Annotated in this window: 42 protein-coding genes and 15 pseudogenes (1 of these 57 only partly in view); 27 read left to right on the top strand and 30 right to left on the bottom strand. The window is 71.9% G+C overall.

The features are described 5' to 3' along the window. Together UK82_RS19935 and UK82_RS19930 are read left to right on the top strand one after the other, a co-directional pair. On the top strand, positions 1 to 542 hold the 3' portion of the coding sequence (locus tag UK82_RS19935) for a metallophosphoesterase (protein WP_044888508.1). It extends 373 nt beyond the left edge of the window; 542 of the gene's 915 nt are visible here — the last part of the coding sequence; its start codon lies off the left edge, out of view; the stop codon is at positions 540 to 542. Continuing rightward, complete coding sequence (locus UK82_RS19930; protein ID WP_236706166.1) at positions 539 to 1,075, top strand: hypothetical protein; 537 nt, start codon at positions 539 to 541, stop codon at positions 1,073 to 1,075. The genes UK82_RS19935 and UK82_RS19930 overlap by 4 nt, the downstream gene beginning before the upstream one ends. Positions 1,076 to 1,112: 37 nt before the next feature. Here the strand turns inward: UK82_RS19930 and UK82_RS33710 are convergent, their stop codons facing one another. From UK82_RS33710 to UK82_RS19905, 8 genes and pseudogenes are all read right to left on the bottom strand, one after another. Further along, positions 1,113 to 1,271 (bottom strand): hypothetical protein, encoded by a 159-nt coding sequence (locus tag UK82_RS33710; protein ID WP_161849144.1) that lies wholly within the window; start codon positions 1,269 to 1,271, stop codon positions 1,113 to 1,115. 14 nt (positions 1,272 to 1,285) lie between these two features. Next, entirely contained in the window at positions 1,286 to 2,242 is a 957-nt protein-coding gene (locus UK82_RS19925) for a hypothetical protein (RefSeq protein ID WP_236706165.1), read from the bottom strand. A gap of 37 nt (positions 2,243 to 2,279) precedes the next feature. Beyond that, a pseudogene (locus tag UK82_RS38870) lies at positions 2,280 to 2,417 on the bottom strand (aldehyde dehydrogenase family protein); the annotation flags it as partial. Between the two features lies 1 nt (position 2,418). Then, positions 2,419 to 3,147 (bottom strand): annotated as a pseudogene (locus UK82_RS38865) (aldehyde dehydrogenase family protein); the annotation flags it as partial. A gap of 1 nt (position 3,148) precedes the next feature. Beyond that, positions 3,149 to 3,752 (bottom strand): aldehyde dehydrogenase family protein (locus UK82_RS38860; protein WP_236706164.1); only part of this gene is annotated, 604 nt, incomplete at its 3' end. A 71-nt stretch (positions 3,753 to 3,823) separates the two neighbouring features. Continuing rightward, entirely contained in the window at positions 3,824 to 5,050 is a 1,227-nt protein-coding gene (locus UK82_RS19915) for a cytochrome P450 (protein WP_173667324.1), read from the bottom strand. 31 nt (positions 5,051 to 5,081) lie between these two features. After that, entirely contained in the window at positions 5,082 to 6,539 is a 1,458-nt protein-coding gene (locus UK82_RS19910; RefSeq protein ID WP_055408700.1) for a phosphotransferase family protein, read from the bottom strand. Then, entirely contained in the window at positions 6,536 to 7,486 is a 951-nt protein-coding gene (locus tag UK82_RS19905; protein ID WP_044888506.1) for a hypothetical protein, read from the bottom strand. The genes UK82_RS19910 and UK82_RS19905 overlap by 4 nt, the downstream gene beginning before the upstream one ends. 162 nt (positions 7,487 to 7,648) lie before the next feature. On the opposite strand from UK82_RS19905, the gene UK82_RS19900 reads away from it, so the two are divergent. Beyond that, complete coding sequence (locus tag UK82_RS19900; RefSeq protein WP_055408669.1) at positions 7,649 to 8,545, top strand: LysR family transcriptional regulator; 897 nt, start codon at positions 7,649 to 7,651, stop codon at positions 8,543 to 8,545. On the opposite strand, the gene UK82_RS19895 is transcribed toward UK82_RS19900, so the two are convergent. From UK82_RS19895 to UK82_RS19885, 4 genes and pseudogenes are all read right to left on the bottom strand, one after another. Next, positions 8,535 to 9,365: a glycosyltransferase gene (locus UK82_RS19895; RefSeq protein WP_236706163.1), complete on the bottom strand. Its 831-nt coding sequence runs from the start codon at positions 9,363 to 9,365 to the stop codon at positions 8,535 to 8,537. The genes UK82_RS19900 and UK82_RS19895 overlap by 11 nt on opposite strands. Positions 9,366 to 9,730: 365 nt before the next feature. Beyond that, positions 9,731 to 9,994 (bottom strand): hypothetical protein, encoded by a 264-nt coding sequence (locus tag UK82_RS19890; protein WP_044888504.1) that lies wholly within the window; start codon positions 9,992 to 9,994, stop codon positions 9,731 to 9,733. 137 nt (positions 9,995 to 10,131) lie between these two features. After that, positions 10,132 to 10,468, bottom strand: a pseudogene (locus tag UK82_RS38855) (M13-type metalloendopeptidase); the annotation flags it as partial. 1 nt (position 10,469) lies between these two features. Continuing rightward, positions 10,470 to 12,087, bottom strand: a 1,618-nt coding sequence (locus tag UK82_RS19885) for a M13 family metallopeptidase (RefSeq protein ID WP_396230598.1), incomplete at its 3' end; no start/stop codon positions are given. A gap of 693 nt (positions 12,088 to 12,780) precedes the next feature. Here UK82_RS19885 and UK82_RS19880 point away from each other — a divergent pair. Together UK82_RS19880 and UK82_RS19875 are read left to right on the top strand one after the other, a co-directional pair. Further along, entirely contained in the window at positions 12,781 to 15,489 is a 2,709-nt protein-coding gene (locus UK82_RS19880; protein ID WP_236706162.1) for an AMP-binding protein, read from the top strand. Positions 15,490 to 15,585: 96 nt separating this feature from the next. Continuing rightward, the gene (locus UK82_RS19875; RefSeq protein ID WP_055408660.1) at positions 15,586 to 16,833 is read left to right on the top strand and encodes an alpha-hydroxy acid oxidase; all 1,248 of its coding nucleotides are present in this window, start codon (positions 15,586 to 15,588) and stop codon (positions 16,831 to 16,833) included. 427 nt (positions 16,834 to 17,260) lie between these two features. Here UK82_RS19875 and UK82_RS41585 read toward each other — a convergent pair whose 3' ends face one another. From UK82_RS41585 to UK82_RS38850, 3 genes are all read right to left on the bottom strand, one after another. Then, positions 17,261 to 17,389, bottom strand: coding sequence for a hypothetical protein (locus UK82_RS41585; RefSeq protein ID WP_255354325.1), 129 nt, complete (start codon positions 17,387 to 17,389; stop codon positions 17,261 to 17,263). A gap of 93 nt (positions 17,390 to 17,482) precedes the next feature. Beyond that, positions 17,483 to 18,421: an MFS transporter gene (locus tag UK82_RS19870; RefSeq protein ID WP_236706161.1), complete on the bottom strand. Its 939-nt coding sequence runs from the start codon at positions 18,419 to 18,421 to the stop codon at positions 17,483 to 17,485. 1 nt (position 18,422) lies between these two features. Continuing rightward, on the bottom strand, positions 18,423 to 18,685 hold a 263-nt coding region (locus UK82_RS38850), incomplete at its 3' end, for an MFS transporter (protein WP_255354327.1). A 193-nt stretch (positions 18,686 to 18,878) separates the two neighbouring features. Between UK82_RS38850 and UK82_RS38845 the strand changes: the two are divergent. Next, a pseudogene (locus tag UK82_RS38845) lies at positions 18,879 to 18,959 on the top strand (hypothetical protein); the annotation flags it as partial. Between the two features lie 2 nt (positions 18,960 to 18,961). Beyond that, on the top strand, positions 18,962 to 19,273 hold the full coding sequence (locus UK82_RS19865; RefSeq protein WP_055408657.1) for a hypothetical protein: 312 nt from the start codon (positions 18,962 to 18,964) through the stop codon (positions 19,271 to 19,273). A gap of 58 nt (positions 19,274 to 19,331) precedes the next feature. Here the strand turns inward: UK82_RS19865 and UK82_RS42960 are convergent. The 7 genes and pseudogenes from UK82_RS42960 to UK82_RS19840 all read right to left on the bottom strand — a co-directional run. After that, positions 19,332 to 19,511: pseudogene (locus UK82_RS42960) on the bottom strand (hypothetical protein); the annotation flags it as partial. Between the two features lie 339 nt (positions 19,512 to 19,850). After that, positions 19,851 to 21,289, bottom strand: a 1,439-nt coding sequence (locus UK82_RS42955) for a serine/threonine-protein kinase (RefSeq protein WP_396230597.1), incomplete at its 3' end; no start/stop codon positions are given. After that, positions 21,286 to 23,562: a transglutaminase domain-containing protein gene (locus UK82_RS19855; protein WP_055408653.1), complete on the bottom strand. Its 2,277-nt coding sequence runs from the start codon at positions 23,560 to 23,562 to the stop codon at positions 21,286 to 21,288. The genes UK82_RS19855 and UK82_RS42955, both read right to left, overlap by 4 nt. After that, entirely contained in the window at positions 23,559 to 24,494 is a 936-nt protein-coding gene (locus tag UK82_RS42950; RefSeq protein ID WP_396230600.1) for a DUF58 domain-containing protein, read from the bottom strand. Before UK82_RS42950 ends, UK82_RS19855 begins: the two co-directional genes overlap by 4 nt. A gap of 183 nt (positions 24,495 to 24,677) precedes the next feature. Then, positions 24,678 to 25,013: pseudogene (locus UK82_RS38840) on the bottom strand (DUF58 domain-containing protein); the annotation flags it as partial. Between the two features lie 4 nt (positions 25,014 to 25,017). After that, positions 25,018 to 25,995, bottom strand: a complete 978-nt coding sequence (locus UK82_RS19845; RefSeq protein WP_044887348.1) for a MoxR family ATPase — start codon at positions 25,993 to 25,995, stop codon at positions 25,018 to 25,020. Between the two features lie 165 nt (positions 25,996 to 26,160). Next, the gene (locus tag UK82_RS19840; protein WP_044887347.1) at positions 26,161 to 28,200 is read right to left on the bottom strand and encodes a hypothetical protein; all 2,040 of its coding nucleotides are present in this window, start codon (positions 28,198 to 28,200) and stop codon (positions 26,161 to 26,163) included. A gap of 398 nt (positions 28,201 to 28,598) precedes the next feature. On the opposite strand from UK82_RS19840, the pseudogene UK82_RS38835 reads away from it, so the two are divergent. From UK82_RS38835 to UK82_RS38820, 4 pseudogenes are all read left to right on the top strand, one after another. Beyond that, positions 28,599 to 29,092 (top strand): annotated as a pseudogene (locus tag UK82_RS38835) (phosphotransferase); the annotation flags it as partial. A gap of 1 nt (position 29,093) precedes the next feature. Next, positions 29,094 to 29,146: pseudogene (locus UK82_RS38830) on the top strand (hypothetical protein); the annotation flags it as partial. Between the two features lie 16 nt (positions 29,147 to 29,162). Next, a pseudogene (locus tag UK82_RS38825) lies at positions 29,163 to 29,326 on the top strand (phosphotransferase family protein); the annotation flags it as partial. Between the two features lie 220 nt (positions 29,327 to 29,546). Further along, a pseudogene (locus UK82_RS38820) lies at positions 29,547 to 29,888 on the top strand (phosphotransferase family protein); the annotation flags it as partial. A 21-nt stretch (positions 29,889 to 29,909) separates the two neighbouring features. On the opposite strand, the gene UK82_RS19830 reads toward UK82_RS38820, so the two are convergent. Then, on the bottom strand, positions 29,910 to 31,088 hold the full coding sequence (locus tag UK82_RS19830; RefSeq protein ID WP_236706160.1) for an ABC transporter substrate-binding protein: 1,179 nt from the start codon (positions 31,086 to 31,088) through the stop codon (positions 29,910 to 29,912). 394 nt (positions 31,089 to 31,482) lie between these two features. Further along, positions 31,483 to 32,340: an SAM-dependent methyltransferase gene (locus UK82_RS19825; protein WP_055408647.1), complete on the bottom strand. Its 858-nt coding sequence runs from the start codon at positions 32,338 to 32,340 to the stop codon at positions 31,483 to 31,485. Positions 32,341 to 32,814: 474 nt separating this feature from the next. Here UK82_RS19825 and UK82_RS19820 point away from each other — a divergent pair, with 474 nt between their 5' ends. The 3 genes from UK82_RS19820 (at position 32,815) to UK82_RS19810 (ending at position 36,327) form a co-directional block, all read left to right on the top strand. Next, entirely contained in the window at positions 32,815 to 33,732 is a 918-nt protein-coding gene (locus UK82_RS19820) for an SCO6745 family protein (protein WP_152989949.1), read from the top strand. A gap of 190 nt (positions 33,733 to 33,922) precedes the next feature. After that, a complete protein-coding gene (locus UK82_RS19815) occupies positions 33,923 to 35,305 on the top strand; it encodes a phosphotransferase (RefSeq protein WP_055408643.1) in 1,383 nt (460 codons plus the stop codon). Continuing rightward, positions 35,302 to 36,327, top strand: coding sequence for a hypothetical protein (locus UK82_RS19810; protein WP_044887342.1), 1,026 nt, complete (start codon positions 35,302 to 35,304; stop codon positions 36,325 to 36,327). Before UK82_RS19815 ends, UK82_RS19810 begins: the two co-directional genes overlap by 4 nt. Before the next feature lie 366 nt (positions 36,328 to 36,693). Here UK82_RS19810 and UK82_RS19805 read toward each other — a convergent pair whose 3' ends face one another. Further along, a complete protein-coding gene (locus UK82_RS19805) occupies positions 36,694 to 37,593 on the bottom strand; it encodes a class II aldolase/adducin family protein (RefSeq protein ID WP_044887341.1) in 900 nt (299 codons plus the stop codon). A 917-nt stretch (positions 37,594 to 38,510) separates the two neighbouring features. Here UK82_RS19805 and UK82_RS19800 point away from each other — a divergent pair. From UK82_RS19800 to UK82_RS38810, 3 genes and pseudogenes are all read left to right on the top strand, one after another. Continuing rightward, positions 38,511 to 39,290: an SDR family NAD(P)-dependent oxidoreductase gene (locus UK82_RS19800; protein ID WP_044887340.1), complete on the top strand. Its 780-nt coding sequence runs from the start codon at positions 38,511 to 38,513 to the stop codon at positions 39,288 to 39,290. Between the two features lie 119 nt (positions 39,291 to 39,409). After that, a pseudogene (locus tag UK82_RS38815) lies at positions 39,410 to 39,745 on the top strand (TauD/TfdA dioxygenase family protein); the annotation flags it as partial. A gap of 1 nt (position 39,746) precedes the next feature. After that, a partial coding sequence (locus tag UK82_RS38810; protein ID WP_236706159.1) for a TauD/TfdA family dioxygenase occupies positions 39,747 to 40,273 on the top strand: 527 nt, incomplete at its 5' end. Between the two features lie 84 nt (positions 40,274 to 40,357). On the opposite strand, the gene UK82_RS19790 is transcribed toward UK82_RS38810, so the two are convergent. Beyond that, a complete protein-coding gene (locus UK82_RS19790; RefSeq protein ID WP_082122170.1) occupies positions 40,358 to 41,131 on the bottom strand; it encodes an SDR family NAD(P)-dependent oxidoreductase in 774 nt (257 codons plus the stop codon). A 2-nt stretch (positions 41,132 to 41,133) separates the two neighbouring features. Beyond that, complete coding sequence (locus UK82_RS19785) at positions 41,134 to 43,260, bottom strand: PKD domain-containing protein (RefSeq protein ID WP_044887338.1); 2,127 nt, start codon at positions 43,258 to 43,260, stop codon at positions 41,134 to 41,136. Positions 43,261 to 43,603: 343 nt separating this feature from the next. On the opposite strand from UK82_RS19785, the gene UK82_RS19780 reads away from it, so the two are divergent. The 9 genes and pseudogenes from UK82_RS19780 (at position 43,604) to UK82_RS19750 (ending at position 53,759) form a co-directional block, all read left to right on the top strand. Further along, complete coding sequence (locus tag UK82_RS19780; RefSeq protein ID WP_055408697.1) at positions 43,604 to 45,334, top strand: DUF2142 domain-containing protein; 1,731 nt, start codon at positions 43,604 to 43,606, stop codon at positions 45,332 to 45,334. Positions 45,335 to 45,501: 167 nt separating this feature from the next. Beyond that, positions 45,502 to 45,917 (top strand): annotated as a pseudogene (locus tag UK82_RS38805) (MFS transporter); the annotation flags it as partial. A 1-nt stretch (position 45,918) separates the two neighbouring features. Next, positions 45,919 to 46,407: pseudogene (locus tag UK82_RS38800) on the top strand (hypothetical protein); the annotation flags it as partial. Positions 46,408 to 46,535: 128 nt separating this feature from the next. Beyond that, positions 46,536 to 47,165 (top strand): GntR family transcriptional regulator, encoded by a 630-nt coding sequence (locus UK82_RS19770; RefSeq protein ID WP_052681364.1) that lies wholly within the window; start codon positions 46,536 to 46,538, stop codon positions 47,163 to 47,165. A gap of 301 nt (positions 47,166 to 47,466) precedes the next feature. Beyond that, on the top strand, positions 47,467 to 48,708 hold the full coding sequence (locus UK82_RS19765; protein ID WP_083507271.1) for an ABC transporter substrate-binding protein: 1,242 nt from the start codon (positions 47,467 to 47,469) through the stop codon (positions 48,706 to 48,708). Between the two features lie 181 nt (positions 48,709 to 48,889). Then, positions 48,890 to 50,089, top strand: coding sequence for an ABC transporter substrate-binding protein (locus tag UK82_RS19760; RefSeq protein ID WP_063897530.1), 1,200 nt, complete (start codon positions 48,890 to 48,892; stop codon positions 50,087 to 50,089). Positions 50,090 to 50,220: 131 nt separating this feature from the next. Continuing rightward, positions 50,221 to 51,264 (top strand): annotated as a pseudogene (locus UK82_RS38795) (branched-chain amino acid ABC transporter permease); the annotation flags it as partial. 1 nt (position 51,265) lies between these two features. After that, positions 51,266 to 53,058 (top strand): branched-chain amino acid ABC transporter ATP-binding protein/permease (locus tag UK82_RS38790; RefSeq protein ID WP_236706158.1); only part of this gene is annotated, 1,793 nt, incomplete at its 5' end. Beyond that, positions 53,058 to 53,759 carry an ABC transporter ATP-binding protein gene (locus UK82_RS19750; RefSeq protein WP_044887337.1) on the top strand — a complete coding sequence of 234 codons (702 nt, stop codon included), beginning with the start codon at positions 53,058 to 53,060 and terminating at the stop codon, positions 53,757 to 53,759. The genes UK82_RS38790 and UK82_RS19750, both read left to right, overlap by 1 nt. A gap of 77 nt (positions 53,760 to 53,836) precedes the next feature. Here UK82_RS19750 and UK82_RS38785 read toward each other — a convergent pair. Continuing rightward, positions 53,837 to 54,344, bottom strand: a pseudogene (locus tag UK82_RS38785) (ABC transporter substrate-binding protein); the annotation flags it as partial. A 1-nt stretch (position 54,345) separates the two neighbouring features. Next, positions 54,346 to 55,063 (bottom strand): ABC transporter substrate-binding protein (locus UK82_RS38780; protein WP_236706157.1); only part of this gene is annotated, 718 nt, incomplete at its 3' end. A gap of 416 nt (positions 55,064 to 55,479) precedes the next feature. Here UK82_RS38780 and UK82_RS19740 point away from each other — a divergent pair. Continuing rightward, a complete protein-coding gene (locus UK82_RS19740; RefSeq protein ID WP_044887335.1) occupies positions 55,480 to 56,127 on the top strand; it encodes a VC0807 family protein in 648 nt (215 codons plus the stop codon). On the opposite strand, the gene UK82_RS19735 is transcribed toward UK82_RS19740, so the two are convergent. Then, positions 56,057 to 57,418, bottom strand: coding sequence for an EAL domain-containing protein (locus UK82_RS19735; RefSeq protein ID WP_173667323.1), 1,362 nt, complete (start codon positions 57,416 to 57,418; stop codon positions 56,057 to 56,059). The genes UK82_RS19740 and UK82_RS19735 overlap by 71 nt on opposite strands. Between the last annotated feature and the right edge of the window lie 253 nt (positions 57,419 to 57,671).

Raw genomic sequence — 57,671 nt, 5'->3', positions numbered from 1 at the left:
ACGACGCGATCCACGACCACGGCCGGGGCTATCTGTCGACCTTCGGCGCCGGTTCCGCCGGTGACGGCTGGTACAGCTTCGACCTCAAGGGCGTCCACGTCCTCGCACTGGTCAACACCCTGAGCCTGGAGAAGCTCGGTCATCTCGGCCCGGACCAGCTCGACTTCGTCCGCAGGGATGTCGCCGGCCTGTCCAGCGACACACCGATCCTCGTCTTCTCCCACATCCCGCTGTTCGCCATGTACCCGGAGTGGGGCTGGGGGACCGACGACGCCGCGCAGGCCCTGAGTCACCTGCGACGGTTCTCCTCGGTGACCTGCCTCAACGGCCACGTCCACCAGCTGTTCACGAAAACCGAGGGCACCGTGACCTTCCACAGCGCCACGACGACCGCCTACCCCCTGCCCCGGCCCGGGGTCGGCCCGGCACCGACGCCGCAGACCCTGCCCGCCGGCCGGCTGCGGGCCGCGCTCGGCATCCGCGAGGTCAGCCACGTCCAGGGCCAGACCACCCTGGCGATCAAGGACAGTGTGCTCTCGTGAGCGCGTCGGAGATGGAGACGGAGGCGGGGACGGGGGCGGAGACGGAGACGCTCTCGGCGCCGGGCGGGCCCGGCGCGCCGGGATCGGCCCCGGCCGGGCCGGCGCAGATCGTCGGGGGAGCGACGAAGGTCGTCGTGGCCACCCTGCTGGCCTGGAGCGGCTACATCCACTACGACCTGTACGCCAACCACGGCTACCGCCACATCCACACCATCGGCCCCGCGTTCCTCGTCCAGGCCGGGGGTTCGTTCGCCGTCGCGTTCCTGCTCGTGGTCAGCGTGGCGCTACCCGGGTCGGTCCTGCTGTCCGTCCTGGCCGCGGGCCTGTCCGGGGGCGCGCTGGTCGGCTTCGTGCTGTCTCGGACGACCGGCGTCGCCGGGTTCGAGGAGCACGGATTCACGCCCTCCCCGGACGCCGCGATCAGCGTCGCCGTCGAGATCGGGGTCCTGGTGGTCCTCGCCGCGGTGGCCGTGGTGGCCGCGGTGAGTCGACCGTCCGGCCCCGCCCGGACGGACCGGCTCACCGGACATTGACCACGGTCGCCTGCCAGCGCGGGCGGCGCGTTCCCGCTCAGGTCAGCAGATAGACCAGGACGAACAGCGCCGCCGTCAGGCCCATGCACCAGGCGAAGACCCACGCGGACTCTCGCCGCAGGGCCGCGCCGTCCGCGGGCGGCAGCATTTTCGCCTGGATCCCGAGCGGATCGTCGTCGGGCGTGCCCGTGCTCATCAAATCCTCCTCGGCTAGGGAACGTAGACGCTGTCGTGGCCGGTCAGCGCGCGCATCGCGACCAGCGGCAGGACGAGCATGACGAAGAAGGTGACCTGGAAGACCACGAACCACGCGCCGAAGCGGGCGAGTTCGAACTTCCACCTCGGTATGGTGACGTCGAAGTCGAGCCAGGCGTCGTATTCCTGCCGTCGATCGAGCCGCCGCTGACTGGTGAGTTGCCGGGGTTGCCGGACAAGCACGGCAGCGTCACCCGGGCCGCCCGCCGTCAGCGGCGTGCCGGGGTCGGATGTCGGCGTCTCGGGTTCGCCACGTCGTGGAGTGGTGAAGCGTTCCAGCCCGAAGAAGCGTTCGAAATAGTTGAGCGCGCGGACCGGCGGCTTGCCGGCCCAGTAGGCGATCAGGTTCGGCCAGAACGACATCAGCCCGATCGTCCACAGCACGGTGAACTTGCCGCCGTTGCCGAACTCGATGTGCGGACCGAACCCCGGGTCGTAGACCCACCATCCCATCGCGGCGGCCAGGCTTTCGACGAGGAAGTCCCACGTGTAGTTCACCGGTATCGCGAGTACGGCGATGGCCTGCAGCAGGCTCCACCCGAAACGCCGCACGAGGAACTGGCCGATGCGCAGCACGATGAAGGCATGCACCGTCCAGTAGCACGCGTAGGCGAAGGGCATGAACAGCGGATCGTGCGGCGTCTTGATCGGCAGCCAGTCGAGCAGATGATGCTGGGCGAAGGCAGGGCTGTAGACGAGCTGCTGACCCCAGTCGCCGACGGTCTCCATCCAGTAGACCAGCATGCTGTTCGTCAGAAACAGGAAACCCCACGTCAGACGCCGCCGCCGGATGGTGTCGGCGACAGCCAGGACGATGATCAGTCCGCCGAGGAACGGGATCACCCAGTTGAAGACCCACACGCCGCTGGGATCGACCAGCGCCGGCGGGACCGGCGGTTCGGCGGCAGCCACGATGCTTTCCTCTCCGCTTGTCGGGGCCGCGGCGGGGTCAGCCGCGCGCCACGCCCCAGACGACCGACTTCGTCTGGAGGAACTCGTCGAGTCCGTGCTCGCCCCATTCGCGGCCCAGTCCGCTCTGCTTGTAGCCGCCGAAGGCGGTGTGCGGGCTGAGGCCACCGCCGCCGCCNTTGATCGTGACAAATCCGACGCGGAGCTGTTTGGCGAGGTCGTACGCGCGGATCGGATCCTTCGCCCAGGCGGCCGCGGCGAGCCCGTACGGACTGTCGTTGGCGATCCGGACGGCGTGGGCATCGTCGTCGAACGGGATGATCACACCGACGGGGCCGAAGAACTCCGTGCGCGCGATGGTCATGGCGTTGTCGACCCCGGTGAACAGCGTCGGCTCGACGAAGTACCCCCGGTCGAGCCCGGCCGGCCGGCCACCGCCGAAGACGATCCGGGCGCCCTCCTTCTCGCCGGTGCGGATGAGCTCCTCCACCTTGGCCCGCTGCGCCTCGCTGATGAGCGGGCCCATGGCGGTGTCGGCCTCGACGGGGTTGCCGACCTTGACCTGGGCCAGCGCGGCGGTGACCTTCTCGACGAGTTCGTCGTGCCGGGAGCGGTGCACGAGGGTGCGGGTGAGCAGGGAGCAGCCCTGCCCGGCGTGCAGGGTGATGCCGGCCAGCACGTCGGCGAGCGCGAAGTCGAGGTCGGCGTCGTCGCAGATGATGTTCGCCGACTTGCCGCCGAGCTCCAGCACGACCTTCTTCAGGGTGGGCGCGGCCTGGCTGTAGACCAGCCGGCCGACGCTGTCCGAGCCGGTGAAGCTGACGAGGTCGACCATCGGGTTGCTGGTCAGTTCCTGACCGGCTTCGACGTCGCCGGTGACGACGTTGAGCACGCCGGGAGGAAGCCCGNCCTCCTCGGCGATCTCGGCGATCAGGAAGGACTCGAGCGGGGTCGTGGGAGCGGGCTTCAGCACGACGGTGCACCCGGCGGCGAGGGCGGGCGCAAGCTTCATCATGCTGAGGAAGAACGGGAAGTTGTAGGCGGAGATGAGCCCGACGACGCCGAACGGCTCGCGGCGCAGGACGCCCTGACCGATTCCGGCGCCGACGAACGGCAGGAGCGGCTTCTCCCAGGCGAACGACGGCATCACCCGCTCGGCCATGTCGCGCAGGTGCGTGACCGGGATGCCCACCTGGATGGATTCGGCGAGCCAGCGGACCGACCCCGCCTCGACGATGTTCAGGTCGACGATCTCGGCCAGTCGCCGTTCCATCACCGACGCCATGCGCAGCATGATCCGGGCGCGCTCCCCGGGTGTCATCCGCGGCCAGGGCCCGTCGTCGAAGGCCCGCCGGGCGGCCTCGATGGCCCGTGCCACGTCGGCGCGGGTCGCCTGCGGCACCCGGCCGATGACCTCCTCGGTCGCCGGATTCAGGACCTCGAGCTGCGCTACGCCCTCACCGTCGGACCACGTCCCGTCGATGTAGAGCCGGTAGGAGAAGTCGGTGGCCATGGTTCTCCCTTTCAACGATCGGTGCCGCGAATGCGGCGGGCCTGGTTGACCGCCTCGTTGCCGAGCCGGCGTCAGACGGCCCACCGCAGGGGCAGGGACTCCAGGCCCCACACCCCGCCGCCGTGCTCGAGGGGAATCTCGGCGAGCTCGTAGTCGGGAATGAGACGGTGCCATTCCTGTACCAGCACGGCGAGTTCCTGGCGAGCCAGGTGGGAACCGAGGCAGCGGTGGGGGCCGCCACCGAAGGAAAGATGACGGACCGTCGTGCGATCGAGATCGACCCGCCTGGCGTCGGGATAGGCCTGCTCGTCCCGGCCGGCCGCGGAGAGTGGGAAGGCCGCCATGTCCCCCTTCCTGATCGGGCAGCCGTGGAACTCCGCGTCCCGGGTGGCCTTGCGGGCCGTCTGCACGATCGGATATGCCCGGAGCAGTTCCTCCACGGCGTGGGGGATCAGCTCGGGCTCGGCGACGATCCGGGCCCGGTCCTGCGGGTGCGTGGCCAGGTGCAGCAGGATGTAGGAGGACTGGCCGGCGACGGTGTCGAGGCCGGCCATGAACAGCAGCAGCAGGCAGTTGAGCACGTCGGCGTCGGTCACCGGCTCCCCGTCGATCTCCCAGGAGATCGCGGCGCTGACGACGTCCTGGGCATCGGGATCGGGGTTCGCCCGCCGCTCGGCGACGAGGCCGGCGAAGTAGGTCTGGACGGCCTGCATGCCCGCGAGCCGCACCGAGCCGTCGGGATCGCTGTCGTTGTTCTCATGCAGGATCATGTGTTCCCACTGCATGAACTCGCCGAGCTGTTCCCGCGGCATCCCCATGATGTCCAGAAAGATCGTGCTGGGGAACACCTGCGCGAAGTCGTGCACGAAGTCGCACTCGCCGCGGTCACGCAGGCTCTCGATGAGCTCGACCGCGAGCCGGTGCTGGCCGGCCTTCATCGCCTTCGTCCGGCCCGGCGAGAAGTACGATCCGAGCAGATGGCGCCATTTCGTGTGCTCCGGCGGGTCAAGCATGATCGGGATCCATCGGTAAGGCGGATCCGGCTCCGTGGGGACGATCACCGAGTTCGACCAGAGGTCGGGCTGCTGGAGCCCGTCGAGGATCACGGAATGGTCCGTGAAGATCCAGTACCCGCCCGCCTCGTCGGTCCGGACAGCGGGGCGGCCGGCCGCCTGATGGTCGTCCATGCGCTGGAACAGGGTTAACGCCGGTGCGGGTGGCGGGCCGGTGACATAGTCCACGACCGGGCAGGCGTGGGCGACGGGCCCGGTCTCGGTGTCACTCTCGGTCTCAGTCATGATCACTCCGTGGTGGTTGAGGGGGGCGTTCTCAGGACACGTCGGTCAGGGGCGGCCAGGTGCGAAAGTGCAGGGCCCCGGACGCATGGCGCATCACATGGTCGTCCCGCATCACCCGGTTCCACAGGTAGCGCGTGAAATCCTCGTCGCTGACCCGCCGGACGGCGTTCGCCCGAGCGAGAGCGTCCCGCCCCGCCTGCAGTGACGAGGGGTGGTACCCGAGAAGCAGGGCGATGTCAGACTGCTCCAGCTCGTCGCGCTCCCGGCCGCAGGCGTCCAGCTCCCGCAGGTGCCGGACCATCCGTGCTATTCCCTTCAGCCACTGGGACGCCAATGGGTCGGTGATCCGTGGCGTGATCGTGCGCAGCATCGCCAGCACGTCGGCATACAGGGGCTGCCAGTCGCGTGGTTCCGCCGGCTCCGGCATGACCGGTTTGGTGAGCTCGAGACCCATGACGGCGTTCAACGCCTCCAGCCACAGCCGGCGATGGAGCTGGAGATAGAGCATGAGGTTGCCGACGTCCTGCTCGGCAGCCGGCTTCTCGGCAGCCGACTGTTCGGCGGCCCGCTGTTCGCCGTCCACCGCCGGGACGCCGGGGCCTTCGTGGGGAGTGAGGGTCGCCATCGTCGTCTCCGCGAAGACCCGGTAGTACCGGATTCGGTCGACGTCGATCGCGTGGCCGGAGAGCTTCTCGTATTCGGCGAGGCGGTCGGGCAGGTGGGTGAAGGTGTCCTGCACGGTCCGCAGCGACAACCAGGCGATGTCGTCCATCGGATCCCCGAAATGGCACAGTTCCCAGTCCAGCACGGCCGTGACCCGTCCGTCCTGGTACAGGAAATTGCCGGGCCCGGTATCGCCCTGGACCAGGACGACGGGGCCGTCGTAGTCGGGCACGTGGGCTTCCAGCCAGTCCGCCGACAGGCGGACCAGGGGGTCGATCGACCCGTCCGGGGCGGTGGCGCGCCGGCGGATCTGCGCGATGCGCTCCAGGGCATGCTCCCGCGCCGATCGCACCGGCCCGAGCCCAGGAATGTCCAGCCGGGCGGGATCGAGGCGATGGACTTTGGCCAGGCTCCTGATGAAGTCCTGCGCCACCCGGACCTGCTCGTCGGGGTCGCGGAGGCGGTAGAACCAGGTGTCTCCCGGCACCCGCTCGAGGAGGACCGCCTCTTCCACCGGATGGACCGCATACACGGCGGGAACCGCGATTCCGGCGCCGCCCAGGGCCCGAATCACCTCGGCCTCGGTGGCCAGCCGATGGAAGGCGCTGCGGGCGGGCAGCGGCTGCGGGCTGTAGCGCAGGAACAGCTTCCCGCCGGTGTCGCCGATCCCGTCCGTGTTGCCGTTGCCGTTGCTGCTGGCGTCGACGTCGATGAACCAGCCCTGGCGGGTGCCGCCGCCCGGTATCCGCGTCGCGCTCAGGACCGGATGTCCGACCGCCTTCTCCATCCATTCCAGGATGGCGGCGGGCAGGGTCAGGCTGCTCATGCGACGCTCCCGCGGCGGCGCAGCCGCCACTCGTCGATCGGCCAGACGTCCTGGTCCTCGCCGTGCAGGGTGCGGCCGTCGACAGTCCACCGCAGCGAGGTGTTGATACAGACCGTCGTACCGCCGGGAAGGATCATGCGGCTTGTGCCTTCGGCCCGGCCGACGGTGGCGCGGCCGTGTTCGTCGACGACCTCGAGATCGACGCCGGTGATCCAGCCCTGCTCCGGATCGCGGTGTACCGTGCGGCGGCCCTCGACGATCTGGGCGAGCTTGCCGTCGCGGCGGACGTAGCCGGAGTGCACGCGCTCCGGGACCGTGCCGCCCTGATGCGCCTCCGGCGACGTGTAGGTCAGCAGGCTCAGCCCGGGGGAGGCGGCCCAGGTGTAGCCGACACGCCGGTAGCCGCGCTCGGTCCGGGGTCCCCAGGAGCGGTCCCGCATGGCGTAGCAGTCGACCTCGACCCGCTCACCGTCGAGCAGCAGGTGGCCGGTGACGTGCCCGGTCTGGTCATAGTGCGAGGCCTTCGGATACGGCGGCGCCCCCCGGCGCAGCGGCACCGGCGGTTCGAGTGCGTCGAACCGCAGGTCGACCCGGCACCGGTTCCGGTCGTCATAACCGAGGCGATAGGACGTGGCGGGCTCGCGAACCTGCACCGTCATCCCGGTCGGAAACGCAAGGACGCCCGGCGACGGCTGGCTTGGCGCCTTGAGGTGCGCGAACTGCTCGTAGAACGGAATATCCCAGGGCGCGCTACCGGTGGCGTCCCAGATCCAGCAGCCGCCTGCCGTTCCCCCGGCGTTGTGCTTGACCGACGCGTAGAGCCAGGCTCCCAGCGCCCGGTCCGGCACGAAGAACGAGAACCAGAATGTCTCGGTCTCATAATAGTTGTCCGACGGAGTATGGAGGCCGTCGTCGGCGGGGGTGAAGCAGTTCGGGTCATCGTCCATACCAGCTCCCCTCGTTGCGGGACCGTCATCCGGGTATTTGATCGACCGATGCCGCAGAGACCTCGCGCGTTGGCCGGCCCCGCGAGCTTCCCGCCTGCCTCAGTCTGGGATCAAGAGTCGTCCGGTTGACGCATCGTTTCCCGTTCGGGGACGATCCTCCGCGTGGGAATCGATCACTTAGAGGTGTTTGTCGCCCTCGCCGACGAGCTGCACTTCGGACGGACCGCCGCCCGGCTGGGCCTGAGCACCTCCGGCGTCAGCAAGCGCCTGCAGGACTTCGAGGCCAGCGTCGGCATCCGGCTGTTCGCGCGCACCAGCCGCCGCGTCGCCCTCACCCCGGAGGCCAGGCCCCTGCTCGACCAGGCGCGCCTCGTCCTCGCCAGCATCGAGACCTTCCGAGCCGTCGTCGCCGACACGGCGAACGGCACCACCGGCACTGTCGGTCTTCTCCACGCCAGCAACCACTTCGACGTCGTCTCGTCGCTCGTACGGTCGCTGCGGTCCCGGCACCCCGACCTCAGGCTCGAGTATCGGGAGAAGCCGAACCAGAAGATCGCGGCGTCGGTTCTGGCCGGGCGCAGCTCCCTCGGCATGTGCTGGGGAGAGCTATTGGCGGGGCTCGACGCCTACCGCTTCGACGTCCTCATGCTCGACACGGTCTTCGTGTCCGCCGGGCATCCCCTCGCCCGCCGGTCCGCGATCGACCTCGAGGACCTCGACGGCGAGACCTTCATCCTGACCGGCCCGGATCCCGCCACCCTCTGGCAGACCGCCGGAATCACCATCACCGTCCGCCGTCCGCCCATCCACGGCCGCGACGAACTCGCCACCCGGGTCGAGACCGGCGAGGGCATCGCGCTGACCGCCTCCCGGGCGGTGCCGAGATACCGGCACCGGGCCGTCGTCGCGGTCCCGCTCGCGGACCCCGCCTCGTGGGGCCGGCTGGATCAGCTCCTGATCTGGCGAACGGGCGAGGACAGCCCCGCCGTTCGCAATGTCGTCGAGACCGCGAAGGACCTGGGCCTGTCGGGTGCACCGGCCGGCGATGTCAGCGCTTGACGAGCAGGTGCGCAGGCGGCGGGCCGAAGCGGCCATGGAGGAAGTCGTGGAGCGCGCGCAGGCGTCCTTCGAGGTGCCAGTAGGGGCCGCGCCGGGCCGGTACGACGGCGCCCGAGGCGAGGTGCCACAGCGCGATGCAGAGTCGGATGAACGCGTGGTAGCGGCCGGAGTGTTCCCGCACGAGCAGCAGGGTGTTGCGAAGCTGTAGGTAGTCGATCGCCGCGGAGGTCGAGCTGATGTGCGGGTTGGTGACCATCGCGCCGCGCACGAGTCCGGATTCCCAGCCGGCGGACCTCGCTCGCAGCGCGAGGTCCGCCTCCTCGCAGTACGCGAAGTAGCGCTCGTCGAAGATCCCGACCTCGTCGAGGCAGGCGCGGCGGGCGAACATCAGCGTGCCGTGCGGGTGGCCGGCCGGCTCCCAGCCCTCGTCGACGCTCGCGGGCGCGAGGATCCCGCCGAAGTAGGGGTCGAGGACCGGTGTCGCTCCGTCGCCGACGTCGGCACACGCCAGCCCCGCTCGTGGCTGCTGCGCCAGCACGCTCAGCATGTGACTCAGGCAGGTGGGCTCGGGCAGCGCGTCGTGCGGCGCGAGCACCACCCACTCGCCCGCGTCCTCGTCGGCGAGGAACGCCCGAAAGCCGATATTGGCCGCCGGCCCGAATCCCAGGTTGCCGCCGGCCAGCACGACCGCGACGTCGGCGGCCTCGACCGGTGGCGGGACCGCCGATCCGTTGTCGACGATCGTGATCGCGACTGGGACGTCCTGCGCGCGGAACGCGTCGATCGTGTCGACGAGCCGCGCCGGCTGGTCACGGTGCACGATGACGACCGAAACGGGCTGGACGGCCGAAGGAGGCTGGCCGGCCGAAGGCGGCCGGCCGCTCGGGAGAGGCTGCACGAACTCAGTGCTACACCAGGGGCGCCGACGAGCGTGGTACACCCGCGAGCCGGGCACGGCGACGGTCGCCCGGGGGACCGAGCGGCCGCCGCCGCGCCCGCGCTGACCGTCAGCAGGTGACGGTCAGGAGGAACGGCAGAACTGCCTTGGTGAGGTCGCTGGTGCGCGTCGCCACGAACACGCCGTTAGCCTTCCCGAGAACGCGCGCCGAGTAGCGAACGTCGGCTCGGTGGCGCACCGGCCTGCCTACGGTGCGCCGAGGCCTGATCGACCTGACCTCGTCAGGGCTACTGCCGGACGCCGAACGACTGGCGCTGCTGGCCGGCGCCGACGCCCGTCAACTGCCGCAGACGGTTCTCGACGTACTGCTCACTGTGGTTCGTCCTGTCCGCAATCCGCGCGACGAGGTCATCGATGCCGGCCGCGGCATCGAGATCCGCCGACCTGACCTGATTGAACTGGTCAAGGATGCGGTAGCGAAGCTGCTGCCAGTTCTGGCGCAACCGCTGCTCCACCTGCTGGCGCTGCTCCTGCTGCTCCTGCTGGGTCACTGGTGATCCCTTCTGGTCATTCCCCGAACGCGTGAAGGTGCGGGAGGGACGGTACCTCAGCCGGTTCGGATAGCGTCAAACCGATATCGGACTTGAATGTTAAGAGCCTTTTGTGAATCCCTCGGAAGGTGGCGTCTCTACCAGATTCGGACGCGGTCGGTCGGGTCCAGCCAAAGCCCGTCGCCGGGGGTGGTATCGAAGACCTCGTGGAACTCGTCGAGGTTGCGCACGATGTTGGCACGCAGCTCCGGCGGGCTGTGCGGGTCGGTGGTGAGGTACTGCCGCTCGAGCTCGAGGCGCCGCTTGGTGCGCCACACGTAGGCCCAGTTCATGAACAGCCGGCGCCGGTCGTCGCGTGACGCCTCGCCGTTCTGGGAGATGACGAAGGCCTGGTGGGCGATGGTGAGGCCGCCGAGATCGCCGATGTTCTCGCCGACGGTCAGTGCGCCGTTCACCTTTTCGCCCGGCAGGTTGNGCGACTCGAACGCGTTGTACTGCTCCACCAGGGTCTTCGACTTCACCTCGAAGGCAGCCTTGTCGGCGGGGGTCCACCAGTCGTTGAGGTTGCCGGCGCCGTCGTACTGCGCGCCCTGGTCGTCGAAGCCGTGACCGACCTCGTGGCCGATGACCGCACCGATGCCCCCGTAGTTCTCGGCCGGATGGGCGTCGGGGCTGAAGAACGGCTTCTGCAGGATGCCGGCCGGGAAGCAGATCTCGTTGGTGCCGGGGTTGTAGTAGGCGTTGACGGTCTGCGGGAGCATGAACCACTCGTCCCGGTCGACCGGTGAACCGATCTTGGCGAGCTGCCGGTCGGTCTCGAACGCGGCGGCGGCGCGGGCGTTGCCCATCAGGTCGTCGCGGCGGACCCGCAGGGCGGAATAGTCCCGGAACCGGTCGGGGTAGCCGATCTTCGGCCGGAACGTCTTGAGCTTGTCGTACGCCCGGAGCTTGGTCTCCTCCGTCATCCAGTCCAGCCGGGAGATCGATTCACGGTACGCCGCGAGCAGGTTCGCGACGAGGTCGTCCATCTGCGCCTTGGCGCGCGGCGGGAAATGGCGGGCGACGTACTCCCGGCCAACGGCCTCACCGATCGCGCCCTGGACGAACGCCACCGCACGCTTCCAACGGGCCCGCAGCTCGGGCGTGCCGCTGAGGGTGCGGCCGTAGAAGTCGAAATGCGTCTCGACGAACGGGTCGGGCAGGTACGACGCGGCCGAGCGCAGCACGCGGCTCACCACCCAGTCGCGCCAGCCCTCGATCGGCGTGTCGGTCAGCACCGTCGACAGGTGGGCGAAGAACGACGGCTGCCGCACGCACGCCTCCGCCAGCGTCGCGTGCGGGCCGGTGAGCTGCCCGCCGAGACCGGTGATGTAGGCGTCCCAGGCGAAGGCCGGGCAGAGCGCCGCCAGCTCCTCGGTCGTCGTCAGGTTGTAGGTCTTCTGGACGTCGCGGGTCTCGGCCCGTTCCCAGTGACCCTTCGCGAGCAGGGTTTCCAGGTCGAGGATCCGCTGCGCGGCGCCCTCGGGGTCGGGGTGCTCGCCCAACCCGAGCATGCGGGTCAGGTAGGCGACGTACTTCTCGCGCGTCGCGGCGAACCTGTCGTCGCGGTAGTACGACTCGTCCGGCAGGCCGAGGCCCCCCTGGCTCAGGTGGAACAGGTAGCGGTCGGAGTTGCGGTCGTCGGTGTCGACGTAGGAGCCGAACAACCCGGAGCCGCCGTCGCGCTCGAGTTCGCCGAGGAACGCGGCGAGGTCGCGGACGTCGCCCAGACCACGTGCGGCGTCCAGCAGCGACCGCACCGGGTCCAGGCCGAGGGCCTCGATCGCGTCGATATCCAGGAAGGAGTTGTAGAGGTCGGCGATCTTCCGGGCGTCCTCGCCCTGGGTGGCCGGGTCCTGCGCGGCGAGGTCGGTGATGATGTCGCGGACCTGCTGCTCGGCGGCATCGGCGAGCTGCACGAACGGGCCCCAGCTCGAGCGGTCGGACGGGATCTCCGTCTCGGCGAGCCACCGGCCGTTCACGTGGCCGAAGAGGTCGTCCTGCGGTCGGACGTCGAGGTCCATGCCCTCGCGGGCGTCGTCGAGGATGCTCACAGAACGAAAGTCTGCAACCTATCGGGTGTTCAGGGAAGGACCTCGCGCGGAACCGGCCGCCACCCGCGCCGGGCGACGACCCGGGCACGCGCAGGGGCAGGGTCTCCGTGCCGGCGGCCAGGCATGATCAGGCGATGAGCCGAGGCGCCGGCCTTCCGCCCGTCCCGGTGTCGGGCACAGGCTGGAGGATCGCTGGTTCGTCGAGTAAACGTACCGCGACATCGCCGGTCGGCGGGCCTGCCCGTACCGGGCCCGGAGGCACAGATAGACAGTGACGTGAGCGTCGTCGATATCCCGTATCCCGTTCGGTGGCAGCTCCTCGTTCGGTGGCAGTTCCTCGGTCCCGAGGGGCAGGGCCAGTCGTAAGTGCCACCAGTTTCGTGTGAACTCCGCCACCGGCACCGACGGACTGGCGGCGGGAAGTCGCGGTGGCGCTTCGTGGCGGGCCGAATCGCAAGAGCGGGGGCGCACAGCAACCACGCATTAACGTTAATGACTACTACGGAGGTGGGTGGCAGGTCGCAAAGTCGTTCGTGTTGAATCTGAACCGATCGGAGCACGCGGTCACGGCTCCCATACCAATGCCTGCCCGGGAGGCGCCATGACAATACCGTCCGTCCAAGGGCCACCGACCTGGCTGACATGAGGAAAGGCCAGATCGCTCAGTCGGGGCCGGCGTCGGGGCCGGTACCGGTGCCGGCGTCAGTGGCGGTGCCGCTGCCGGCACCGCCGCCGCTGCGTCCCGACGACCGGTTCGGGAACGTCGTCGGCCGGATCCGCGCCGTCGCCGAGGTCTGCCGCGACGTCGTGGCGGTCCGCGATGCACACTGTGCCGTCACCTTCGCCGAACTCGTCGCCTGGGTGGACGTCGTCGCCGACCGCATCCTGCGGGAGCCGGCCGCGGCCGACCCGGACACGCCCGTCGCGGTGCTGTTGCCCCACGACGCGAGCGGGATCGCCGCCGTCCTGGGCGTCATCGCGAGTGGCCGGCCCTGTGTGCCCCTCGACGGCCTCACTCCCCCCGACCGCCTGGCTCAGGTCGTGGGCCTGGCCGGGGCCCCGGTCTGCGTCACCGGGCCGGCCGGCTCCGCCGAGCAGCGGACCGCCGCCGCGCTGCCGGGGATCGTGGCGACGGTCGACGTCGGCGACGAGCGCGTCGCAGACTGGTCCCCGGCGCTGGCCGACCGGGTGGCGTCGACCGCGCCGTGCCGGGCCGACACCGATCCGGCCGTGCTCATCTTCACCTCCGGGTCGACCGGGGTGCCGAAGGGCGTCGTGTGGCACCACCGCGCCCTGCTGGGTATCCACTACGCCATCCAGGTCCGGGACGTGATGCGGCCGGTGCCGGGCGACCCGCTGCCGCTGTTGCTGCCCTACTCGTTCATCTCGGGGATGAACCGGTTGCTCGGTGGCCTGGTCTTCGGCGCCACCCTCGAGATGTACGACCCGCGGGTCCGCGGCGTGCGCGACCTGGCCGACTGGCTGCGCACCACCCGGCCGGCCGGCATCGTGGCCACGCCGGCGCTGATCCGGACCGTGTTCGGCTGCCTCGAGCCGGACGAGGTGCTCGGCGACCTCCGTTTCGTCATGTCGGTCGGCGAGGCGATCTACGCCCGCGACGTCGCGTTGACCCGCCGCCACCTGCCGACGACCGCGGCGTTCCTGGTCTCCTACGGGGCCTCGGAGCTCGGCACGGCGACCTGCGCCCCGATCTGGTCGGACGAGGACCTGCCCGACGGCGTGATGCCGGCCGGGCGGCCGGTGGTCGACGTCGCGGTGCGGGTGGTCTCGCCGGACGGCGTCGAGATGCCACCCGGGGAGACCGGTGAGATCGTCGTCGCGGGCCACTTCATCACGGGGGGCTACTGGCGGGCGCCGGAGGTGAGCGCCGCGCGGTTCGGTGTCGGGCCGGACGGCACGCCCACCTACCGCACCGGGGACCTCGGGCGCATCGACGCCGACGGCCAGCTCCGGGTCGTCGGCCGCAACGACGCGGCCGTGAAGATCCGCGGGTACCTCGTCGAGCCGATCGAGATCGAGTCCGCCCTGCTCGCGAGTTCGGACGTGCTCGAGGCCGTCGTCGTGGCCGACAAGACCACGGAGCGCACCCGCCTGGTCGCCTACGTCGTGCCCGCGACCGGCGCCCGGGTCTCGCCCGCCTCGATCCGGCGCCTGCTGCGGGCCAAGCTGCCGTCCTACATGGTGCCGGCCGTCGTCATGCTGGTCACCGCGCTGCCAAGGACCGACCGCAGCAAGGTCGACCGGCTGAACCTGCCCGCCGCCCCCACCGGCCCGAAACCCGACCAGAACCCGCCCCGCGACCAGTGGGAAGAGGCCGTCGCCGGCGTGTGGGCCGCCGCCCTGCACCTCGACGACGTCGGGATCCACGACGACTTCGTCGAACTCGGCGGCGACTCCCTCATCGCCGAGGAGCTGCTCACCAGGGTCGCCGACGAACTCGGCGTCGACCTGCCCACCTCCACCGTCGCCGACGCCCCCACCGTCGCCGAGTTCACCGTCCGCCTGCGCAATGTCGGTACCGACGTCCTGCGTCACCCCACCGTCGTCCCGCTGCGCACCACCGGCGACGGCCAGCCCCTGTTCTGCTTCTGCGGCGCCGGCGGCCTGGCCATCGGCATGCTCGGCTTCGCCCGCCACTTCGACGGCGAGCGTCCCGTCTACGGCATCCAGGCCCACGGCCTCGAATACCGCGGCCTGCCCGACTGGTCCATCCATGCCGCCGCCCGCCGCCACGCCCGCACCCTGCGCCTGCTCCAACCCGCCGGCCCCTACCACCTCGTCGGCCACTCCTTCGGCGGGCTCGTCGCCTTCGAGACCGCACGACTGCTCACCGAGGCCGGCGGGCACGTCGAACTGCTGATCCTCATCGACAGCTTCCCGCCCGACACGTCCGCCGGCGTCTTCGCGGGCGGGGTGCTGCCCTCCGCGCTGCCGGGGAGCCCGACCACGGCCTCGCCTCCGGCCGGAGGCTCGGCGGACCAGGCGGGGGGACCGGCCACGGGCCCGGCGCGCGCCGCGGGGGCAGCCGCCCGGGAGGCCGCCCGGGCCCTGCTCAGCCGGGCCTGGCGCGCGGCCCAGCTTCCGTTGGCCGGCGTCGTCCAGTTCAAGGGCATGAACCAGTACGACGTCTTCTACGACCAGTCCCGGGTGCTCACCAGGCTGTACCGACCCAGGCCCTGGAACGGCCGGGCGCTGGTCTACACGGCGACCGCCTCGCCCGCGCACCGGCGGGATGTCTGGCGCCCGCTGCTGACCGGCGAGGCGACCTACCGCACCGTGGGCGGCGACCACGACACCGTGCTGCGCGAACCCGTCGTCAGTGAGATCGCGGCCGACATTCGGGCGGTCCTCGCCGGTCGCACCAACGCCCCCGGGGCGTGACCGGCTGCCGGGTCGGTGCTCCTGGCGTGACGGAACAATCCCGGCGGCCGGGAGGACGCGCTCCCGCGACCCGCCGACAGCGAAAGGTTCGTGTTTGTGAGGGTGCAGGACGCAGTCAATGTCGAGGACGTCCGGAAGCTGGCGCGCCGCCGGCTTCCCCGGGTGGTCTTCGACGCCCTGGCAGGCGGAGCCGGCGACGAGGTGTCGCTGCGGCGTAACCGCACGGCGTTCGACCGCATCGAGTTCCGCCCGCGGCCGCTCGCCGACGTCGCCACGCGGGACCTCTCGACGACCGTGTTCGGCGAGCGGCTGTCGATGCCGATCATGCTGGCGCCGACGGGTGCGGGTCGCCTCGCCCGATCGTCCGCGGAGATCGCCGTGGCGAGGGCCGCGGCGCGGGCGAACGTCGTGTACATGCAGAGCACCGTGGCGGCCTTCCCGCTGGAGGACGTCGCCGCGCACTCGACCGGCACCCTGTGGTACCAGCTCTACCTGCCCCCCGACCGCAGCGAGGTCGGGGACCTCCTCCGGCGGATCGCGGCGGCCGGTTACCGGGCACTGGCCATCACCATCGACACGCCGGTCCTGGGCAACCGGGAGCGCGACACGCGCAACCGGCTCATGAGTCGGCCGCCGCATCCCAGGACGGTGCTGCAGGGGGCCGGCAAGCCGGCGTGGGCGGCCGACTTCGTCCGCGGCAAGGTCGACTACCTGCGCGGCCAGCTCGGCGCCGGCCGTCCCGGCGATCCCGCCAGTTCCGCCAGTTTCGCCAGTCCGGCCAGTTTCGCCAGTCCGGCCAGTCCGGCCAGTCCGGTCCCGCTGAGCCTCGACCAGACCCGGGCGACGATCGCGTCGTCGTCGGACAGCGTCACCTGGGCGGACGTCGAGCGGATCCGGTCGTTGTGGGAGGGCCCGTTGCTCCTCAAGGGCCTGATGCGCTCCGACGAGTGCGACCGGTTCGTCGAGCTGGGCGTCGACGGTGTCGTGGTCTCGAACCACGGCGGACGGCAGCTCGACGGCGTCCCCGCGACCATCGACATCCTGCCGGAGGTGGTCGACGCGGCGGCGGGCAGGCTCGCGGTGTTCCTCGACGGAGGCGTCCGGCGGGGCAACGACGTGGCCAAGGCGCTGGCCCTCGGCGCCGCGGGTGTCTTCGTGGGCCGGCCCTACCTGTACGGCCTCGCCGCGGGCGGTGAGGCCGGTGTCCTTCGGGTGATCGAGCTGCTGCGCGCGGAGTTCGACCGCGCGATGGCCCTGCTCGGCGCCGCGACCGTGGCGGACCTCGACCGCAGCCTCGTCTCGGGCGCACGCATCCCCGCCACCCGGTCACCGTCGACGCCGTAGGCCGGGCCTGTTCCACCGGGTGGCCGTCCCAGTCTGGGCGTGGCACCTCGACCCCATCGACACCGCCTTCGTGTCGCGATCCCTTGGGTGCAGAGCCTGGGACGTCCGCTTCCTGGCCGGCTTTCACGCTACGTGACGTCGTGGTGTGGCTGCGACTGGGCGCTGTAGGGGCGACGGCTCGCGGTTCGGGGCGGATGCGTGGGAGAGCCGCCACCGTGGTTCTTCTGTACGGTTCGGCGTCCGATTTGTGCATACAGAGCAACCACGTGGCTCCGTTCCCACGCACACCTCTCGCGGGGTGGTGCCGGCGAACCATCCGGCGGCGAGGCGAGCGCCGTCTGACATCACGGGCCGTCACCGACCGCCCTCTCTCCCAGCGAGAGTGGCGGCCGGTAAGACGGTCAGCCGCCCCTGCGCCGTGAGATGCTCACCCTCCAGGTGGGCTGCAACCCTCGAGATAGGCGAGGACGGCGAGTACGCGACGGTTGTCGTCCTCGGACGGTTCCCGGGCCTTCGCCGCGACCTCGGCGTTGTCGTCGTCCGGGAACAGGCGCATTCCGCTGTAGGCATCTCTCGCTGCTGCGGTTGTTTCAAGGCGTGATGGGGATAGATTTTACGTTGTCCTTGCCGAAATCTTCATCCGTGCGGCTCATGCAGCATGCCGCAAACCTGGCAGGATCAGGCACAGCACTGCCGCAGCGGCGGCCGTGGCGGCGAAGGCGCCCACCGCCCAGGCGCCGGACACGTGCTGGACAAGCAGCCCAGCGGTCAGCGGCGCCAGCGCAGCCAGCGCGGTAGTCGCCATGACCACGGTGTTGATGACCCGGCCGCGCATTTCTGCCGGTGCACTGCGGAGCGTCGCGGCAAACAGCGCGGCGTTCACGGCCGGCGCGAGCAGCAGCGCTAGGGCGATCGGCGCCGCCACCAGCGGCGACGGGAGGAGCGGTGCCGCAGCACCGAACAGCAGGGCCCCAGCCAGGGTGATCGTGGTGGCCAGGGCTCCCAGGCGCATGCGCCCCTGCAGCCGGGGTGCCACCAGGGCGCCGAGCAGCCCGCCGGCCGCGATGGTCGCCTGCACCAGGCCGATCACCGCAGTGGAGGTACCGTGATGACGCAGCGCGAGCGTGACGGTGAAGGTCACGCCGGTGAAGGCGAAGTTCAGCAAGGGTGCCGTTAGCGCTACCGCGCGCAGGATCGGCACCTGCCAGACGAACTGCAGGCCATCGGCCACCTCGCGCCACAACGCCTTGCGCTCGGCCGCGTTCTCCGGGCGGAACTGCCCCCGGATCCTGTTCACCGTGCCGAACGAGACAACGTAGGAGACGGCATTGGCGAGGAACGGGACGGCCTGGCCCAGCCCGAAAAGAGCCCCGCCGAGCGCCGGGCCGGCCAGGGCGGCAGCGTAGGTCCTGGCCTCGGTGGCGGCCGACGCCTGCTCCAGTTGCCCGTCCGGCACGATCTCCGGCAGTGCCGCGGCAGCCGCCGGGTTGAAGATGGCGCCTGCGCCTCCCTCGATCAGGCACACGACCAGGACGACCGGCCAGGACGCGAGATGGGTCACGACCAGGATGCCGAGCAGGGCCAGCAGNATCGCGCGCATGGTGTCGCAAATGATCATCGTCAGCCGCCGGTTGAACCGGTCGGAGAGCGCCCCGGCGGGCAGCTGCAGGCACAGCAGGGTAATGGCCCGCGACGTCCCCACCACCCCGGCGAGCACCGCCGAGTGAGTCAGCGCCAGGATAAGCAGCGGGTAGGCGAGCAGGCCGATCCCTGAGCCGGTATCGGAGAGCAGCTGGCCGATCCACAGCATACGGAAGCCCTCGTTGCGCCGGAGGGGAACCTCGTGTTGCACATCGGCGTCTGTCTCGATTCCGGTGGCATCGCTCACCTTTGGAACAGTATGTGCCAAGGGTTAAGGATGTCCGTCTTACCGGACTATCTTCGGCGAGCGATGATCCAAATCACCGCCTAATCGAGCGCAGGCAGGTTATCGGCAGGGCCATTCCAAGCTCCCGCCGCATGTGGCGGCGTATCTGACGCTGGGAATGTGCCTGTTCCCGGACGACGACGCCGAGGTCGCGGCGAAGGTCACCGGGTCGCTGGACCGGTTCGGCTGCTGGGACGCGGCGTGGGCGCCGTCGAGTGCGAGCGGGATCACTCAGGCGCGCAAAAGGGTGGGCCGGGCGAACGCTGGGCGGAGGAGACCGCGAACGACCAGCTCAAGACCCATCTCCGCGGCCCGGGGAAGGTACTGCGCTCCCGACTGCCAGACCTGGCTGTCCAGGAGAGGTGGGCCTGGCTGACCGTCCAGTACGCGCTCACCGCCCTGATCGCCCACGCGGCGGAAGCCGCCGACATCGGTCCCGACCGGGCCGGCTTCGCCCGGACGCTGCGCCTGGTCCGCCGTTCCACCACCGGGACGGCGGACATTCCCCTCTGAGGACTGGCACGCCCACCTGCCCCGGTTCCGCGCCGCGCTTCGCGCCGTGCGGCGTGCCGCGCTCCGCGCCGTGCGGCGTGCCGTCGAGGCCGGGCTGGCCGGCGAAGGCGCAGTTCCCGGCGTTGGCGAGCGCGATGAACAGCAGCATCGCGCCGCGGGCCAGGTCGGGGGCCAGCGCGCGCTCCGTGGGATGCCGAGGTCCGGGCGGGGCAGCCGTAGCGGGAGGCGTCTGCGTCATGACCCTCAGACTCGTGGCGCCCGGCCGCGGCCACGAGGGGCCTGGACACCCTCTTCGGCAGGGGGCTGCCCCCCTGTGCGACCCGGCTCGCCGGGTCAGGATGCGGGCGGGGTCGCGTTCCGGATGCAGATGTATCCGGACCAGGCGACGGTGGTCCTCGGTGCAGCATCCTGGGCCTGATAGACGCCGAGGACCTGGCCGATCTGGTAGCAGTAGGGCCGGGTGGGTTCGATCTGGTCGGAGTACACCGTCTGGCCGGCGCTCAGTGTCGTCAGTCTGCTCTCGTCCTCGGAGCCTCGACGTTGCAGCACCAGGCTGGTGGACGGCGAGCCGTTCTGNCAGGTCAGGACGGCCACCGTGCCGTGGTCGGCGACCTGTAGACGGTGCGGTCGCGCCGCCGCGACCGTGCTGGGCGGGACCGTCGAGGTGGCTGTGGTGGCGACGCCCGCCGTCGGTTGGTCGTTCCGACTGGCGATGACGGCTGCCACCAGGACCACGAGGAGCACGCCCAACGCGGCGACGGTCACGATCATCAGCAGGAACGGCACCCGGCGGATCGACCGACGACCGGCCACGAGCAGATCCTCGCCTTGGCCGCCGCCGGCGGCATCCAGTCCCCCCGCCGCCACCTGCGGGGTCACCGGATCGACGGCCCTCGGCTGCGCCGGTGCGGTCGTGCCGGTCGCCGGCGCGGCCGGGAACGCGCGATCGGCGGGGGGTGCGGGGGCAGGCCCGGGCTGGACGGCGGTGGGCGCATCGCCGGGCGACGGGGGCGCGGGGTCGGCACGCGCGGGGTCGGCACGCGCGGTGTCGGCGTGCGCGGCGCGCGCGGCTTCCGCGGCGTCGTGACCACCGGGACCGGGCCCGATACCGGTGGACACCGGCGGCGGGGTCGGCTCGCCGACGGGTCTCAGTGGCGTGTGACGGACGGTGAAGCCCAGCACCGCGTTCAGCCGACGCAGCTCGGCCGCCGCCTCCGCGGCGCTGCCCGGCCGACGGGACGGATCCCGGGACATCAGCGCGTGCAGCGCCCGTTCCACCTCGTCCGGGACGTCGGCCCGTCGCAGGGGGCGGATCTCGTCGTGGAGGATGCGCAGGATCATCGCTGGGGTGGAGTCACCGGGCAGCCAGCCGAACGGCGGAGTCCCGGACAGCAGAGTGTAGATCGTCGCGCCCAGGCCATAGAGGTCGGAGGCGACGCTGGCGGGGGAGCCCTGCAGGACCTCCGGCGCGGAGTAGGCCACGGTGAAGGCGCCGTCGGTACCCGACCTGTCGGTGCCGAGTCCCAGGGTGGCGATGCCGAAGTCGCTCAGCACCGGGTCCCCGCGATCGGAGAGCATGATGTTGCCCGGCTTCACATCCCGGTGCAGGATCTGCAGGCTGTGCGCGGCGTGCAGGGCGTCGGCGATCTGCGCCGCGACGCGGAGGGTCTCCGCCGTCCCGAGGGGGCCTTCCCGCCGCAGCCGGTCGGTCATGGAGCCGGCCGGGAGGTACTGCATCGCGATGAACGGACGGCGGTCGCGGGTGGAGCCCACCTCGAACACCGTGATGATGTTCGGGTGGCCGGTAAGGCGCCCGGTCGCCCGGCATTCCCGGGCGAAACGACGGGCCGCCGCAGCGTCGAGCAGGTCCGCATTGATGACCTTGACGGCGACGGTGCGGTCCAGCTTGTCCTGGTAAGCCGTGTAGACGATGCTGAAGCCGCCCTGCGCGATCGGCCGTAGCGAGCGGTAGCCGGCGATGATCGGCCCCTCGTGCTCGCCCTCGTGCTCGTTCACCGGGGCTCGATCCGGTGGGCCGAGCCGAAGACCGCGGCGGGCGCGAGGCACCGGCGGGCCCGGCGGCTGCGCGGGGTGACGCGGCGCAGTTCGGTGCGCATCGTCGCGCTGTGCTGCCAGGCCGCCTCGGCCTCTCGTCCGCTCACGGCGCTCGGTGCGCCGGGGATGTCCGGCCCGTGCAGGGCCGCGGTGGCCAGACGGGCGAGAGCGGTCAGCGGGGCCCGTCCGCCCGGTCCCACCAGGGCCGATCCGAGGTCGACGACGTCCGTCGGGGTCGCTGAGGGCGGCACCGGCGCACCGGCCCGGTCCAGCGACTCGAGCGTGTCCAGCCAGGCGCCGACCACCCGCTCCCGGTCGCCGTCCGCCGCCCGCCGTCGTCGCCGGCGGCGGGCCGGGGCGGACAGACCGAGGACGACGTAGGCCACCCCGGCGATCACCACCGCGCCGGCCAGGGCCAGCCCGGCGAGAGCGCCGACCGGGGTCGAGGACGACCGGGACCCGGCCGGCGCGGACTGCACCACGGACTGCGGTGGCACGGCGGCGGCCTCGGTGACCTGCTCGGCCCGACCGGCCGGCTCCCCCTGGGCAGAGGTGGCGACCGACCCCCCATGCGGGCCCGCTGCCTGCGGCGTCGGGTAGAACGACACCCATCCGGCCCCGGCGAAGTCGATCTCCGGCCACACCAGCACATCCCCGGCCCGCACAACCCCCGTCCGACCGGCCCCCGTCCGATCATTCTTCGTCCGATCCGTTCCGACCGGGGCCGCGCCGGTCGCGGGGAGGCCGGCGGGGTGGAAGCCGACCACCACCCGGCTGGGCAGGCCCAGGACCCGGGCGAGGACCGCGAACGCCGTGGCGAACTGCTCCGAGGTGCCGGTGTGGCTGCGGTCGAGGAAGTAGGCGAGGTGACCGTAGGCGTGGCCGGACGGGGCCTCCGGATCGTAGGTGAACCGGGTGCGCAGGAACTGTTCCAGCCGGTAGGCCCGCTGGAACGGGGTGCCCCCGGCCGCTGCCACCTCCCGCGCCGCCGCGGCGATCGGCGCCGGCAGCCCCGGTGGGAGGGTCCGGGCCGCGTCCGACGAGGTGCCGCTCGCGATCCGCAGCGCCGCGAGCTGTTGCGGGCTCAGGTCGCGCGGCACGGCGGACGTCACGCGGTAGGCGCGCCCGGGGACCAGCGGACTGCTCGAGATCAGGCTCCCGCCGGCGGTGTCGACGGCGAGGTCGGCACCGGTGAGGGTGACCGGTCGGTCGACATGGGGCAGGAACACGCCTGGCAGGGTGCCGATGGTGATGTCCTGGCTGATCCGGTCCGCGGCCGGCGGTCCGCCCGGCGCCGGTGGTACCCGACCGCCGGCGGGGGTGAACCGCGCCGACGGTGTCCACTGCTGCCCGTCGAACCGATCGAGTGCCGCCAGGCGGATGTTGCGGGAGACGGGAGGGGCGGCGGTGAACAGCGCCTCGCCCGGCGAGCGCAGCCAGGCGGAGACGAAGTCGAGCGGGCTCACCGTCGGCTGCGGGTGCGACGGGACGCTGCGGTGCGCGCGCAGGTCGTACGGTCCGGCGCTCGGGACGAGCAGCGCCGGACCGGCCGCGAGCGCCACGGCGGCGGTCGCGGCGACCACGGTGAGGCCCAGCGTCGAGCGGCGCGCGTCGATCCGACCGGCCGACTCGGGCCAGGTGGGACGGCCGTGGTCCGAGGGCGCCCGCGGTTCGGCCCGCCGGCACAGGGCCAGCGCCCCGGCGGCGACCACCAGGCCGCCGGCGATGCCCAGGTTGGAGCCCGGGCCGGACACCGTCACCGTCACGGCCACACCGAAGGCGACCAGCGCCGGTAGCGCCGGTGCCAGCACCGACCGTGTTCTGAGCACCAGTTCGGCGCCGGCGAGGGCGGCCAGCCACGTCAGCGCCTGCGGGACGACCAGCAGGTCAGGGGAATCCGGCGCGGGCAGGGTCGTGTCGAGCAGCCGGGTGCTCCCGTTGACCAGGCCGTCGGCGACCGCCGGGAGCACGCCGCGGGCGTGCGGCGAACCGTCGCGGAACAACGTCGCGGCGACGACGGCCAGCCACAGCACGGCCGAACTCAGGAACGACACCGGCAGCGGCGGGGGCCGGCGGCCGCCCCGGGCGAGCAGTGCGGCCAGCACCACCGGGATGACCGCGGCCGCGACCACCGGGCCGAGGACGGCTCCCAGGCCGAACCCCCGGTGGAAGGCAGCGCCGGCCAGCCCCGCAAGGCAGGCGACGACACCCAGCGCGGCGAGGCGTGCGGTCACCGCAGGCCGTCCGTCGGGGACCGGCCGCCCCCCGCCGGGGACCGGCCGCCCTCCGTCGGGGGCCGGACCCCCGTCGAGGCCGGCCAGAGCACCGCGAGGCCGGCGGCGTCGCGGACGTCCAGCACCCGCAGTCGTCCGCCGCCGAGCGAGGACAGGCCGCCGGTTTCACCGACCCGGACCACGACCACCCGCTCGTATCCGACCGCGACCGCCGCGGCGCTGACCGTCGCGGCAGCGTCCTGCGTGCCGCTGACCAGAGCCAGCGTGCCGATGGCGCGCCGAGAGGAGCCGCGGACCGAGGCCGTGAGCGTCTGTCCGGCGGCCGGGCCGCCGCCGGAACCCGGACCGGGCGGGCCCGAGTCGATCAGCTCCACCCCGGCCAGCGCGTCCAGGGCCGTGGTCTCGTCGGCCCGGCCGCCGCTGAGGGTGAGCCGCAGGCCGGCGGTGGTGCACAGCCGCACCGGGAACCGCAGCCGCGCGGACGCCAGAAGCACGGACGCGGCGGCGTCCACCGCGGCGTCGAAGGCGGCGGCACCCGGATCACCCGGCGGGTACGCCCGGCGCCGAGTGTCGAGCACCACCGTCGTCGCGGGTTCCGACGGGTCGACGTACTGCCTGACCAGCAGCGTGCCGGCGCGGGCGCTGGACCGCCAGTGCAGGTGGCGCGGGTCGTCGCCGGGCGCGTACTCCCGCAGTCGGTGGAAGGTCACCCCGCCCTGGGTCTCGCTGTCGACCGGCAGGCCGTCGGGGCGGCCGGCGCGGGTGGACGGCAGCGGTGCCAGCGGCTGGACCACCGGGTACACGTGCACGACCGCTGGTCGACCCCGCTGCTGCGTCCGGGCGAACAGCCCGAGTGGGTCGCTGGTGACCAGCTCGGCCGGCCCGACCCGGAGCAACCCGCGGCGCCCGGTCGGCAGCGGGATGGCAATCATGCGGCGTGCCCCGGGCGGCAGCGACCGGATCTCGGCCTCGGCGGCCTCCGGCCTCCGGGCCCCGGCGCCCTCGGCCCCGGCGCCCTCGGCCCCGCCCACGGGCTCTGTCGCGGCTCCGGGCTCTGCCGTAGGTCCGAGGCTCGTCGTAGGTCCGAGGCCTGTTCGGTACGGCAGGCGCAGCCNCACCGGGCCGATCACCGTCCGGGAGCCGACGTTGTGCACCGTGACGCCGGCGATCGCCGGTTCGCCGCGGCCGACCCGCATCGGCGTCACCTCGATCTCCACGGTGAACCGGGGCTGGCGTGCGACCAGCGCGGCGGCGCACAGCAACGCCACCACGCCGCCGACGGCGAGCACCGCCAACTCCGGGAAGCGCAGCACCCCGGCGGCCGTGCCCGTGACGACGACGCCGGCGAGAACCCCGAAACCGGTCGGCGTGATGGTCCCGCGCACGCGGCGCAGCCAGCCCGGGGCGGCTGCGGGTCGGGCCGCCCGGGGCGTCGCGGGTGCCGCGGCCATGCCGTCAGACCCCGGTGAGTGTCCGGGGCACCGGCACGGCGGCCAGGGCCTCGGCGACCGCCTGTTCGCCGGTGTAGCCCCGAAGCTCGGCGTCCGGGGTGACCAGCAGCCGGTGCGCGAGGACGGGGGCCGCGAGTCGCTGCACGTCCTCCGGGATCACGAACGCCCGGCCGGCCGCGGCGGCCTGCACCTGCGCCGCCCGCAGCAGCGCGATGCTGCCGCGGGGGCTGGCGCCCAGCCGCAGGCCGGGTAGCGACCGGGTGGCGGTCACCAGGTCGACGACGTAGCCGCTGACGTTGTCCGCGACGTGCACCTGCGCCGCCAGCGCGACCAGAGCCAGGACGTCGTCGGTGGTGAGCACCGGTTGGAGGTCTTCGACCCGCAGCCCGGACCGGCGGTCGCGCAGGATCGCGAGCTCGGCGGCGCGGTCGGGGTAGCCGACCCGCACCCGCATGAGGAACCGGTCGAGCTGCGCCTCCGGCAACGGGTACGTGCCATCCATGTCGACCGGGTTCTGGGTGGCGACGACGAAGAACGGCCGGGGCACCCAGTGGCTCACCGCATCGACGGTGACCCGGTTCTCCTCCATCACCTCCAGCAGCGCCGACTGCGTCTTCGGGGACGCCCGGTTCACCTCGTCCGCGACCACCACGTGGGCGAACACCGGGCCCTCGTGGAAGGTGAACGCGTCGGAACCCTGGTGGTAGACGGTCACCCCGGTGATGTCGGACGGCAGCAGGTCCGGGGTGAACTGGACCCGGTGGCAGCTCGCCTCGACGGAGGCGGCCAGTGCCCGGGCCAGGGACGTCTTACCGAGCCCGGGGACGTCCTCCAGCAGCAGGTGGCCGCCGCTGAGCAGGCAGGTGAGGGCCTGGGAGACGGCGTCGGTCTTGCCGCGGATCACCAGCCCCACATTGTCGACCACGGCCTGGAACGCCGCGGCGAAGTCCCCCCAGCCGGCGTCGTCCTGGCGTTCTGGCACGATCCCCCCTCGCGGGCGTCACGGCGGCTGCACGATCCGTGTCTTCATTGCCACGCTTCGTCCCAGACTAGCCGGCCGGAGGTGGCGGCGATGGGAGGTTTGCTGGTGCCGGGCTGTCCCACGGCTGTCGGATGCACGTCAGGCCGCGTGCCGGCCACCCGCCGGTCACCCGCCCGGCGTGTAGCCGACGACCGCGGGCCCGGTGCCGGCCGCGTTGCGCGCGGCGACGCTGATCCGCGAGTACGGGTCGCGGCCGGCGGCCCTCCCCCGTTCGTAGCTCGTCCCGGTCACCACCGCGATCTGGTCCTGCGGCGTCACTCCGTTGATCGTGGAGTAGTGGACGGTGACCACGTAGTCGAGGGCGCCGCCGCCGGTGTCCGCCGGCGGGTCCCAGGTCACCCGGATGTCCCCCGGACTGTTGGTCGGAGGTTGGACCGCGGCCGAGGCGATGTTGCGCACCGCGCCCGGGGGGACGCAGCCGACCGCCTGCGCGGTGGCGGAGCTCGCCGACGTGCCGCCCGGACCGGTGGCGGTGGCGCTGGCGGTCGCGGTCGCGCACCCGGCCACCGCGATGGTGACCGTGCCCGGCGCGGTCAGGGTGCGGGTCCCGCCCGGGTTCGTGGTCAGCGCGTAGCTGGTCACCAGTCCGCCGGCCGCCGGTGCCGTCACCGTGACGGTGATCGCGCCGGCGGCGGCGACCGCCCGCACGCCGGGTACCCCGGGCGCGGCCGGTGGCGGCGGCGGAACGGGCACGGGCTGCGCGGGTGGCGTCTGCTGCGGGGTCGTCGCCGGCGGTGGCTGGGCCGTCCGTGGCGGCCCCGTGGGCCCTGGCGGGAGCGCGGTCGCGGGCGGCGTCCTCGGGGGCCGCTGCGAGGGCGGAACGATCGGGCCGGGCCCGGGCAGCGGGCCGGGTGGGACCCGCGCCGGCGTCGACGGCCGGGAGGCAGGGGGTGGCCGCACCGCCGGTACCCGCGTCGCCGGCGGGCGCGACGGCGGTACGCGCGGCACGACGACGCGCGGCGCGTTCGTGGCGACCTGCGGCGGCTGGGGGAGGTGGGGATCGGCGCTGCGGGCCGGCTCCGGGACGCCCGGGGCGTACTTGTCCACCTGGTGGCGCCGGCCGTCCGGCCCGACCGAGACGGCCTGGGAGCCGTCCGCGTTGTTGATCCACACCGAGCCGGCGCGGACGAACAGGGTCAGCAGCCCGGGGCCACCCGCGATCCGGATCGGTTCCTCGAACCGCTGGTGGTCGCGGTCGTACACCAGCACCTGTCCGGTGCCGTCGTCCGGCACGTACACTCGGCCGCCCGCGATCACCGGGGCGCCCAGCCGGCTGGCCGGCGACTGCCCGACCAGCCGCACCGTACGCACGGCCCGCGGACCGGACCCGGCCGCCAGATCGACGAGGAACATCACGTCCGTCCCCTCGACGAGCACGGGCACCACCCTGCCCTCCAGCGACGGCGCGACCAGCAGCCGGCGGCCCTGGCCGGCGGGCGGCGGCAGCGCGCTCGGCGCGCGCGGGCCGTCGACCGCCACCGGGACCAGCGCCGGCGCCGTGCCGTCCACCGCCACCGGTTGATTGTCGGCGATGGTCATCGCCAGCGCGCCGTCCGGCCGGCCGACCCGAACCCGCTTGATGATCTTGCCGTCGCGGATCGCGATCATTTCGCCGCTTCGCGCCACGGACAGCCACAGCGTGTCGTCGTCGGCGATCCCGGCACCGGTGACCGGTGCCTTCACCTCGAGCCGCGCCCCGATCACGTCGAGGGTCTTCGGGTCGATCCGCATCACCGTCCCGGTCGCATCCTCGACGAGATAGGCGGTGCCACCATGCGCGACGACCCGGAACGAGCCGTGGCCGAAGGGCCGGGACAGCAGCCCCATGCCGGCCGGGTCGATCCTGCTGACCACACCGGTGTCGCGGTCGGAGACCAGCACGGAGACGCCATCCTGGCTGAGCTCGATCCGGTGGCCGCGGGTATCTGGCACCGGGACGTTGAAGTCGGGCCGTCCGGACGGTCCGTTGATGTGGGTGGCCCACCCCTTCGCCGTGCTCCACAGCCACGCACCGCTGTCCGTGACCGGCAGAAACGCCGAGCCCGCGCTGGTCCCCAGCACGCCCACCAGCGTCGCCACCGCCATCGCCAGAGCGAGCCCGACCGAGATCGAGCCGGTCGAACGGACGCCAATCGGCCTGCGCACTGTCGTCCATCACCGCCTGGGGCTGGGGCTGGGGCTCGCCGCCGCTTCTGTCAATGATCCCGTATCCCGTGCCGCGCCAGACCCGACGCCGCGGTTGCCCCGGTCGGATATCTGACGGAGACGAGGGCGCTGACGAGCTCGCCCGGCAAGCTCGCCCGGACAGCCGCAGTTCCACCGAGACCGTGACATCTCCGTGACATCCGGTGCCGCGACGTTCATGCTGACCTTCGTACCCCGCCCTGCGCATGCGTGCGGCCCGAAGACCGAGATACCGCGGCAGGTCGGTGACGAGTGTGGCGTGGGAACAGGGGTCCCGGCCGCGATGACGCTGGGAGGCCAGGTTGCCTGACCGTAGTGACGGGCACGCCGAATGGATCACGGGCTGGTTGGAACGTGAGGTGGGCGGGAAGGTCGTGCGCGTCGAGCGGCAGGCGCGCTGGCGCCCGGCCTGGTGGGTCGATGTCGAACGCGACGGCGAGATCCTGCCCTTGTATGTGCGTGGCGAGCGGGTCGACTCGCCGTCGGCGTTCCCGCTGCGCCACGAGATGCGCTTCCAGTCGGTCCTGCAGGAGCACGGCATTCCGGTGCCGGCCGTCTACGGCTGGTCGGAGGAGCCGCGGGCCTACGTGATGGCGCGCGTCGAGGGGCGGGACTCCTTCGAGGGCGTCCCGGACGACGAACGCCGCCGGGCGATGGAGGACTACATCGACATTCTCGTCCGGCTGCACGCGCTCGACGTGGCGCCGTTCGTGGACGCGGGCATCGTGCGCGCCGGTGCCGGCGAGGATCCCGGCGCGGTGGGTCTGCGGCACTTCGAGGAGTCCGCCTACCGGAAGTTGAAGAAGCGTCCCGACCCCTTCCAGGAGTTCGTGCTGGGGTGGCTGTCGCGGCANCGTCCCGACTCGCGCGGCCGCGAGTCGGCCATCGTCTGGGACGCCGGGCAGCTNCTGCANTCCGGCGGNCGCATCACCGCGCTGCTCGATCTGGAGTTCGGGCACGTCGGCGACCCCCTGCAGGATCTCGGGGGAATGTGGGTCCGCAGCCCGTTCGTCGCCCTGGGCGACCTCGCCCCTCTCATGCGCCGCTATGAGGAACGCAGCGGCACCGCGGTGGACCTCCAGGCCGTNCATTACCACTACATTCTGTGGGCCCTGTCGAACCAGCTCGAGTTCCACTCCGTGCTCGCCGATCCGGTGCCCGGCACGGACTACATGCTCAACCTGCACTGGTGCATCGAGACCAACCTGATGGCGCTCGANGGAATCGCCACCGNCGTCGGGGTCGAGCTGGNGGAGGTCGCGGAACCCGAGCCGGTCGGGTCGGCGTACGGGCCGGCNCACCNGCANCTGACCCGCTCCCTCGAGGGGCAGGACCTCGGCGCCGGCGCGCAGCGGTACCACAACCGCATGTCCGTGCGGCTCGCCCGACACCTGCAGCGGATCGACGAGATCGGGGCGGCGGTCGTCGCCGCGGACCTCGACGACACCGCCGCCCTGGTGGGACGACGCCCACGGTCGTGGGCGGACGGCGAGCACGAGCTGGAGGACTTCGTCCTCGCCGACGATGGTCGCCACGACGCCGAGCTCGTCGCGCTGTTCCACCGTCGCCTTCACCGGGCCCGCATGCTCAACGGCCCGGCGGGCTCGTGGATCACGCGGCACCGCGACGTCCCGCAGCCCAGCCTGTGAGAACCGGGGACGTCGGGGCCTTCAGGGGGTGAGCTCCTTGCCGCACAGATCCGGCGCCACCACGTCGAACGCGCTGCCCTTCGCGTTGGCCTGGACGAAGGAGTAGCAGGTGGTCGGTTTGCCGAGGCCGGTCCTGATGTTGATCGGGCTGATCAGACCGCCCGCGTCGTAGCGCGTCACGGATCGCAGCGCGGTGATGAAGCCGTCTCGGGTGGGGCAGGCGCCGGCGAGTTCCAGGCCGCGGACGAACATGTCCGCCTCGATGTAGGAGGTCACGGCCAGGTCCTGCTCCGGCTGGCTGATCTGGGGTGAGTAACGCGTCATCGCCGTCGTGTAGGCGGTCAGGGCCGGGCCGCCGGACTCGAAGGGCCGGTAGAAGACGGGAACGGCGAGCCCCGCGATCCGGGGGCCGTAGGCGCGCAGCAGCCGCCGGTCGTAGCCGCTCGCGGACAGCACGACCTTCGGGCTCCGGCCCGCGGCGCGCAGCGCGTCGAGGACCGCGATGAGAGCGTCCGGCTGGATCACGCTGATGATGGTGTCCGGATCGAGGGCGGCGATCCGCTGGGCGACCGACTGCGGGCTGTCCGCGCCCGGGGTGTAGTTCAGTGTGTCGAGGACCTGCACACCGGCAGCGTCCACACTGCGCCCGTATCTCGCCGCCGCGTCCGAGACGCCGGTCGACAGCGCGGTCTGCACCACGACCGCTCGGCTGCCGCCCTGGGACCGCACGAACTGCCCGTAGGTGTCGGTGGGAGCGGCGCTGACATACGAGAAGGCAAACATGTTCCCGTAGTTCGACCAGACCTTCTCGGCTGCCAGGCCGGTCACCGGAACATTCCGGTCCGCCAGGTACTGCGCACTGCCGCTCGCCGCGAGGGTCGCCTCGATGATGCCGAAGACACCCTGGCCGTCGACGAGATCGCGGGCGGCGGTCTCATTCGTGGCGGCCGCGCCCTGGTCGTCCCGCCATTGATAGGTGATCGTGCGGCCGTGGACGCCGCCGGTGGAGTTCGCCACGCCCAGCCGGGCGTCGATGCCGGAACGGACGGCGCCGAAGGCGCTCGCGACCGCTCCCGTGTCGGGGTAGAGGACGCCGAGGTTGACGTGGTCGGCCGTCACCCCCGGGGTGTCGCAGGTGGACGCCGAGGCCACACCGGAGGTTGAGCAACCGCCGGCACCGGCGACCACCAGAAGTAACATGGCGCTCACCGCCAGGGGTCTCGAATGGCGGCAGGTGAACATGGGACTCCCTGGGACGGATGTAGGCGGCGGCGCGCCAATCGGGCGGCGGCACGGTACCTCCGCCGGCGACGTGGACCTGGCGCCGTCGAGGCGGATTCAACGTCCGTGCACTCGATCCTGCACTGATCAATGCCGCGGGCCTGATCAGTGCGGCAACATTACCGAGGCCGGCATCCGGGGCCAATGACGGGCAGTCATATTCGGTGGTAGCTGTCGCCACTGGAAGCGGAACACGAGGAGAGCTGCTCCACGGCCGGGGTCGAGTGTCGCGTTTCCCGCCTCATTGTCGTGATTGTCCTGTTGTGCGCGATCGTGGTGTTCCTCGGAACCGCGCCATGCCCGGGCAGGCGGGCTACGCCTTGCGGGCGATGCCGCCGTACACGCTGACGTCCGTGTCGGTGAGGTCGGCGTGGGCGGGGTCCGGGAACCAGCGGTGGACGAGGTCGACGCCGGGGGGGAGGAGTTCCAGATCGAGGAACAGGCGTTCCACCTCGGCGCGGCTGCGGAGCTGATTGGGGATGCGGCGACTGCGGTAGGCCGACGCCGACGCCTCGAAGGCGGGATCGAAGTCGGCGGTGGCGTGGGTGAGGGCCAGGTAGCTGCCCGAGGGCAGCGCATCGATCAGCGTGCGGAGGATGTCGAGCGGGGAGTCGGCGTCGGGGATGAACGGGAAGATCGAGATGAGGGACAGCGCGACCGGCCGGGTCAGGTCGAGGGTCCCGGCCAGCTCGGGGGAGTCGAGGATGAGACCGGGGTCGCGCAGGTCGGCGTTGAGATAGGCGGTGCGGCCGGCGGGGCTGCTGGTCAGCAGGGCGCGGGCGTGGGCGAGCACGATCGGATCGTTGTCGGCGTAGACGACCCTGGTGTCCGGGGCAATCTCCTGGGCCACCTCGTGCAGGTTGGGGGAGGTGGGAATGCCGGTCCCGATGTCGAGGAACTGACGGATCCCACGGTCGCCGACGAGGAACCGGGTGGCGCGGATCATGAAGGCGCGGTTGTGCCGGGCGACGTTCCGGGCGTTCGGGTACGTGGCCAGTACCTGTTCCGCGGCCTGCCGGTCGGCCGGGAAGTTGTCCTTTCCGCCCAGGTAGTAGTCGTACATGCGGGCGGAGTGCGCCTCGTCCGTCCTGAGGTCGGCCGGCTGGGGTTCGTCGGCCAGGGAGGTCCACCACTGCCCGCCGGGGGCGTTTCCTGCTTCCGCTTCGGTCACCGCAACCTGCCCCTCAAAGCCGGACGATCCCTCCCGAATCACCCTAGCCGCAGCGGCCTCGGCGGGTCCACGAGACGCGGGGAAGTCAACGCCGTTCACCGCGCGGCTGGAGAGTGGTACGGTGCCGCCGTGACCATCATTCCCCCTCGCCCTGCGAATGCCATGACCGACGTCGGACCGCCTTTATGCGGACCGCCCAGTAGCCCGGACGGGCCCCCGAGCGGTCCGGCGCCCATGCGGACCGAATAGTCCGCCGACGTCATTCTCCCTAACGCCGCCGGACGTCACACGCAGGTTATGTGGGGCCCTGCGCGGCCGTCGAACACCGATATCGCGCCCGACAATGACGCCGTACGTTCGGCGGATGCCCGGCGCGCGTGCGCACATCATTTTCCGGCCGCTTCTTCGTGCCCGGCGGGTCAGGTCGCCATTGTGGCGGGACTCCCGCGCGACGAGAGGAGAAGGACTGTGATCATGGATCGGAACATCCTGACCGACGGCGAAGCGGCCGGGTTGGACGTGGCCCGCACCCGTCCCGCGCTGCTGGCCATCGAGCCCACGTTCGGCGCCGGCGTGCTCTGCCCGGCCGTCCACGCGGCGCTGCACCGACTCGACCTCGGGCTCGACGACGTCGCGGTCGTGAACCTGGTGACGCGCGCCGCGCCGTTGGGACCGGCGCCGGCCGACGTGGTGGTGGCGACCTTCTACAACGTCAATCCCCGGCTGGTCGCCAGCGTCATTCCGGCCGTGTGGCGCAAGGCGTCACCCGAGGCCATCCTCGCGGCGCAGCAGGCGGCGTTCGCGCCGGTGCTCGCCGCGGCGCTCGCGCCGATCGATCCGGCGGAACTCGGCGAGCTGGCCGAGCTCGCGCGCGCGGCCGGGGAGGCCGCCGCGGCGAACAGGGAGGGCCGACCCCTGCTCGCCGGGCTCGCGTCGCTGCCGTGGCCGCGCGAGGACCCTCTGGTGATCTGGCACGCCGCCAAGGTGCTGCGCGAGCACCGGGGCGACGGGCACATCGGCGGCCTCGTCATCGAAGGGTTGCGCGGCATCGACGCGCTCGTGGTCCACGCCGCCTACGAGGGGTGGCCGGGGGAGGCGCTGCGTGACTCCCGGCGCTGGGACGCGGCGGCCTGGGACGCCTCGGTCGCGAGCCTGCGCCGCCGGGGCTGGCTGACCGAGGCCGGGACGCCGGAGTCGGCGCCGGAGCTGACGGTGCAGGGGCGCCGCCGCCGGCGCTGGATCGAGGATCGGACCGACGAACTCGCGGCGCTGGCCTACGAGCCGATCGGCGACGCGGGCATGGATCGCATGATCGAGCTCGGCGCCAAGGTCGTGGCCGCCCTCGGCGCCGCCGGCCTCGCCACGAGGCTGCGCCGCCCCGTCGCCAGGTAGCGGCCGTCGTGAGATAGCGGCCGACGCCGAGCCGGTGGCCGCCGGGGGAATCTCGTCCCCCGCACGCTCGGACATCGAGGTGACGGCAGGGGACCCCCGGGGCCGGCCCGAAGGTGCCAGGCCCGCGCATCGGGGTGTGCGACCAGGAAGGATCCGTAGCCTCGCCGGGACGTTCATGGGAGGGAGAGTCGTGAGCCAGGATGAGCGGGTTCGGGCCTGGTTGGAGCGGGAGCTCGACGGCACCGTGGTGGCCTTCGAGCGGCAGGAACGGTGGCGCGCCGCCTGGTTCGCCGATCTGACGAACGACGGGGAGCTGCGCAGGTACTACGTGCGCGGCCACCGCGGCGGCAACTTCCGGGAGATGATCACTCTCGGGCAGGAGGCCGACATCAACCGGGTGCTCCACCGGCACGGCGTGCCCGTTCCCCGGGTCCACGGGATGATCGAGGACCCGCCCGCGATCGTCATGGACCGGCTGCCCGGCCGGGTCAACCTCGCCACCGCGTCCGACGACGGCGAACGCGACGCAGTGCTGGACCAGTACGTCGACGCCATGTGCCGCATGCACGCGATCGACGTGGGTGAGTTCGGGGCGCTCGGGCTGCCCGTGCCGGCCGACAACCGGGCCGCGGCGCTGAACATGTACGCCACCGGTGAGCGCAACTACCGCCGGGCCAAGACCGCGCCCAGCCCGATGATCGAGTTCATGTGGCGGTGGCTGTGCCGCAATGTCCCGGCCGGGCGTACGCAGCGGGCGCTCATCCAGGCCGACGCGGCGCAGTTCCTGTTCGAGCAGGGCAGGATGACCGGCCTGATCGACTTCGAGGCCGCCTACATCGGCGACCCGATCGCCGAGTTCGCCGCGATGCGCAGCCGCGACTGCGAGGAGCCGCTTGGCGACATCGGCCGGATCGCGCGGCGCTACGAGGCCGTGACCGGTGAGCGGATCGACCGCGACGCCGTGGAGTTCCACACCGCCGGCTGGTCGCTGATGACCCCGTTCCAGTGGGAGGACTCCGTCCGCAACCCCGCCCCCGGGGACAGTTGGCTGGAGTACTTCACCTGGCTCGTCGGCTGCGGCCGGTGGGCGCTCGAGGCCATCGCCGCGGTCGCGGGCGCGCCGCTGCCCGCCGTCGAACCACCCGCGCAGCGCCCGTCGTCCTACGCGAGCGCCGCCTACACCAACCTGATGGCGCTGCTCGACGAATGGCCCACCGCCAGCGCCTACGAAGGTTTCCGGGCGGACAGCGCCCGGGCCGTGACCCGGTTCGCCGAGCACGTCCACGCGTTCGGCGCCGACCTGGAGGGCGCCGACGTCGAGGAGATCTCCGAGCTCCTCGGCGCCCGCCAGCCGGATCTCGCCACCGCCGAGGCGGCGCTGGAGGAGTTCGTGCTGCGCGCCTCCCCGGACCTCGATGTTGCGCTGGTGCAGTACTTCCACCGCTGGACGCAGCGCCAGCAGTTCCTCATCGCCGGCACGGGTGCCCGGCACGAGAAGCTCATCCACCTCAGTCTGCAACCGCTCACCGGCGACGCCTGGCAGGCCGGGGGGCAGCCCGGGAGGCACGCATGACCCTGCACGTGGACGGCGACGGGCCGGCGCTGCTGGCGGAGCTGGCCGCGGTGATGCCCGCCGCGCCGGCGCTCATGGACCGTCTCGTCAACGAGTTCGCGCCCACGGCGGCCACGATGGCGACCCCGCAGGCGTACTGGGTGGGGCTCAACGGCTGGCTGACCGACCGGCTGTCCGGCCCGATCATGCAGGGCACCGTCGCCGTCGACGACGTCGGCGAGCAGGCCTGGGCGATCCTGGCCTCCAGCTACTGGGGCGGCCTGGAGCTGCGTGAGCACTGGGGGATGCCGCCGGTCATCGAGCGGCTCGGCATCGCCCTGTCGCCGCCGTTCGCCGAGGTCGAGCAGGGCATCGTCACGCAGATGGCGCAGCGGCTCGAGGCGTTACGCGCCGGCGGCGAACGCTGCCTGGAGATCCTGCCCTCGATCCTGCGGGAGGACGCGCCGTCGGGCCCCGTCCACGGCATCGCCTACAACGCCGGGGTGCAGGTGGTGAAGACCGAGGACCCGCCGATCGGCCAGCGCCGCCCGCACCGGACGCCCAGGCCGGCCGCGGTGCGCATCAACGCACGTCACTTCATGCGGGTCGACTACGACCTGCCGACCCCCGACTATCTGAAGGTCTGGCGCTCGGCGTTCGAGCGGGCCGTCACGGCCAACCCGGACGCCTACGAGAAGGTGATCGTCGGCGCGGGCGGCCAGGCCGACCTGCGGGATATCTGGGCCCACGCGGTGGCCTTCGGGAACACCACCTGGGGCGGGGAGGCGCAGGACGGCTGGACCGACGCCTACTTCACCGAGACCATCCGCTGGAGTTCGATCCTGACGTTCGGCCTGGAGGCGGCGGGCCTGGCCGCGTTCGTGGCGCTGATCAACCAGGACCCCGCGGCGGCCACGGCTGCGGTCCTGTGCAACGCGCTGTACCTGGGTGCCACGCCGGGCTGGCTGATCGGCCTGCTCGACACCGGCGCGACCCTGCCCCGGCTCGTCGGGGAACAGGGCGCCAGAACCCGCGACGAGTAACCGCTGGTTTTTGCTATGGACAAATCGGACGCCGAACCCGCCAGAGGAACCACCTCGGCGCTCACCCATGCATCCACCCCGAACCCCCGCCAGCCGCCGCCACGCTCCGCGATCGTCGCCGCGACCCGCGACCCGCTCGACCGACGGCTTGACACGGTCATTCAGAGTGCTGGACCTGGCGCGGTACGGCGGATCTTCCTGCTCCCATTCCCCCAGGACGGCGATCGTCGGCGGCGGGGCGCGGGGAGGTCCGGAGGTGGCCGGACGGGCGCGTTGCGTCGCATGCAGCCACGCCTCGCGCCGCGGTCGGGACGTTCCGCGGCGGGAAGGGTCTCGGGGCTCGCCGTTGGGGGAGCCAGGAACTTGTCAGGTGAGCAGGTCGGGCTGCTCTTCGATGATGATCTCGTAGAGGGCGTCGAAGGCCCAGCGGTCCGAGTCGTCGCTGCGCCCCTGGCCGGCGGTGAAGCTGGCGGTCTCGTGGTCCAGGATGTGCAGCGGCCCGGCCGCCGCGGCGATGAGCTGGGTCCTGGCGGCCCGCTCGGCGGCGATGTACCGGGCGGCCGCCGACTCCACGCTGGCGCCGACGGTGAGCAGGCCGTGATTGCGCAGGATCGCCAGCTTGTGCGGGCCGAGCGCGGTGGCGATCTTCCGGCCCTCCTCCTCGCTCAACACGACCCCGTTGTACTCGTCGAAGATGACATGCTGCTGGTAGAAGGCGCACGCGTCCTGGGAGATCGGATGCAGCGGCACCGCGAGCGCGGACAGCGCCCGGCCGTACGGCGAGTGGGTGTGCGCGGCGCCGACCACGTCCGGGCGGGCGGCGTGGATCTGCGAGTGGATCGCGAACGCTGCCGTGTTCAACGGCGGCCGCCCCGCCACGATCTCGCCCTTCGCGTTGACCAGCAGCAGGTTCGACACCGTGATGCGGCTGAAGTCGAGGCCGGCCCGGTTGACCCAGAAATGGTCGGTCAGTTCGGGGTCGCGGGCGGTGATGTGGCCGGCCAGACCCTCGGCGAGGCCGAGCTTGGCGAAGATCCGGTACGCCGCCGCGAGCTTCTGCTTGCGGTGCAGCCGCTCCTGTTCGACCGTGCGGACTGGCACCGGACGGGGCCATTCCCCGCCCTCGGCGGGGGAGACCCCGGCCCAGGGGCTCCCCTGCCGGCCCTCGGAGGCCGTCCCGCGGGGTGCCGTGGCGCGGGGTGCCGTGGCGTCGGAGGTTCCGGCGACCGGGTCCGGCGGGGCCGGGGCATGGGCGGAGAGCGTCATGGCGGTCTGGTCCTTCCATCCCGATGACTGGCGAACCGGCCTGACGCGGGCTCACCAGGTCATCGCCGGTGCCAGGAGCGAAGGGGTGTCGCGGGAAAGGTCCTCCCAGCCGGGAGAACCCACGTGGCGCGAGGCGCAGGTATCGGCGGTTCGCCGCCGGAGCAGGTGCGCGCCGCAACTGTGCGGCAGAGCCGAATCCATTGTCAAGCTTCCCGAGGGGAATGGTGTCACGCCGCGGCAAGCCGGGGATCCACCCCAGGGCGACGGCTTGGTGCCCCCGAAGGGTCGCCATGATGTGATGTGTGTCACTTTTATTTCCTACTTGACCGATCGACAAACCGGGGTCATGTTGGGGAGGTGTTGACGATCGCCTACCTGACCAGGCGCGAGCACATCGACCTGCTGCGAGTCACCTCCGCGAGCTGTCCGGCTCGCCGAGGCTGAGGCCGACCCCCAACGCCCGGTCAGTTCCGACCGACCCGTAACCGGCGGCCGTCCCGGCGGATCCTCCGTCCTGGCGCCTTCGCTGCGCCGGGCGAGGCTCCGCCCGCGCTGGACGCCGGGGCGGGCCACCTCGCCTGGCCGGCCCGCGGCGCCCACCCGCGGTTCTCCGGCACCCGCCTGCGGCGCGTGTCGCCCAGCCTGCGGCGCGCTGTCGTCCGCCTCGTCCCGCGGACGGTCCGCGCCGCGACCCCGGGCCCAATCCAGCCTCGCCTCCGCAGCCAGCCTCGCCTCCGCATCCGGCTTCGTTCCCGGATCCAGCCTCGTTCCCGGATCCAGCCTCGCCTCCGCGGCCGGCTTCCCTTGCGCACCCGGCCTCCTCCTCCCCCCACGAATCAAGCCATCCGCCCCCGCCCGGACAACCGCGGCGGTGGACGGGCCACCCGACCGACCAGACAAACCGACAGGGAGCACGAGTGGATCTCCAGCTTGCGGGCCGACGAGCGATCGTCACCGGTGGCAGCCGTGGCATCGGGCGGGCGGTCGCCCGCGCGCTGCTCGCCGAAGGAGTCCAGGTCGTCATCGCCGCCCGGGACGCCGACGTTCTGAAGTCGGCCGCCGCCGAGCTGTCCGCCGGCGCGGGCGGTGCGACGGTGGTCCCGGTGGTCACCGACACCGGTAGCGATGACTCCGTCCGGGCCCTGGTGGAGAGCACCGTCGCCGAACTCGGCGGCGTCGACATCCTGGTCAACAACGCGGCCCGGCCCGGCGGCGCCGGCGGACCGGGGGGTGTGGGTGCCCTGTCCACCGCGGACGCCGCCGCCGACTTCAACGTCAAGGTGCTCGGCTACCTGCGCACCGCGCAGGCGGTCACGCCGCACTTCGTCGCGCAGGGCTGGGGACGGATCATCAACATCGGCGGGCTGGCGGCCCGCCAGGTCGGCCTCGCCTCCGGTTCCATCCGCAACGTCGGCGTCGCCGCCCTCACCAAGACCCTGGCCGACGAGCTGGGCCCGCACGGCGTGACCGTCAACGTCGTCCACCCCGGGCTGACCCTGACCGCCGACCACGGCGGGAGCGTCGTGCTGTCCGACGAGCAGATCCGGGCCGCGGCGACGCGCATCTCCCTCGGGCGGGCCGTCACCGCCGACGAGGTCGCCGCGGTCGTGACCTTCCTCGCCTCCCCGCTCGCGGTCGCCGTGACCGGCGAGTCGATCGCCGCCGGCGGCGGCACCCCGGGCCCCATTCACTACTGACCGCCATCACCGACCGACCTGTGCCACCCGACCGACCCGCGTCACCCCACCGACCCGCGTCACCCCACCGACCCGCGTCACCCCACCGACCTGCGCACACCCGATCGAAGGGACAGACCGTGACCACTGTTGTCGAAGCATCCGTCCAGTCGCCGCTGGCCGTGCGGCCGCTGCAGCCCACCATCGGCGCGGAGATCGACGGCGTCGATCTCAGCCAGCCGCTGTCGCCCGCCGTGCGCGACGAGATCAAGGCGACCGTGCTCAAGTACAAGGTCGTGTTCTTCCGGGACCAGGACCTGACCCAGGAAGGGCACGAGAACTTCGCCGGGCAGTTCGGTCCCCTGTACACGCACCCGGGCGCGGCGAAGGCCGACGCCCGCACCACCGCGATCCACCGCATCTCCTCCGCCGACTTCGACAAGGTCGCGAAGGTGCACACCCCGCAGGCCGACGACNACATCTGGGACCCGTACCACACCGACACGAGCTGGCGGCTCGTCCCGACCTGGGGCGCGGTGCTGCGGGCGGTGCAGCTTCCCGAGGTCGGCGGCGACACCATCTGGGTCGACGCGGCGCTGGCGTACCAGGGCCTGTCCGACGAGGTGAAGGAGCGGCTCGACGGCCGCCACGTCACCCACGACTTCCGGGCCGCGCTGCACGCCAGCGGGCATGACTATCCGGTGGTCGCGCATCCGGTCATCCGGATCCACCGGGAGACCGGCGAGAAGATCGCGTGGGTGAACTTCACCCAGCGGCCGACGATCATCGGGCTCGACCGCGCGGAAAGCAAGGAGCTGCTGACCGCCGTCATCGACCAGTACCGCAAGCCGGAGAACCAGGTGCGCTTCACCTGGCGGCCGGGTTCGGTCGCGTTCTGGGACAACCGGGCGGCCGTGCACTACGCGGTCCGCAACTACGGAACGACGCCGCGCCTGCTTGAGCGCATCCTCATCGCCGACGAGCCCCTCTACGCCGACCTGTAAGCCGACCTGTAAGCCGATCTGTAGGCCGAGGTCCGGACCGGCGGCCGGGCGCCCTGTCACAGCGGACGACCCAGGCCGTCGGTCTCAGCCGTGATTGGTCAGGCCGCCGTCGACGAGCAGATCGGTGCCGGTGATGAAGACGGCGTCGTCGGAGGCGAGGAAGACCGCGGCCCGGGCGACCTCGTCCGGATCCCCGAGCCGGGGAACCAGCGAGAGGCTCAGCAGCGCCTCCCGGGCGCCGGGCAGGGCGAGCTGCTCGGCCGAGCCCGGAGTGTCCATCGCGCCCGGGCTGATGCTGACGGCGCGGATGCCGTACGGCGCGCCCTCGGCCGCGATGACGTGCGTCATCGCGAGGACCGCGGCCTTGGTCGCCGAATGCGCGATCCCGCCCGGCCCACCGCCGTGCCCGGCCACCGACGCCGTGTTGATCACCACGGGCCGCGCGTCTGGGCCGGCGCTGGCGGTCAGGTGCCGCCACGCCGCCTTGGTCACGAGAAAGACGATGCTCAGCTCGTTGCGGATCGAGAAGTCCCACTGCTCGACCGTCATCGCGTCGATGGTGGCGAACACGCACGCCGAGGCGTTGTTCCACAGCACGTCGATGCGACCGTGGGCCTGTACGGCCGCATCGACCCAGCGCTCGCACGCGGCGTAGTCGCCGAGGTCGACCGGCGCCGTGCCGAGCATCCGGCCGCCGGCCGCCGTCACCAGGGCCTCGGTCTCGGCATTGCCCTCGGCGTTGAGGTCGGCACCGACGACGGTGGCGCCGGCGGCGGCGAACCGCAGCGCCCCGGCCCGGCCCATACCGCTGCCGGTACCCGTGATCAGGACGACCTTGCCGTCCAGCGAACCCGTCACCCTCAGGCCCCCGTCCCGGCATCGGCATCGGCGGCCGCGGCCGCGGCGACGACGGTGCGGGCCTGGGCGATCGTCTCGATCCGGCACAGCTCGGCGTGCACGTCGCCCGTGCGGTGGGAGGTCACCCGCGCGGTGGCGAAGTACGTTCCCGGCCGGTCGTAGACGTGCGTGGTCGAGACCGTCAGCTCGGCGGCGGTGCCGTCGATCTCCGCGTGGCGGAACGGGTAGGTGCCGGTGCCGTCGAAGTCCCACTCGATCGAGATGATCCGTCCGGCGCCCGGCGGGACGGCGGCGGTGACCGTCAGGGTCACCGGCTCGCCCACGCCGACGTCGGCCCGGGTCCCGCCGTTCGCCGCGGCCGACGCGACCGGCTGGATGCCGCCCCGCTCGGCCGCGCTCGCCGGCAGGTGCACGCGACCGTCGACGAAGGTGTGGTGGGTGCCGTTCGGCTCGATGCCGTGCTCCACCCAGTCGATCAGGTCGATCATCGACTGCTCGGTGATGCCGCGAAAGTCGATGAGCCGGGTCGCGGCCACGCGGTTCGGTTCCGGCGGAACCATGCCGTACGGGCCGTGCTCGGCATACTCGGTCCAGCGGATCCGGAAGTTCCGCCGCGCGCCCGCCTCGCCCTGGGCCTGGCGCACCGCCCGGTCGTACAGGGTGCCCCAGGCGGGCCAGACCGACGAGTCGTGGGTGTGGTGGAGCCAGAGCACCTTGCCCTCGTACTGGCCCGAGTAGCAGACGCCCATCAGCGAGGACATCCGCGGCACGGGGTGCTGCGGATAGATCGGCCGGCCGTCGACCAGCAGGTGCGCGAACGCGGGGTCGTCGGTGACGTGATGGCGGGCGAAGTAGCAGTAGGCGAGGAACCTGCGGTTGTCGACGAGCACCTCGTCGCCCGGCTCGACGCCGGTGAACCGCAGGACGTTCGCGTCGCCCTGCCCGTCGCAGGCGAAGACGTCTCCGGCCGCGCCGGTGGCGTACAGCGACCGCCCGGCGGCCTGCCCGGTGAGGATCTGCACGCCGGTCCCGACGCGGTAGCCGCCCTTGAGCCCCTCGATCTCGACGGCGTAGGGGAACTCGTACGCCTCGCCGCCCGCGCCGACGATCGCCGCGAGGATCCGCATGGTCTGGAACTCGGGCCCGGCGAAGTCGGCCGACTCGTTCAGGTCGCGGGCCGACAGGGTGCGCACGACCCGTCCGGTCTGGTGGATCAGGTCGGCCTCGACCAGCTCGGGGGAGTCGTGCCCGACGTAGCCCGGCTTCGTCCAGAAGTTCGCGAAGTAGTCCGGGTCCTCGCGGTGCAGCTCGTCGGCCAGCGAGGTCCACAGCCACATCTGGCCCATCGGCTCACTGATCATGAACTCGTTGCCGCGGGGGAACCCCTGCCGGTACAGCGACGCCAGCTCCTCGCGCTCGTGCGTGCCGAGACCCTCGAACGGGTCGCCGCTGCCGCCCGGCGCCATCCGGTCCGCCAGGGCGATGATCCGGTCGCGACCCAGCAGCCGTTGGACGTTGAACATCTGGCCGAACGACATGATGCTGCCGGCCTTGACCCGCTCGGTGTTACCGGGCTCGGCGATCTCGCCGCCGCTGGTCGACGGCATGCACCCGTCCCACACCCCGGGCGCGTTCTCCAGGCAGAGCGGGGAACGCCGCCCGCCGCCGCTGCCTCCCCAGACGTAGCTGTGATGAGGGGCGCTGCCGTAGACCTGGGCGGCGACGTACTTGGATAACCGCGCGGACTCGGCGCTGGCTCGGTGCCCGTAGAGCGTCGGATCCTCGCCGGCCTTCGGGTCGTAGTCGTCGCCCTTGTGGCCCTGGTTCGACTCGACCATGTAGCCGCCCAGCCGGGCGCTCATGGCGATACGTTGGAACATCTCGCCGAGAATGCCTCCACCAAAAGTGACCGCGTGGCCGCCGTTGCCACCTTCCAGCGGCTGGAACATGCGACCCGTGTAGTACTCGGCGGGCGGGAGGTAAAAGGCGAACTCCGTGTCGGTATCCGCGAAGCCGCCCTGCACGAAACGGTGCGGCGACGGGCGCTCACGCTCCTCGTCCACCTCGATGAACGGCGCCCCGAAGAAGGCGTCGGTGACCTTGTACCCGGACAGATCGATAGCGCCCATGAGACAGCTCCGTCTTCGTCGCCCTCGCGCCTCGCCGGCTGTGGGAGCTGCAGCGTCGCAGACCATCCGCGGACATGTCAACGCTGTTCACCTGTCGGCGGCCCCTGCCGGTGCCGTGTCGACGCACTGCAGGGACGCGCCGCAGGGACGCGCCGCAAGTCGGATCCGCCAGATGGCCGTTGCGCGGCAGGCGCTACGGTAGCCGGCAGGCCGAGCGTGGCCGATGTTTCCTCGGCCGGCCGGCGTTGGGGTGTGGTGGTTGAAGGTCGCAGACCGGGTCGGTTCCGGGCGGGGTCGTCGATCCGGACATCGGTGGCTGGTGGTCGGAGTGGTTGCGGCCGGGATGATCTTTTCGGCGCTTGGACTACTGGTCGCCGTGGCCGTGCCGCCCTTTACCAGCGCCGACGAGGCGCAGCACACCGCGTACGCGCTTGCGGTGGCCGACGGGTCGTTGCCCGTGCTGGACTCACCCGTGCGCTCTCGCCTCCCGGGCATGCCGGGGCTGCCGGCCGGCTGCCGCGCATCGCCCCAGCAGGCCCGAGTCGCGGTGGACACGCGCGCCGACCACCTGTGCGGGCGGCGGTTGCGCCGGCCGCTGACGAACTTCGACCTTGTCTACACCGCGAACCATCCGCCGTTGTTCTACGCGGTCGAGGCCGTCCCGCTTCGGTCGGGCATCGCGTTGCATCATCCGCTGGGCGGCTTCCGCGCCGCCCGAGGAATCAACGTGGCGCTCGGGGTGACCGCCCTGATCGCGACGGCGGCCCTGGTCCGGGGCGTGCTGCCGAGACAGCCGGCCGTCGCGGTCGGTACGGCGGCGATCACCGGGGTCGTCGGCCTGTTCGTGTTCCCGTCCGGGCAGGTCTACAACGACACGATGGCGGTGGCGACCATCACCGGTCTGCTCGCCGTCACCGTCGCGATCGCGCGCCGGGGGCCGGGGCCGCGCACGCTGCTGGCGCTCGCGGTGCTCGGCCCGGCCGCCGCGGCCAGCCGGGCGAGCGGGGCGGTGGCGGTGGTGGTCGTCGTTCCGGCCGTCGGGGTCGCCGTCGCGGCGCGGACCGCCGGCCGCCCGGCTCGGCGAGCCGGGCGCGGCCTGGCCGTGGCCGGTGGGCTCGCCGCGTTGACGTTCGCCGCGACCGGCTGGTTCTACCTGCGCAACGTGCACCGGTACGGTGACCCCACCGCCTTCGGTCGGATCGCCGCCATGCTCCCGATCCGGGGGCCGCGGCCGTCGGCGTGGCAGGTGGTGCGCGATCCCGATTTCTGGTGGAACGTCTATCGCGGTTTCTTTGGCCGTGTCTCCCTGCTGACCGGCCACGCCGAGAAGATGGCCGTCGGGTTCGCGATCGTCACCGGTGCGGGTGTGCTCGCCGCGGTGGTACGGGTCCTGACGGCGCGGATCTCGGCCGCCCGGAACCCGGGCTCCCCGGAGTCGGGGCCGGGGTCGGGGCCAAAGCCGGAGCCGGAGCCGCGCCAGCCGGGGGCTCGGCTGGCCGGGAGCGTCGTCTGGATCCTGCTCGCCGCGCACTGCCTGGTCGTCGTCGCCACGCTGGTGGGATACGCGGCCGCCGGCGGCGCGGCGTTCACTCGTTACCTGCTACCGATGCTGCCGGTGCTCGCGTTCGTCGTCGAGGTCTCCTGCCGGGCGCTTCCGCTGGGCCGGCGGGGGCTGCCGACGGTCGTGCTCGTCGCGGCGCTCGCCCTGCTCACCGTGCTGATGATCACCCGTGAGCTGGCGTGGCGGAACCGCGCGCTCGCGCCCCTGACGCCGGTGGACCGGCTGCGGACCGCGTGGGCCGCCGAGGCTCCCGGGCCGGCCGATCTCGGTCTGTCCGGGCTGGCAATATTCGCCCTGGTCGGCGGTGTTCTGCTGGCCGTCGCCCTGTGGAGGCTCGGTGACCCGTCGATGGCAAGCGGCGGCGATGTCGGCGGCGATGTCGGCGGTAGGCCGCCACGTGCAGCCGAGCGCGAGGGCCCGCCCGGCGATGTCACCGAGGTCGTGCGGCAACGCCAGGATCGTCTCGACGTGATTGTCGACGGTGGGGCGGCTCAGGTATCCGCGGACCGGTGATTCGGCGCGGCCGCGTTGTGCCCTTCCCTGTCGGCGCCGCACGCCTGGCACGCGGAAACTCCGGCAGTTTGTTCTCTCGCCGCAGGGAAACCGCCGCTGTCACCCTGGTTCTCCTGATGATTCTGATGCCGCTGGTGGTGTTTTTCTGAGGCGTTCCTGACGGACCGATGAACCCACCGTTCGTCGAACAGGTCGCCGATGGGTGCGGGGCCGGGCAGCTCGCCCCCGTGTCCGGGCCGGTGCTCGGCGGACTGCTCATCGACACCTGGGGGTGGCGCGGGGCCTTCCTGGTCAACATCCCGATCGTGCTGATCGTGCTGATCCTGACCTGGCGCTGGTTTCCAGCCGACGAGCAACGCAGCGATCAGCCGCTCGACGCCGTCGACCTTTTTCTGCTCCCGATTTCTGCTCCCGACCTCGGTGGTCGCGCTGGTCTACGCGTTCCGGGACTGTTCGGGGACCGGTCGTTCCGGGGCGCCACCATGATGATGTCTGTCCTCGGAGTCACGACCTGGGGCCCGATGCTCCTGCTCCCGCTCCACTTTCAGCAGCTTCGAGGGTTGTCCGCGCCGGATGCGGGCTTNGCGCTCGCGCCCCAGAGCGTCGGGCTGGGGCCGGCGTTCCTGGTGGTGGGTCGGTACCCGGATCGGGTGGCGCCACGCCCTGTCGCTGCCGCCGGTCTGGCCGTCGCCACCGTCGCCACCGTCGCCACTGTTGCCACCGTGCCCTTCCTCTTCGCCACCGCGCACAGCGATCTGTGGGTGCTTGGCCTGGCCCTGTTCGTGCGCGGGCTCGGTCTCGGGGTGGCCAGCCTGCCGGTCAGCGTCGCCCTTCACGCGACGCTGCGACCGTCGGCGATTGCGGGGGCCACCAGCGCCAGCACGGTGGTCCAGCGGGTCGGTGCCGCGGACGGCACGGCGCCGACCGCGGTCGTTCTCCAGGCGAGAGGCTTCACCTCGGCGTTCACCTGGATGCCCGGCTGTACCGGTGCCGCCTGCGCCGCGAGTGCGCTGCTGGCTGGGCGCGTCAGCCGGATGCGGCGTGCGGCCGTGCGTTTTCTGTATCATGTGTGATTCCGGCGAGGCCGGGTTGTGCCCTCCCTCCGTCCTGCTGAGGAGCCGCAGGCTTGGCGTCGAAAGCTCCAGCTCACGAGTCGGCCTCCCGCCTACCCACCCGGCCGATCGCCCGCGAGCGCGTCCGCATGAGCGTGGGTGACTACATCAAGGAGCAGATCTTCGAAGGCAAGATCCGGGTGGGGGAGCGCATCCCCCAGGACGAGGTGGCCCGGGTGCTCGGGGTGAGCAACACCCCGGTGCGCGAGGCCGTCATCGCCCTGGAGTCCGAGGGCATCCTGGAGATCCGCCCGCACCGCGGCGCCTTCGTCTGCCACGTCGACCGCGATCGCATCCGTGACAACTACGAGCTGTTCTCGCTGCTTTACGGGTGGGCCCTGAAGCGGGCGGTGGCCGGCACCAGCGCGCGCAACAAGCACGAACTCGTCGCGATCGCCGGCCGGCTCGGCGGGGAGAAGGACCTGGAGGCGATCAGGCCGCTGATGGTCGAGTTCGTCGACGTCCTGGGCCGGATGTGCGCCTCACCGGCCTGGCGGCATCTCGTCGACGCGGTGCCCGACCTCCTGCCGGCCGACGCCTACTACACCGCCGTGCCCGGGATGGCCGACGCCGTGGCCCCGTGGATGCGCCTCATCGCCGAGGCGGTCGACCAGGGCGACGGCGAGGCCGCGGCGTCGGCGGCCGAACGGATGCTGCAGCAGCACGGGGCCGCGCTCGTGGCCGAGCTCGAGCGCCGCGGGTTGTTCGACGCGTCCTGAGGTCCGTCACGTCCTGAGAGGCGCGGCGCCCTGAGGGGCGCTGCGCCTCTCAGGCGACCCGCCGACGGCTCCGGCTGACTCCACCGCGCCCGTGGACGACCCACAAGACCGCTCCCACCTGCGCAAATACACACTTCCACATTATGTGTGATGTGTGGTACACCATTGCGGCGGGTGGAGAGGTGCCCTTCGTCCGGCAGCCGGGTGTCCGGCGCCCGCCCCGGCGGCACCCTTCGTCGGCCACCCCCAAGCCAGCCCCAAGACCAGCCCGCAGCCAGCCCGAAACCCAGGAGGACACCTCATGCGAGCAGTCAGAGCGCTGCGACCTCGCTCGGCCCGGACCCGGGCGAGCGTGGCCGCAGCAGTGGGAGCGTTACTCCTCGCCACCGCCGCCTGTGGCAGCGGTGGCGGTGGCGGCGGCGGGACGGCGCCGTCGAGCAGCGGCGGTCCCGGCGGGTCGCCCATCAAGATCGGTAATGTCGGCGTCTACAGCGGGTTCGCGTCGGACATCGCCATCGCCGGCTCCAAGGGTCTGCAGGCGTGGGCGGACGGGATCAACGCCGCCGGCGGCATAGCCGGCCATCCTGTCGAGATCATCGTCAAGGACGACGGCGGGAAGCCCGCCAAGGCCCTGCAGAACGTCAAGGAGCTCGTCGAGAAGGACCACGTCGTGGCGCTCGTCGGCAATCACGAGTCGGGCGTGGACGCGGCGTGGGCCAGCTACGCCTCCCAGCACGACGTCCCGGTCCTCGGCGGGACGGCCACCGGGGTGGCGTACACCAAGGACCCGAACTTCTTCCCGGTCACCGGCACCAACGACACCGGGTACGGCGGGTACGCCAACGCCGCGGTCCTGTTCCACAAGACGGTGGTGAGCGTCGCCTACTGTGCCGAGGTGCCCGCGTGCGCCCAGGCCGCGTCGCTGCTCGACACCCACGCCCGCCGGCTCGGCATCCGGTCGGTGCCGGGCCAGGCCATCTCGGCGTCGGCGACCAGCTACGCCGCCCAGTGCCAGAAGCTCAAGGACTCGGGCGCCGAGGCCGTCTTCGCCGCCAGCGACCTGGCCACCGCCAAGCGCCTCGTCGAGCAGTGCGCCCAGCAGGACTACCGACCGATCTGGATCGACAACCCGCAGAACTGGCGTGACAGCGAACTGTCCGCCCCGGTGTGGGAGGGCCTCGTCTTCGCCGCACCCGAGCCGCTGTGGTTCGGGGACGGACCCGGCGCCGCCGAGTTCCTGGCCGCGATGACGAAGTACCAGCCGGGCGTGCTGCTCAACACCAGCACGACCTCCGGCTGGTACGCCGGGAAGGTCCTGGAGAAGACCCTCGCCGGCGCCAGCGGCGCCATCACCTCGCAGACGATCTACGACGGTCTGTACAAGCTCGGCCCCAGGTTCGACCTTGACGGCGTCCTCGCGCCCGTGACCTACGCGAAGGGCAAGCCCGCCGTCCAGGAGGCCTGCACCTGGTACGCCCAGGTGAAGTCCGGGAAGCTGACCACCCCCTTCGGCGCGGGCCGGGTCTGCGGCAAGAACGCCTGATCCGTCCGGCGCCCCGCACCCGCACCACGGCCTGCCGCGGTGCCGTGCCCCGTCCGGCGCGCCTCCATCTCTGCGCCCCGCATCCCCGCGCTCCTGCGCCCCGATCCCCGGGCCCCATCCCCGGGCCCCATCCCCGGGTCACTGCGCCCCTATCCCCGCAGTTCTCATGAGGAGGACCTCCGTGTCCGGAACCACGAAGATCGGCATGCTCTGCGACTGGCCGCTCGCCCCGGAGGCCGAGCAGCTCCTGCACGACGTGCTCGACCTCACCTTCGACGAGGCGCTGCAGGACGGCCTCATCGACCGGCCGATCGAAGTGATCTACAAGCTCGTCCACGGCCTGCCCACCGGCGACGCGCACACCGTGATCCAGGCGGGCCGCGAGCTCGTCGACGCGGGCGTGGTGGCCATCGACGGCCCGTGGATCTCCGACAACGCCATCCCGTTCCGGGAGTGGAACGACCGGGAGGGCCACGTCCCATCCGTGGCCATGTGTGGCACGGACCTCTGGTACGGCGAGTGGTGCTTCAACATCAACAACGGGTCGCTGGCCGAAGACCCCTACGTGATGTCGAACTACCTGGCCGTCAAGGGGATCAAGACCGTCGCCGTCGTCTACGACAAGACGGCGATCGGCGACGAGTACCGCGGCTTCTTCCGCGACGCTTGCGAGTTCGACGGCGTCGAGGTGCTGCTGGAGCACGGGGTCGACCCGCTGGAGACGGAGATGGGCCCGGCGGTCGAGCGGCTGCGGTCGGCCGGCGCGGACGCGCTGGCCTACCTCGGCGTCGGGGTGGCCTCCGTCCACATCAACCGCGCTCTCGCCGCGGCGCAGTGGGACCCGTTCCGCGTGATGTGCACGGCGTTCATGTCGGCCCCGGTCCTGCCCCAGGGCATGGCCTCGCTCAAGGGCTGGGTGGGCTGCGACCAGTACGACGAGACGAACACGGTGGCCCAGGACTTCCTCGACCGGTTCGAGCGCCGCTACGACTACCGGCCCGAGAACTGGTTCGCGATCATCAACTACGACATCGCCCAGATGATCGCGCACGGCATCTCCAAGGCCCGCCCGCTGTCGCCGGCCGGCGTGAAGGCCGGCCTGGAGCGCGTCAAGATGCTGCCCGCCGCGACCGGGGGCGCCCGGGGCCTGCTCAGCTTCGCGCCGTACGTCCACCGCGCCTGGCTGTCGCCGGACTTCCTCGTGATGCGTGAGGTGCGGCCGGACCTCGACGAGAAGGTCGGACTGCGCGACCGCACCGGAACCGTGATGCGTCACCGGTTCCAGCCGCGCAGCCGCACCGACCGCCGCCCGGCGGCGACCGGTGACTCGGCGGCGAACGCAAACCCGGCGGCGGCCGGCAATCCGGCGGCGGCCGGCTGAGACCGCGCCGACCTCCCGGGACGCGCCGCGCCGACCGCGCGACGCGGCTGCGACGCGGCTGCAGCGCGTAGACGGCGCGTCCCGGGATCTCCGGCGGATCGTCACGACCACATCAGCAGGAGGGGACCCACGTGCTGCCGTTCCTCATCGCCGGGCTGACCACGGGATCGGTGTACGGGCTGGCCGGTGTCGGGCTCGTGCTCACCTACAAGACGTCCGGCATCTTCAACTTCGCCCACGGAGCCGTGGCCACCGTCTCCGCGTACCTGTTCTACAGCCTGCACGTCCAGGCGGGACTGCCGTGGATACCCGCGGCGGCGATCTGCATCCTCGGCGCCGGCCCGGTTCTGGGCGTGGCGTTCGAGCAGGGCGCCCGGCGGATGGCCGCGACCGCGCTGTCGACCCGGGTGGCCGGCACGGTCGGCGTCCTGCTCGTCGTGCAGGCCGGCGCCGTGTTGATCTACGGGGACACCCGGCCGCGGAAGGTGCCGGTGTTCCTGCCCGACGCCGGGTTCCACGTCGGCAGCACGACCGTGACCGCCGACCGCATCATCGTCTTCGCGGTGGGGATCCTCGCCACCGCGGCGCTCTACGCCTACTTCTCGCTGGCCCGCACCGGCGTGGCGATGCGCGCCGTGGTCGACGACCCGGCGCTGCTCGACACCACCGGGACGAACCCGGTGGCCGTGCGCCGGTGGGCCTGGATGATCGGCATCGGGTTCGCGGCGACGTCGGGTGTGCTCATCGCCCAGTACGTCAACCTCGACGCGACCGCGCTGACCTTCCTCGTCGTCGCGGCCTTCGGCGCCGCGGCGCTGGGCTGGTTCACCAGCCTGCCCGCGACGTACGCCGGCGGGCTCGCCATCGGGATCGTCGCCTCGCTGGCCACGAAGTACTTCGACAGCGGCCTGCTGGCCGGGCTGTCCAACGCCCTGCCGTTCCTCGTCCTGTTCGCCGTCCTGCTCACCGCCCCTCGCCGGCGCCTCACCGAACGGCTGCGCGCGGTGCCGCGTTCGGGCGTCGCCTGGACGACGCCGTGGCGCCTGCAGTCCGCGGGCGGCGTCGCCGTCCTGGCGCTGCTCTGCTTCGTGCCGAGCTTCGCCGGCATCCACCTGGTGGCGTTCAGCGAGTTCCTCGCCTACGCGATCCTGTTCCTCTCCCTCGGCCTGCTCGTGNGGACGTCCGGACAGGTGTCGCTGTGCCACGTCACGTTCATGGCCATCGGGGTCTGCACGTTCTCGCAGCTGCACGTGGAGAAGGGCTGGCCATGGGCGGCCGCGCTGATGGTCGCGGGCCTCGTCGCGGTGCCGATCGGCGCCCTGCTGGCGATTCCGGCGATCCGCCTGTCCGGGCTCTACCTGGCGCTGTCGACGTTCGGGTTCGGGATCCTCGTCCAGTACATGTTCTACTCCCAGGGCTACATGTTCGGCAGCCTGGGAATCGGCGTCACCGTGCCCACCCCGCGCTGGTCCGCCGTCGGCCTCGACGGCTCCGACCGCGGCTACTACTACCTCGTGTTGATCCTCGCCGCCGCGGCGGCCCTCGCCATGGTGGCCCTGAACCGCAGCCGGCTGGGCCGGCTGCTGCGCGCCCTGGCCGACAGCCCGATCGGCCTCGCGACGAGCGGGACCGCCGTGAACACGACCCGGGTGCTGGTGTTCTGCCTGTCGGCCTTCCTGGCCGCCGTCGCCGGGGTCCTCGACGCCGCGGCGGTCGGGCAGGTCAACGGCGACTCCTACCTCCCCATCACCTCGCTGGTCTACTTCGTGCTGGTCGTTATCAGCGTCGGGGGCGCGCCCTGGTACGCGATCGCCGGCGCCGCCGGGCTCACCCTCGTGCCGTCCTACGTCGACAACGCCGACACCTCCAACTGGCTGCAGGTGGCGTTCGGCGTCTTCGCGATCCTGTACGCGGTCACCGCGGCCCGGGCCCGCGAGCCGCACCCGGCCGTGCGCCGCGCGCTCGACCGGCTCGGCGGTCGCGGCGGTCGCGGCGGTCGCGGCGTGCTCGGCGGTCGCGGCGTGCTCGGCGTGCTCGGCGTGCTCGGCGGTGCCCGCGCGCGGGACGCCGCCGCGGCGTCCAGGCCGGAACCGTCCCGCCCGATCGCCCCGGTGCCGCCGGCCGAACTGGAGATCCGCGACGTGCGGGTGGCCTTCGGCGGCCTGGTGGCCGTCGACGGCGTGACGCTGCGGGCCGCCACGGGGCGCGTCACCGGACTCATCGGCCCGAACGGCGCCGGCAAGACGACGACGTTCAACGTGTGCTCGGGGCTGCTGCGGCCCCAGCGTGGCCAGGTCCTCCTCGACGGCCGGTCGGTCATCCGGCGCTCGGCCTCGACCCGCGCCCGGCTGGGCCTGGGTCGCACCTTCCAGCAGATGGAGCTGTTCGACAACCTCACGGTGTGGGACAACGTTGTCCTCGGGGCCGAGGGTCGGCGGGCCGGACCCAACGCGCTGCGCCATCTCGCCAGCGCCCCGCAGACCGCGCGCGACATCCACGCCGCGGCGGACTCCGCGGTGCGCACCTGCGGCCTGGGTGACCTGACCGGGCAGGTGGCCGGTTCCCTGTCGACCGGGCAACGCCGGCTGGTCGAGCTCGCGCGCTGCCTGGCCGGTCAGCCCCGGCTCCTCCTTCTCGACGAACCCTCCTCCGGCCTCGACCGCGCGGAAACCCGGCACTTCGGGCAGATCCTGCGACGCGTGGTCGACGAGCACGGAGTCGGCATCCTTCTCGTGGAGCACGACATGAGCCTGGTCACCGCGATCTGCGACCACGTGTACGTCCTGGACTTCGGGCGCCCGGTGTTCGACGGGACCCCGGCGGAGGTCATGGCGTCGCCCGTGGTGCGCGTCGCCTACCTCGGGGAGACCGACCCGCTGGCCTCCGACCCGCTGGCCTCCGACCCGCTGGCGTCCGCCGCAGACGCCGCCCGCCCGCACTCGGCCAGCCTGACCACGGGCGGCGAATGATGGCCGACACCGTCCTCGAACTGCGTGGCGTGGAAGCCGGCTACGGCCGGACGACCGTGCTGCGCGGGGTCGACCTGACCGTGCGCCCCGGCTCCGTCGTGGCCCTGCTCGGAGCCAACGGCGCGGGCAAGACGACGCTGCTGCGCACGGCGACCGGCCTGCTGCCCGCCGCGCGCGGACGCGTCCTCGTCGGCGGCCGGGACCGCACCGGCGCGCCCGCGCACCGGCGGGCCCGCGACGGGCTGTGCCACATCCCCGAGGGGCGGGGCATCTTCCGTAGCCTGACCGTGCGGGACAACCTGCGGATGCAGGTGCCGCCGTGGGCGACGGACTCCTCCGTCGAGGTCGCCCTGGCGGCGTTCCCGGTGCTGCGGGAACGGCTGGGCCAGACCGCCGGCACCCTTTCCGGCGGCCAGCAGCAGATGCTGGCCCTGGCCCGAGCCCATCTCGCCCGGCCCCGGATCGTGCTGCTCGACGAGGTGTCGATGGGCCTGGCGCCCGCCGTCGTCGACCAGATCTTCCACTCGCTCAAGGCCCTGGCCGTGTCGGGCGTCGCGCTGCTGCTCGTCGAGCAGTACGTGCAGCGCGCGCTCGACATCGCCGACCGGGTCGTGCTGCTCGACCGTGGCCAGGTGACCTTCGACGGCCCGACCGGCGACCTCGACCAGAACGCGCTGCTACGCGGCTATCTCGGGACCTGACGCCGCAACCGCGAGGCACCACAACCACAAGGTACTTACGGCTACGAGGTACTTACGGCTACGAGGTACTGCAGCCACTAGGCGGCGGGCAGGGCCCGGCCGCACCGGTTCTGGTCGACGATGGTGAACGCGGTTCCGGTGTCGTTGGCCTGGACGAAGGACCAGCAGGTGGTCGGTTTGCCGAGGCCGTTCCTGACGTCGATAGGCGGCTCGAGCAATCCGCCGGCGTCGTAACTGGTCACCGAGCGCAGGGCCTCGGTGAAGCCTTTCCGGGTCGGGCAGGGGCCGGCCATCTGCAGCCCCTTGAGGAACAGGTCGGTGTTGATGTAGGCGATCATGGCGATTTCCTGGGTGGGGTTCTGGACCTGCGGCGCGTAGTCGGTCATCGCGGCGGTGTAGCGGGCTATCGCGAGGCCACCGGCCTCGAACGGCCGGTAGAACACCGGGACGACAACCCCGGCCATCGCGGGACCGGCCTGGCGTAGTAGCTGGTTGTCGTAGCCGCTGACCGAAAGGATCACCTTCATGTTCTTGCCGGCGGCGCGCAGGGCGGTGAGCACCGGGGGAAGGGCGACACCGGCGTCGNCGACGGCGAGCAGGGTGTCGGCGCCGGAGTCGATGATCTTCTGGGCGGCCGCGGTCGGGCTGTCCGCGCCCGGCGTGTAGGGGACCTGGGCCACGGTGGGGATGCCGACGGACTGCAGGCTCTCCACCAGCTTGGCGCCGGCGTTCCCGACCTCGCTGGACAGCGCGGTGCGCAGCAGCGCCGCCCTGGTCCCGCCGCGGGACTTCACGAACTGGCCGTAGGTGTCGACGGAGCCACCGGTGGTGTAGGCGAAGGAGAACATGGTGCGGTACTTCGGCCAGGCGTCGCCGACGGCCAGGCTGCTCACCGGAACATCCCGGTCGGCGAGGTACTGGGCGCTTGCGCCCGCGGCCAGGGAGTACTCCAGGAGGCCGAAGTCGTGCCTGCCCTCGATCAGGTTGCGGGCACCCAGCATGTTCGCCTGGGGGGTACCCGGGTCGTCCTGCCAGTCGTAGACGATCTTGCGCCCGTTGATGCCGCCGCCGGCGTTGGCCTGGCCGAGACGGGCGTCGACGCCGGCCCGCGCGACGGCCAGGGTGGCGGAGCTCGCCCCGGTGTCGGAGTACAGCAGGCCGAGCCGGATCTCCTGCGGGGTCACCCCCGGGGTGGGGCAGGAGGCGGCGGTGATGGCCGGCGTCCTCCCCGACGAGCAGGCGCTGGCCCCGGCGGTCAGCACCAGGACGATCGCGGCGATACCTAGCGTTAAGCCACGACGCATGTTGATCGCTCCGAAACAGGGACAGGAGCGGAGGCGCCGCGCGGGCCGCGGATCCTCGCTCGTCAAGGGAAGGGTGCGGGCATGCCGTACCTGCGGCAGCAGGGAAATCTGCCTGGTATGAGCTGAAGTGTCCCACCGACGACAGGACCCTACCGAAAAGGGGTGAGACAGNGGACGCGCTCCCGTCGACGGGCGCGGATTGCGCAGACGGTCGCCCCGGACACGTATAGCACCACATCGGCACATCGGGGGTGGGGCCCTGCCGCGCGCGACCGATCGTCGCGTACCGTTTTCACCTCCAGCGTGATCGCCGACCCGGGGATGGCCCCTTAGGAGCTCATGTCTCTTCCGACGTTCACCCGACCGCCGAACTGGCGCTTCCGACCTCACGGGCACCTCCACCCGTGGACGCGCCCGTGAGCGACACGGCCGCCATCCAGTTGCCCCGGCCCAGAAGTATCGCGAAACACGCGGTGCCGCACCTGGTCGAGGCGACGGTCATTCCCGCGGCGCTTTTCCTGATCTTTCTGCATCTCGGTGGTCTCACCCTCGCCGCGCTGACCGCCGTGGCCTGGGGCTATATCGCCCTCGGCCGGCGCGTCGTGCGGCGGCAACGCATCCCCGCCCTGCTGATCCTCTCCTCGGTCGGGCTCACCGTCCGCACGGTGATTGTGATCATCAACGGCAATGCGTTCATCTACTTCCTGCAGCCGGTGATCGTCGCGGGGGTGATCGGCATGATCTTCCTGTTGTCGGCGTTGACGCCCCGGCCACTGGTCCACCGGTTGGCCGGCGATTTCTGCCCGCTGCCCGCGGGCGTCACCGAGCGGATCGGCGTGCGCCGGCTCTTCCTCGGCCTGACCCTCTTCTGGGCCGCCGTGAATCTCGGCAACGCCGCCTTCACCTTCTGGCTGCTGGTGTCGCAGTCCACCGCCGTGTTCGTGGCGATCCGAGGGGTTACCGGCACGGCCGTGACCGCGACCGCCGTGGCGATCACCGTCGCCTGGTCGTGGCGCGTCGCCCGGCTGGAGGGCCTGCGCGCCCCCCGCTCCCGCCTGGCCTGAGCCCTCCCGGCCGCCACCTCCGACCGGTGTCTGCGCGTCCCGCGCAGGCGAGGGAGGGGGTGGGGGCCGGGGCGCCGAGGAGAAATCCCTGGCCGTAGGGAATGTGCACGTCGAGAGCGGTCTGCAGTTCGGCGGGAGTTTCGACGCCCTCCGCGATGACGCAGCCGCCGAACTCCCTGCTGATCATGACGAGGGCCGCGGCGGTCGTCCGGCGGGCCGGGTCGGTGTCCATCCCGTGGGTGACCAGATAATCGAGCTTCACGATGTCCGGGTGCAGCTCGATGAGCTGCTCCAGCCCCGCGTAGCCGGTTCCGGTGTCATCGGCGGCGATCCGCACGCCGCGGGCGCGCAGCTCCCGCACGCCGCGCAGGACCTCGGTGTCATTGCAGAAGTACTCGTGTTCGGTGATCTCCACGACCAGACGTCGACAGGTCTCCTCGTCACGCAGGACGTCAAGCAGTCCGGAGGTGATGGTGGCCGGCGAGGCGTTGACCGTGAGGCAGACGGCGGCGGGTAGCTGGGGCAGCGCTCGCAGCGCCCGGCGGATCGCGGCCAGCTCCAGTTCGGCGCTGAGGCCGATGGTCATGGCGTCGAAGTACCAGCCCCGCGGGCCTCGGGGCGGCTCGCGGGGCTCGTGGGACTCGTGGGACTCGTGGGGGTACCGGGGCTCGTGGGGGAACCGGGACAGCGCCTCCACCGCGGCGATCCGACCCGTCGCCAGGTCCACGATGGGCTGGTAGACGATCTCCGGGCCGCCGGCGTCGATCATCTCGCTGATGCTGCACCAGACCCGGCAGCGGGCCTCCCAGATTCGGTGCAGGTCGATGACGGCGTCGCTGAGGTACTCGGCGGCCAGGCCCAGGAAGCGGCTGTCCCGCTCCCGCAGATGCGGCCGCGGGTCACGGCTGATGCAGCCGAGCACCCCGAACACCTCACCCTTCCTGTCGGTCACCACCGTCGCCGCGTAGCACCCGATGCCCATCCCCTGCACGATCGGCGTATCGACCAGGAAGTGATCGCGCCGGGTGTCCGGGATCACCTTCGGGAGCGTGCCGGCCAGCAGGCTCCGGTAGAACCGGGGATCGGGGCGGACCCGGGTTCCCGCTGCCAGCCCGAACCGCGCGCCGGCTCCGTTGAGCACCTGGATGATGAGATCATCCCCGTCCGCCCGGGCCAGGTAGGCGAGGTCCATCCCGAGGTGACGGCGCAGTATCCCGAGCAGCTCCATGACCGTCGTGTCCGGTTCGATCCCGTCCGAGGAGGGTCCGGACGCCGACTCCGCCCGTGCCATCGCCCCTCACCCCCAGCAGTCCACGCGATTGGTGCCTGCCCCCGCCCTGCCCCCCGTAACCGGTAGTACACCAACATGTACGTTCCGGCTGTAATCCTGGCTGCTTCCGGCAGAGCGAAGGTCCCCATCGTTCGGGGAACCTCCGTCGTTCGGGGGGTCTCCGTCGTTCGGGAGGTCCCCGTCGTCCGGTGGGCCGGAGCGAGGAGCGGACGAGATCCATCCCTCGCGTGACCTCGGCCGCCCTGGATGGGGC

This window comes from Frankia sp. ACN1ag (assembly GCF_001414035.1).
Classification (GTDB): domain Bacteria; phylum Actinomycetota; class Actinomycetes; order Frankiales; family Frankiaceae; genus Frankia; species Frankia torreyi.
This window is presented reverse-complemented; position numbering and strand designations above follow the sequence as displayed.

Coding starts and splice junctions, on each gene's coding strand:
- UK82_RS19770 (WP_052681364.1), top strand. CDS start 46,536: ATGAGCGTGGGTGACTACATCAAGGAGCAGATCTTCGAAGGCAAGATC.
- UK82_RS19810 (WP_044887342.1), top strand. CDS start 35,302: ATGACCCTGCACGTGGACGGCGACGGGCCGGCGCTGCTGGCGGAGCTG.
- UK82_RS33710 (WP_161849144.1), bottom strand. CDS start 1,271: ATGAGCACGGGCACGCCCGACGACGATCCGCTCGGGATCCAGGCGAAA.
- UK82_RS19805 (WP_044887341.1), bottom strand. CDS start 37,593: ATGACGCTCTCCGCCCATGCCCCGGCCCCGCCGGACCCGGTCGCCGGA.
- UK82_RS19830 (WP_236706160.1), bottom strand. CDS start 31,088: ATGTTACTTCTGGTGGTCGCCGGTGCCGGCGGTTGCTCAACCTCCGGT.
- UK82_RS19735 (WP_173667323.1), bottom strand. CDS start 57,418: ATGGCACGGGCGGAGTCGGCGTCCGGACCCTCCTCGGACGGGATCGAA.
- UK82_RS19905 (WP_044888506.1), bottom strand. CDS start 7,486: ATGGACGATGACCCGAACTGCTTCACCCCCGCCGACGACGGCCTCCAT.
- UK82_RS19785 (WP_044887338.1), bottom strand. CDS start 43,260: ATGGGCGCTATCGATCTGTCCGGGTACAAGGTCACCGACGCCTTCTTC.
- UK82_RS19910 (WP_055408700.1), bottom strand. CDS start 6,539: ATGAGCAGCCTGACCCTGCCCGCCGCCATCCTGGAATGGATGGAGAAG.
- UK82_RS42950 (WP_396230600.1), bottom strand. CDS start 24,494: ATGATTGCCATCCCGCTGCCGACCGGGCGCCGCGGGTTGCTCCGGGTC.
- UK82_RS19780 (WP_055408697.1), top strand. CDS start 43,604: ATGATCTTTTCGGCGCTTGGACTACTGGTCGCCGTGGCCGTGCCGCCC.
- UK82_RS19915 (WP_173667324.1), bottom strand. CDS start 5,050: ATGACTGAGACCGAGAGTGACACCGAGACCGGGCCCGTCGCCCACGCC.
- UK82_RS19750 (WP_044887337.1), top strand. CDS start 53,058: ATGGCCGACACCGTCCTCGAACTGCGTGGCGTGGAAGCCGGCTACGGC.
- UK82_RS19820 (WP_152989949.1), top strand. CDS start 32,815: ATGGATCGGAACATCCTGACCGACGGCGAAGCGGCCGGGTTGGACGTG.
- UK82_RS19765 (WP_083507271.1), top strand. CDS start 47,467: ATGCGAGCAGTCAGAGCGCTGCGACCTCGCTCGGCCCGGACCCGGGCG.
- UK82_RS41585 (WP_255354325.1), bottom strand. CDS start 17,389: ATGCGCCTGTTCCCGGACGACGACAACGCCGAGGTCGCGGCGAAGGCC.